General features: G+C 31.0%; 66 protein-coding genes and 3 tRNA genes (2 of these 69 cut by a window edge). 57 read left to right on the top strand and 12 right to left on the bottom strand.

What is annotated here, in order from left to right:
* From Q3V94_RS10000 to Q3V94_RS10220, 45 genes are all read left to right on the top strand, one after another.
* A protein-coding gene (locus Q3V94_RS10000) for a glycosyltransferase (RefSeq protein ID WP_303527344.1) crosses the window boundary here: on the top strand, positions 1-838 show its end. 1517 nt of this gene lie to the left of the window's left edge; the window shows 838 of its 2355 coding nt (coding positions 1518-2355); its start codon lies off the left edge, out of view; the stop codon is at positions 836-838.
* 15 nt (positions 839-853) lie between these two features.
* Positions 854-1558 carry a bifunctional 2-polyprenyl-6-hydroxyphenol methylase/3-demethylubiquinol 3-O-methyltransferase UbiG gene (locus Q3V94_RS10005; protein ID WP_303527346.1) on the top strand — a complete coding sequence of 235 codons (705 nt, stop codon included), beginning with the start codon at positions 854-856 and terminating at the stop codon, positions 1556-1558.
* A gap of 17 nt (positions 1559-1575) precedes the next feature.
* Entirely contained in the window at positions 1576-2586 is a 1011-nt protein-coding gene (locus Q3V94_RS10010; RefSeq protein ID WP_303527348.1) for a Gfo/Idh/MocA family protein, read from the top strand.
* Positions 2573-3457 carry a hypothetical protein gene (locus Q3V94_RS10015; RefSeq protein ID WP_303527350.1) on the top strand — a complete coding sequence of 295 codons (885 nt, stop codon included), beginning with the start codon at positions 2573-2575 and terminating at the stop codon, positions 3455-3457. The genes Q3V94_RS10010 and Q3V94_RS10015 overlap by 14 nt, the downstream gene beginning before the upstream one ends.
* A gap of 22 nt (positions 3458-3479) precedes the next feature.
* Positions 3480-3695: an acyl carrier protein gene (locus tag Q3V94_RS10020; protein ID WP_303527351.1), complete on the top strand. Its 216-nt coding sequence runs from the start codon at positions 3480-3482 to the stop codon at positions 3693-3695.
* A 42-nt stretch (positions 3696-3737) separates the two neighbouring features.
* Positions 3738-5390, top strand: coding sequence for an HAD family hydrolase (locus Q3V94_RS10025; RefSeq protein ID WP_303527352.1), 1653 nt, complete (start codon positions 3738-3740; stop codon positions 5388-5390).
* A gap of 608 nt (positions 5391-5998) precedes the next feature.
* On the top strand, positions 5999-6931 hold the full coding sequence (locus Q3V94_RS10030; protein ID WP_303527353.1) for an Rpn family recombination-promoting nuclease/putative transposase: 933 nt from the start codon (positions 5999-6001) through the stop codon (positions 6929-6931).
* A 9-nt stretch (positions 6932-6940) separates the two neighbouring features.
* Positions 6941-7249 (top strand): hypothetical protein, encoded by a 309-nt coding sequence (locus Q3V94_RS10035; protein ID WP_303527354.1) that lies wholly within the window; start codon positions 6941-6943, stop codon positions 7247-7249.
* 122 nt (positions 7250-7371) lie between these two features.
* Positions 7372-7704 carry a flagellar protein FlaG gene (locus Q3V94_RS10040; protein WP_303527355.1) on the top strand — a complete coding sequence of 111 codons (333 nt, stop codon included), beginning with the start codon at positions 7372-7374 and terminating at the stop codon, positions 7702-7704.
* Between the two features lie 11 nt (positions 7705-7715).
* Entirely contained in the window at positions 7716-8066 is a 351-nt protein-coding gene (locus Q3V94_RS10045) for a hypothetical protein (RefSeq protein WP_303527357.1), read from the top strand.
* Positions 8067-8070: 4 nt separating this feature from the next.
* Positions 8071-8451, top strand: a complete 381-nt coding sequence (fliS, locus tag Q3V94_RS10050) for a flagellar export chaperone FliS (protein WP_303527359.1) — start codon at positions 8071-8073, stop codon at positions 8449-8451.
* Positions 8452-8459: 8 nt separating this feature from the next.
* Entirely contained in the window at positions 8460-8924 is a 465-nt protein-coding gene (locus Q3V94_RS10055; RefSeq protein ID WP_303527361.1) for a hypothetical protein, read from the top strand.
* 230 nt (positions 8925-9154) lie between these two features.
* Positions 9155-9565 carry a flagellar basal body rod protein FlgB gene (gene flgB, locus Q3V94_RS10060; RefSeq protein ID WP_303527363.1) on the top strand — a complete coding sequence of 137 codons (411 nt, stop codon included), beginning with the start codon at positions 9155-9157 and terminating at the stop codon, positions 9563-9565.
* A 3-nt stretch (positions 9566-9568) separates the two neighbouring features.
* The gene (gene flgC / locus Q3V94_RS10065; protein ID WP_303527365.1) at positions 9569-10000 is read left to right on the top strand and encodes a flagellar basal body rod protein FlgC; all 432 of its coding nucleotides are present in this window, start codon (positions 9569-9571) and stop codon (positions 9998-10000) included.
* A gap of 8 nt (positions 10001-10008) precedes the next feature.
* The gene (fliE, locus tag Q3V94_RS10070) at positions 10009-10299 is read left to right on the top strand and encodes a flagellar hook-basal body complex protein FliE (protein ID WP_303527368.1); all 291 of its coding nucleotides are present in this window, start codon (positions 10009-10011) and stop codon (positions 10297-10299) included.
* A 24-nt stretch (positions 10300-10323) separates the two neighbouring features.
* Positions 10324-11883, top strand: coding sequence for a flagellar basal-body MS-ring/collar protein FliF (gene fliF / locus Q3V94_RS10075; RefSeq protein WP_303527371.1), 1560 nt, complete (start codon positions 10324-10326; stop codon positions 11881-11883).
* A gap of 5 nt (positions 11884-11888) precedes the next feature.
* Positions 11889-12905 carry a flagellar motor switch protein FliG gene (fliG, locus tag Q3V94_RS10080; protein ID WP_303527374.1) on the top strand — a complete coding sequence of 339 codons (1017 nt, stop codon included), beginning with the start codon at positions 11889-11891 and terminating at the stop codon, positions 12903-12905.
* Positions 12886-13647: a FliH/SctL family protein gene (locus tag Q3V94_RS10085; RefSeq protein ID WP_303527375.1), complete on the top strand. Its 762-nt coding sequence runs from the start codon at positions 12886-12888 to the stop codon at positions 13645-13647. Before fliG ends, Q3V94_RS10085 begins: the two co-directional genes overlap by 20 nt.
* Before the next feature lies 1 nt (position 13648).
* Positions 13649-14953: a flagellar protein export ATPase FliI gene (fliI, locus tag Q3V94_RS10090; protein WP_303527376.1), complete on the top strand. Its 1305-nt coding sequence runs from the start codon at positions 13649-13651 to the stop codon at positions 14951-14953.
* A gap of 11 nt (positions 14954-14964) precedes the next feature.
* Positions 14965-15402 (top strand): flagellar export protein FliJ, encoded by a 438-nt coding sequence (gene fliJ, locus Q3V94_RS10095; RefSeq protein WP_303527377.1) that lies wholly within the window; start codon positions 14965-14967, stop codon positions 15400-15402.
* 4 nt (positions 15403-15406) lie between these two features.
* Entirely contained in the window at positions 15407-16699 is a 1293-nt protein-coding gene (locus Q3V94_RS10100) for a flagellar hook-length control protein FliK (RefSeq protein ID WP_303527379.1), read from the top strand.
* 10 nt (positions 16700-16709) lie between these two features.
* Positions 16710-17129 carry a flagellar hook capping FlgD N-terminal domain-containing protein gene (locus tag Q3V94_RS10105; protein WP_303527382.1) on the top strand — a complete coding sequence of 140 codons (420 nt, stop codon included), beginning with the start codon at positions 16710-16712 and terminating at the stop codon, positions 17127-17129.
* Positions 17110-17460 (top strand): TIGR02530 family flagellar biosynthesis protein, encoded by a 351-nt coding sequence (locus Q3V94_RS10110; RefSeq protein WP_303527384.1) that lies wholly within the window; start codon positions 17110-17112, stop codon positions 17458-17460. The genes Q3V94_RS10105 and Q3V94_RS10110 overlap by 20 nt, the downstream gene beginning before the upstream one ends.
* A 64-nt stretch (positions 17461-17524) precedes the next feature.
* Positions 17525-18457, top strand: a complete 933-nt coding sequence (locus Q3V94_RS10115) for a flagellar hook-basal body complex protein (protein WP_303527386.1) — start codon at positions 17525-17527, stop codon at positions 18455-18457.
* A gap of 13 nt (positions 18458-18470) precedes the next feature.
* Positions 18471-18674: a flagellar FlbD family protein gene (locus tag Q3V94_RS10120; RefSeq protein WP_008907885.1), complete on the top strand. Its 204-nt coding sequence runs from the start codon at positions 18471-18473 to the stop codon at positions 18672-18674.
* On the top strand, positions 18671-19495 hold the full coding sequence (locus tag Q3V94_RS10125; protein ID WP_303527388.1) for a motility protein A: 825 nt from the start codon (positions 18671-18673) through the stop codon (positions 19493-19495). Before Q3V94_RS10120 ends, Q3V94_RS10125 begins: the two co-directional genes overlap by 4 nt.
* Complete coding sequence (locus Q3V94_RS10130) at positions 19488-20246, top strand: OmpA family protein (protein WP_303527390.1); 759 nt, start codon at positions 19488-19490, stop codon at positions 20244-20246. Before Q3V94_RS10125 ends, Q3V94_RS10130 begins: the two co-directional genes overlap by 8 nt.
* Position 20247: 1 nt before the next feature.
* Complete coding sequence (gene fliL, locus Q3V94_RS10135; RefSeq protein ID WP_008907888.1) at positions 20248-20679, top strand: flagellar basal body-associated protein FliL; 432 nt, start codon at positions 20248-20250, stop codon at positions 20677-20679.
* Positions 20680-20690: 11 nt separating this feature from the next.
* Positions 20691-21029, top strand: a complete 339-nt coding sequence (locus tag Q3V94_RS10140; protein ID WP_303527393.1) for a flagellar biosynthetic protein FliO — start codon at positions 20691-20693, stop codon at positions 21027-21029.
* Positions 21013-21774 (top strand): flagellar type III secretion system pore protein FliP, encoded by a 762-nt coding sequence (fliP, locus tag Q3V94_RS10145; RefSeq protein ID WP_303527395.1) that lies wholly within the window; start codon positions 21013-21015, stop codon positions 21772-21774. Before Q3V94_RS10140 ends, fliP begins: the two co-directional genes overlap by 17 nt.
* A gap of 10 nt (positions 21775-21784) precedes the next feature.
* On the top strand, positions 21785-22054 hold the full coding sequence (gene fliQ, locus Q3V94_RS10150) for a flagellar biosynthesis protein FliQ (RefSeq protein WP_274767680.1): 270 nt from the start codon (positions 21785-21787) through the stop codon (positions 22052-22054).
* A 12-nt stretch (positions 22055-22066) separates the two neighbouring features.
* Entirely contained in the window at positions 22067-23887 is a 1821-nt protein-coding gene (flhB, locus tag Q3V94_RS10155) for a flagellar biosynthesis protein FlhB (RefSeq protein ID WP_303527398.1), read from the top strand.
* Between the two features lie 7 nt (positions 23888-23894).
* Complete coding sequence (flhA, locus tag Q3V94_RS10160; protein WP_303527400.1) at positions 23895-25943, top strand: flagellar biosynthesis protein FlhA; 2049 nt, start codon at positions 23895-23897, stop codon at positions 25941-25943.
* The gene (gene flhF / locus Q3V94_RS10165) at positions 25940-26989 is read left to right on the top strand and encodes a flagellar biosynthesis protein FlhF (protein WP_303527403.1); all 1050 of its coding nucleotides are present in this window, start codon (positions 25940-25942) and stop codon (positions 26987-26989) included. Before flhA ends, flhF begins: the two co-directional genes overlap by 4 nt.
* Before the next feature lie 3 nt (positions 26990-26992).
* Positions 26993-27859, top strand: coding sequence for a MinD/ParA family protein (locus Q3V94_RS10170; protein ID WP_274767681.1), 867 nt, complete (start codon positions 26993-26995; stop codon positions 27857-27859).
* Positions 27856-28521, top strand: a complete 666-nt coding sequence (locus Q3V94_RS10175; RefSeq protein WP_303527407.1) for a flagellar brake protein — start codon at positions 27856-27858, stop codon at positions 28519-28521. The genes Q3V94_RS10170 and Q3V94_RS10175 overlap by 4 nt, the downstream gene beginning before the upstream one ends.
* Before the next feature lie 10 nt (positions 28522-28531).
* Positions 28532-29269, top strand: a complete 738-nt coding sequence (locus tag Q3V94_RS10180; protein ID WP_274767685.1) for a FliA/WhiG family RNA polymerase sigma factor — start codon at positions 28532-28534, stop codon at positions 29267-29269.
* Between the two features lie 2 nt (positions 29270-29271).
* Positions 29272-29727: a hypothetical protein gene (locus Q3V94_RS10185; RefSeq protein ID WP_303527411.1), complete on the top strand. Its 456-nt coding sequence runs from the start codon at positions 29272-29274 to the stop codon at positions 29725-29727.
* Positions 29728-29771: 44 nt separating this feature from the next.
* Positions 29772-29927: a flagellar protein gene (locus Q3V94_RS10190; protein WP_274767687.1), complete on the top strand. Its 156-nt coding sequence runs from the start codon at positions 29772-29774 to the stop codon at positions 29925-29927.
* Positions 29928-29936: 9 nt separating this feature from the next.
* A complete protein-coding gene (locus Q3V94_RS10195) occupies positions 29937-30662 on the top strand; it encodes a flagellar hook-basal body complex protein (RefSeq protein WP_303527414.1) in 726 nt (241 codons plus the stop codon).
* A 13-nt stretch (positions 30663-30675) separates the two neighbouring features.
* The gene (locus Q3V94_RS10200) at positions 30676-31434 is read left to right on the top strand and encodes a flagellar hook-basal body complex protein (RefSeq protein ID WP_303527416.1); all 759 of its coding nucleotides are present in this window, start codon (positions 30676-30678) and stop codon (positions 31432-31434) included.
* 67 nt (positions 31435-31501) lie between these two features.
* Entirely contained in the window at positions 31502-31942 is a 441-nt protein-coding gene (locus Q3V94_RS10205) for a lipopolysaccharide assembly protein LapB (protein ID WP_008907902.1), read from the top strand.
* A 9-nt stretch (positions 31943-31951) separates the two neighbouring features.
* A complete protein-coding gene (locus Q3V94_RS10210; RefSeq protein ID WP_303527420.1) occupies positions 31952-32854 on the top strand; it encodes an LD-carboxypeptidase in 903 nt (300 codons plus the stop codon).
* Positions 32847-34013 carry a M20 family metallopeptidase gene (locus Q3V94_RS10215; protein WP_303527424.1) on the top strand — a complete coding sequence of 389 codons (1167 nt, stop codon included), beginning with the start codon at positions 32847-32849 and terminating at the stop codon, positions 34011-34013. The genes Q3V94_RS10210 and Q3V94_RS10215 overlap by 8 nt, the downstream gene beginning before the upstream one ends.
* Positions 34014-34092: 79 nt before the next feature.
* Positions 34093-35148 carry a CotS family spore coat protein gene (locus Q3V94_RS10220; RefSeq protein ID WP_303527427.1) on the top strand — a complete coding sequence of 352 codons (1056 nt, stop codon included), beginning with the start codon at positions 34093-34095 and terminating at the stop codon, positions 35146-35148.
* 24 nt (positions 35149-35172) lie between these two features.
* Here the strand turns inward: Q3V94_RS10220 and Q3V94_RS10225 are convergent.
* From Q3V94_RS10225 to Q3V94_RS10235, 3 genes are all read right to left on the bottom strand, one after another.
* Positions 35173-35248 (bottom strand) — tRNA-Phe (locus tag Q3V94_RS10225).
* Positions 35249-35257: 9 nt separating this feature from the next.
* Positions 35258-35334 (bottom strand) — tRNA-Ile (locus tag Q3V94_RS10230).
* 3 nt (positions 35335-35337) lie between these two features.
* Positions 35338-35412, bottom strand: a tRNA-Glu gene (locus Q3V94_RS10235).
* A 104-nt stretch (positions 35413-35516) separates the two neighbouring features.
* Here Q3V94_RS10235 and Q3V94_RS10240 point away from each other — a divergent pair.
* From Q3V94_RS10240 to Q3V94_RS10250, 3 genes are all read left to right on the top strand, one after another.
* Entirely contained in the window at positions 35517-36911 is a 1395-nt protein-coding gene (locus Q3V94_RS10240; RefSeq protein WP_008907906.1) for an MBL fold metallo-hydrolase, read from the top strand.
* 88 nt (positions 36912-36999) lie between these two features.
* On the top strand, positions 37000-37530 hold the full coding sequence (locus Q3V94_RS10245; RefSeq protein WP_008907907.1) for a MerR family transcriptional regulator: 531 nt from the start codon (positions 37000-37002) through the stop codon (positions 37528-37530).
* A gap of 11 nt (positions 37531-37541) precedes the next feature.
* Positions 37542-38390: a GNAT family N-acetyltransferase gene (locus Q3V94_RS10250; RefSeq protein ID WP_303527430.1), complete on the top strand. Its 849-nt coding sequence runs from the start codon at positions 37542-37544 to the stop codon at positions 38388-38390.
* A 25-nt stretch (positions 38391-38415) separates the two neighbouring features.
* On the opposite strand, the gene Q3V94_RS10255 is transcribed toward Q3V94_RS10250, so the two are convergent.
* Positions 38416-39600, bottom strand: a complete 1185-nt coding sequence (locus Q3V94_RS10255; protein WP_008907910.1) for a PLP-dependent aminotransferase family protein — start codon at positions 39598-39600, stop codon at positions 38416-38418.
* Positions 39601-39758: 158 nt separating this feature from the next.
* Here Q3V94_RS10255 and Q3V94_RS10260 point away from each other — a divergent pair, with 158 nt between their 5' ends.
* The 7 genes from Q3V94_RS10260 (at position 39759) to Q3V94_RS10290 (ending at position 49028) form a co-directional block, all read left to right on the top strand.
* Positions 39759-40436, top strand: a complete 678-nt coding sequence (locus Q3V94_RS10260; RefSeq protein WP_008907911.1) for a PrsW family glutamic-type intramembrane protease — start codon at positions 39759-39761, stop codon at positions 40434-40436.
* Positions 40437-40520: 84 nt separating this feature from the next.
* Positions 40521-41864, top strand: a complete 1344-nt coding sequence (miaB, locus tag Q3V94_RS10265) for a tRNA (N6-isopentenyl adenosine(37)-C2)-methylthiotransferase MiaB (RefSeq protein ID WP_008907912.1) — start codon at positions 40521-40523, stop codon at positions 41862-41864.
* Positions 41865-41950: 86 nt separating this feature from the next.
* Positions 41951-44527, top strand: a complete 2577-nt coding sequence (gene mutS / locus Q3V94_RS10270) for a DNA mismatch repair protein MutS (RefSeq protein ID WP_303527432.1) — start codon at positions 41951-41953, stop codon at positions 44525-44527.
* Between the two features lie 4 nt (positions 44528-44531).
* Positions 44532-46361 carry a DNA mismatch repair endonuclease MutL gene (gene mutL, locus Q3V94_RS10275; protein ID WP_008907914.1) on the top strand — a complete coding sequence of 610 codons (1830 nt, stop codon included), beginning with the start codon at positions 44532-44534 and terminating at the stop codon, positions 46359-46361.
* Positions 46362-46370: 9 nt separating this feature from the next.
* Positions 46371-47315, top strand: a complete 945-nt coding sequence (gene miaA / locus Q3V94_RS10280) for a tRNA (adenosine(37)-N6)-dimethylallyltransferase MiaA (protein ID WP_008907915.1) — start codon at positions 46371-46373, stop codon at positions 47313-47315.
* A gap of 122 nt (positions 47316-47437) precedes the next feature.
* Positions 47438-47695 (top strand): RNA chaperone Hfq, encoded by a 258-nt coding sequence (gene hfq / locus Q3V94_RS10285; protein WP_008907916.1) that lies wholly within the window; start codon positions 47438-47440, stop codon positions 47693-47695.
* 52 nt (positions 47696-47747) lie between these two features.
* On the top strand, positions 47748-49028 hold the full coding sequence (locus tag Q3V94_RS10290; protein WP_303527437.1) for a methionine gamma-lyase family protein: 1281 nt from the start codon (positions 47748-47750) through the stop codon (positions 49026-49028).
* A gap of 38 nt (positions 49029-49066) precedes the next feature.
* Here Q3V94_RS10290 and lexA read toward each other — a convergent pair whose 3' ends face one another.
* Positions 49067-49672: a transcriptional repressor LexA gene (gene lexA / locus Q3V94_RS10295; protein ID WP_008909085.1), complete on the bottom strand. Its 606-nt coding sequence runs from the start codon at positions 49670-49672 to the stop codon at positions 49067-49069.
* A gap of 140 nt (positions 49673-49812) precedes the next feature.
* Here lexA and Q3V94_RS10300 point away from each other — a divergent pair, with 140 nt between their 5' ends.
* Positions 49813-50085, top strand: coding sequence for a LysM peptidoglycan-binding domain-containing protein (locus tag Q3V94_RS10300; protein WP_008909084.1), 273 nt, complete (start codon positions 49813-49815; stop codon positions 50083-50085).
* Positions 50086-50178: 93 nt separating this feature from the next.
* Complete coding sequence (locus Q3V94_RS10305) at positions 50179-50463, top strand: hypothetical protein (protein WP_303527440.1); 285 nt, start codon at positions 50179-50181, stop codon at positions 50461-50463.
* A gap of 26 nt (positions 50464-50489) precedes the next feature.
* On the opposite strand, the gene Q3V94_RS10310 is transcribed toward Q3V94_RS10305, so the two are convergent.
* The 7 genes from Q3V94_RS10310 to rny form a co-directional block, all read right to left on the bottom strand.
* Complete coding sequence (locus Q3V94_RS10310; RefSeq protein WP_303527442.1) at positions 50490-51461, bottom strand: tyrosine recombinase XerC; 972 nt, start codon at positions 51459-51461, stop codon at positions 50490-50492.
* A gap of 205 nt (positions 51462-51666) precedes the next feature.
* Positions 51667-52461 carry a pyrroline-5-carboxylate reductase gene (gene proC / locus Q3V94_RS10315; RefSeq protein ID WP_303527444.1) on the bottom strand — a complete coding sequence of 265 codons (795 nt, stop codon included), beginning with the start codon at positions 52459-52461 and terminating at the stop codon, positions 51667-51669.
* Between the two features lie 341 nt (positions 52462-52802).
* Entirely contained in the window at positions 52803-54233 is a 1431-nt protein-coding gene (gene purB / locus Q3V94_RS10320; protein WP_303527446.1) for an adenylosuccinate lyase, read from the bottom strand.
* Positions 54234-54367: 134 nt separating this feature from the next.
* Positions 54368-55552, bottom strand: a complete 1185-nt coding sequence (locus tag Q3V94_RS10325) for a pyridoxal phosphate-dependent aminotransferase (protein ID WP_303527448.1) — start codon at positions 55550-55552, stop codon at positions 54368-54370.
* A gap of 16 nt (positions 55553-55568) precedes the next feature.
* The gene (locus tag Q3V94_RS10330) at positions 55569-55943 is read right to left on the bottom strand and encodes a PadR family transcriptional regulator (RefSeq protein WP_274767706.1); all 375 of its coding nucleotides are present in this window, start codon (positions 55941-55943) and stop codon (positions 55569-55571) included.
* Positions 55944-56121: 178 nt separating this feature from the next.
* Positions 56122-56382, bottom strand: a complete 261-nt coding sequence (locus Q3V94_RS10335; protein WP_274767707.1) for a stage V sporulation protein S — start codon at positions 56380-56382, stop codon at positions 56122-56124.
* A 105-nt stretch (positions 56383-56487) separates the two neighbouring features.
* Positions 56488-57671, bottom strand: the 3' portion of a protein-coding gene (gene rny / locus Q3V94_RS10340) for a ribonuclease Y (RefSeq protein WP_242822578.1). Its footprint extends 331 nt past the window's final position; the window shows 1184 of its 1515 coding nt (coding positions 332-1515); its start codon lies beyond the right edge, outside the window — the gene reads right to left on this strand; its stop codon occupies positions 56488-56490.

A 57671-nucleotide genomic window follows, 5' to 3' on the forward strand; every position in this document is an offset into this window, starting at 1 on the left:
AAATAAAAATATCCTTACTAAATTATTGTTAAATAAAAAAAGTTATGGCATTGAAGAAATAATTTTTAATGATGTTAATAAAGGTGTGGCTGCTTCCATTAGTGTAGGAATAAAAAATGTTAAAACAAAATATATGGCTTTATGTGGAGATGATGATAAATTATTTTGTTTAAATAAAGATGAATTTAAAGGTAGTATAAATAGACTAAACGACGATTGTTTAATGATTATTCCTAGATATGTTATTAATTTAGATTCTTATGATAATATTACTGTGGGGTATGATAGAAAAAAATTTGATAATAAATTTGCTTACGAAATATTAGAACTGTTTTTTAAAACAGGTGAAATTGAGGCTTTAGCAGCTGGTTTAATTACAAATACTGATTTATCAAGAGAATGCCTACCAGAAGATATATTTAAAATTTCAGAGGATTATGTTTTATTAAGTAGGTTATTAGCTAAGAACCAAAATAAAAAAATAAAAGTTTTAGATTCTTATATTTATATAAGAAGAATCAATGATTTTACTTTATCAAAAACAATTAATATTGATAAACTTTCAATACATTTATTATCAATGTTAGTATCGGGTTTTTATTGTCTGAAGTTTAATATTATTACTAGGGATGAATTATTTATTTACTTAAATAAAAGAGCAGAATTAATACAAAATATTTATGGATTTGGTATGGAGTATATTAATTTAGTTTTTCATTACTTAACAAAAAAAATAAATTTAAATGAATTTGTTAATATTAACAAAAATAGATATATAAAAGAAATGGATTTAGAAAATATACCCAAAGAACTGGTTGGACTTATAAAATTGATTTAAAATTAGAGGTAAAATATGAATTATTTGGATAATATAGCTGAAAATTTTACAACTTTAAGTGGAATTAATAAAATAAGTGTATTACAACAATATAAGACAATGAAAAAATATTTTATAGGTAATAAATGTTTAGAACTTGGTTGCGCAGATGGCATGATGACATTAAAACTAATTGAAGATTTTCAGCAAGTAACAGTAGTTGATGGATCAAATATAGCTATTGAAAGATTAAAAAATCATATTAAATCTAATAAATTAAATATAATACAGGGTTTTTTTGAAGATATTGAATTAGATGATAGATTCGATACCATAATTATGGGACATATTTTAGAACATGTTGATGATCCAGTAAGTTTACTAAAAAAGTATGGGAATTACCTATCTGAAAATGGACGAATAATTATTAGTGTTCCGAATGCTAAATCATTTCATAGAATTGCAGGAGTTAAACTGGGATTATTAAATTCAATTTATGATTTAAATGAAAATGATATAAAAATAGGCCATAAAAGAGTATATGATTATGTAAAATTAGAGCAAGACATTTTAAATGCAGGATTAAAAATAATGTGTAAAGATGCATATTGGTTAAAATTTTTAAGCAATAAACAAATAGAGGATTACTTTGATGAAAAATTAATTGATGTTTATATGGAACTTGGAAGTGAGTTTAAAGAAAATGCTGCTGAAATTATAGCTATATGTTGTAAATTTTAAATTAAAGGATGATAAAAATGTTACGGATAGCATTAGTTGGCTTAGGTAATATGGGAAAACTTCATTTAAAAAATTTACTGTATTTGCAGCAAAACAAAAAATGTGTGATTTCATGTGTGTGTGATATAAAAAAAGAATTGGTAGATGAAATTTATAATTTATATGGGATAAAAGGCTTTTACAATGTTGAAGATATGATAGAAAAAGGTAATTTTGATATAGCTATAATTGCAACTACTTCAACATCCCATTTTGAAATAGCAAAGTTATTAATTGAAGATAAAAAACATATTTTGATTGAAAAACCTGTGGTTTTGAATGCAAAAAATGCGGTAGAATTAAATAGTATATCTATAAAAAATAATATTTTAATTTCTGCTGGCTATACAGAAGTTTATAATAGTGTAACTGATGGTATTATTGAATTTGTAAAGAAAGATAATGAATTTGAATATATAGATTTTTTAAGAATTGGATTAAAAACTTCAAAAAATAATAATAAAGATATTGATGTTATACATGATTTAATGATACACGATTTATCTATAATGTATAAAATTTGTAATATAGATAATATAAAAAATATTTTTGGAATGCTATCAAGTTTTAATTTTTTAAGTAAACAATATGATTTAGCTACTTTAAATGTTGTTTTGAATAATAATAAGATAATTCGATTTTTAGCTGATAGAAATGGAGTTTTAAAGAAAAGAAAAGTTTATCTATCAAAAGTTGATAATTTTGCAGAATTTGATTTTATGGAGCAGACTTGTAAAATAACAAAAAAAGGAGATTTAAATATTATTGGATCAAATATATGGTTTACTAATACATATCAGCAAGCACAAATAAGATATGTAAATAATCCACTTTTAGATGAAATACAAGATTTTATTGAAGCAGTAGAAAAAGGACGTGAGACTAGAACATCTAAAGATTGGTTTAAAATTACTTTATTTACTGAAAAAATTAGGGATGAATTATATAAAAATATAAAAATAATAGGTGAGAATTATGAAGCTAGATAATTTGAATGTAGAAGATTTAAGTTTCAATATAGTGAAGAATGGTGAATTTTATTGTTGTGGTTTTATACATCAAAAGAAAAGAGGTTTATTATCATTTATAGCTTCTAAAAAGTATCTATTACAATTAAATAATTCAAGTGTTTCTTCTATTATTTGTCCTAAAAATTTAGTTGAAGATGTAAAAGAGGTTAAAAGTGATATAGGTATTATTAGTTGTGAAAATCCAAGAGCTTTGTTATTAAAAATAAATAATTTATTTATGCCTAAAAAATTTAAAACAATAATATCTTCATCAGCAAAGATATCAAGTAAGGCAGTTATTAGTGATTATAATGTTTATATTGGTGAAAATGTTATTGTAGATGATAATGTTATCATAAAACCTAATACAATAATTCGAGACAATGTAACTATAGGGGCATCATCAGTTATATCTTCTGATGGATTTATGCTTTATGAGTTAGATGATAATTTATGTATTGCAGAACATAAAGGTTATGTATATATAGACAAAGATACGAAATTGCTTTGTAATATTTTAATAGAAAAAGCTGTATTTTATGGTGAAACAACGTATATTGGTAAAAATGTTATAATGGATTCTGGAGTAAGCATTTCGCATGGATGCTATATAGGAAATAAAGTAACTTTAGCTGCTAATGCAAAAATATGTGGATATACAAGAATTGGTGATAATTGCTATGTAGGACCTATGTCTGTAGTTTCAAACAATTTAACTATAGGTAATAACTGCAATATAAGAATAGGTAGTGTTGTAGTAAATAATTTAAATGATAATGCAAACGTGTCTGGCCCATTTGCAATTGATCATAGAATGAATTTGTTGAATCATTATAAAAAAATAAAATAAAAAGTTTCAGAGGAGGAGAAGAATGGAAGATAAGATTTTGGAAATTGCTTCTAGTGTATTTAATATAGATAAAGCTTATTTAAATATAAATATATCTAAAGATGAATTATCACAATGGGATTCTCTAGCTCATATACAATTAATTAGTGAAATAGAAGATACTTTTAACATTGAGATTCCAATTAATGATTTTTGGAAAATAAACTCATTAAAACAAATACTAAATTATTTAAAATAAATAAAACATTTGATTTATATGGTACACAAGGAGTAGATGTATATGAAAATTGCATTGCTTTCAAATGTAAATGTTGATTTGATAATTAGAAATCTAAATAATTATTATAATGTTTATAATTCATATGGTTTTGGAACTTGGCTACAAGAACTTCTAGATAAAAATTCAGGATTATATGCATATAATCCTGAATTAATATTTTTATTAATAGATGCGAAAGAACTCTTTCGTGGAAAAGAAACCTTTGATGAATGTTTAAATGAAATAAAACAAATAGAAAATATTTTAGAGGTTGTTTTGATAGAAAATACTGAAAAACTCATATTTGTTTCAAATATTGATTATCCAGAAGATAATATTTATCCATATAAAAAATTATCATATAATAAAATTGTTGAATATGAGTGGTTAAAAATGCTAAAAAAATTGTGTGATAAGTATATTAATTGCTATGTGCTTGATATAAAGTCATTAATAGAACAAAATGGACAAAAAAGTTTTTATTCATCAAAATTGTGGTATGTAGGTGGAATACCATTTTCATTAAAGGGAATTAAATTAATTTCACAGCATATTAATCAAATAATATTAGCATATCAAGGAAAAAGGAAAAAATGTTTATTGGTAGATCTAGATAATACACTTTGGGGAGGAGTAATTGGAGAAGATGGAATATATGGTATAGAACTTTCAGAATTTAAAGAAGGTGGAAGATATAAAGATTTTCAAAGATTAATTAAACAGATTAAAGATACAGGTATAATTTTAGGTATAGTATCTAAGAATAATAAAGATGATGTAATAGAAGTTTTTACTAAACATGAGCATATGGTTTTAAAAGAAGAGGATTTTGTTATTACAAAAATAAATTGGGACAATAAGATTGATAATATAAAACAAATATCAGTTGAACTTAATATAGGGCTTGATTCAATAGTATATATTGATGATAATGAAGTGGAGTGCGAACAAATAAGACACTTTTTACCAGATGTTACAGTTCCAGTTTTTCCAAAAGATACTTCTGCTTTACCGGAGTTTATAAATGAAGTTTATAAAAAATACTTTTTTACATTGAATGTTACAGATGAAGATAAAAATAAATCTTTGATGTATAAACAAAATATTGAGAGGCAACGTATGCTTAACGTAGTTAATAATTTAGAAGAGTTTTTATATTCTTTACAAACTGAAATAAAGGTGTGGAAGGCAACTAATAATGATGTTGAACGAATAGCACAATTAACACAAAAAACTAATCAATTTAATTTGACTGGGCATAGATATACTATTGAGGAAATAAAAGATATGATTAAAAAAGAAAATGTGGAAGTATGGATTGGTTCCGTTAAAGATAAATTTGGTGATAATGGAAAGGTAATAGTATGGATTATATATTTTAATGATGATATTGCAGAATTAGATACTTTTTTAATGAGTTGTCGTGTAATGGGAAGATTTTTAGAAGAACAAATAATTGATTTTATTGAAAAAAAAGTTTACATGAAAGGTATAAAGAAATTGAGAAGTTATTATATACCTACTTCTAAAAATTTACCTGTTAAAGATTTGTTTTTAAAATTGGGATATTCTATAACAAATATTAATGAAGATGGGAAAGTTACTTATGAAATTGAGTTACCAACTAATAACATAAGAAAATCATTTGCTACTTTAATTGATAGTGAATTTTAATGTGATTAGTAAAATAAAATGGATGTTTGTAAGTGGTAAAATAAAATGGAGAGATTTCGGAAGTTAAAAATCTCCTTCTTGGTTTATATTTTAAATCTTACCAAAAAAGAGGGCAAATCAATTTAAATACACAAAATTATTTACACTACCATAGGAAAGCAGATTCAAAAGCTTCAGCAGGAAATAATGCTACTTGAAATGGAAAATACCAATGAGCAGTAGAAGACCTAAAAGGGTCTTTTTCTTCAAAAAATAAATTTATATAAAAAGTAAACTCAACTCACTGAAAAACTTCTAAAAATCTCGTTGAAAAATAATTATTAAATTGAATTTAAAATCAAAATCCCATCATTTCCAATCCTTCATAAACAATTACACCAAATAAAACTCGTTTAATAATTCAAATTAAGCAACCAGCTAAAGAAATGATGTAAAAAAGTTGAAAAAAATTTTTAAATAAATCTTTAACCTGAGAAATAATAAGGGGAAGGTAAGATAAAAGCCTTCCTCTTTTAGCATTTATGTGGAAATTGCTAATATAATATAAATGGTAGCATAAAATTCAAAATCCTGCTAAAATAATAATAAGGAATTAGGAGGTAGATACAATGCCTAATAAGACTAAAATAAAAGAAGTAATTAAAGATGAAGTGATTGATAAAGACTATGAAATAATACCACCCAAAATAGATTTTGTGTTTAAGCACATATTTGGCAATGAAAAACACAAACAAGTATTAGTTTCATTTTTAAGTGCAGTTTTAAGAGTTCCAAAGGAAGAATTAGAGGGTCTTGAGATACTAAATAGTGAATTAATAAAGAATCACAAGAAAGATAAAAAGGGAGTTCTTGACGTAAGAGTAAAAACGAAAGATGAAAAAGAAATAGACATAGAAGTTCAAATTTTAGATAGTGGTTACATGGCAGAAAGGACTCTTTTTTACTGGAGTAAGATGTATACTGGGCAAATAGAAGCAGGCGGAAAATATACTGACCTTAAAAAGTGTATAACAATAAACATAGTAGATTTTAATGTAACACCATTAAAGAAGCTTAACTCAACCTATCATATATTTGAAGATGAAACAAATTATAAGCTAACAGATGTATTAGAAATACATTTTTTAGAGCTTAAGAAGTTATATGACAAAGAAGTTCCAAGAGATGAAAATGACCCACTAGTAATGTGGATGGAGTTCATAGATGGGAACAAGGAGGTGATTGATGTGCTCTCAAAGAAGAATGAGGACATCAACTACGCATACAACCTTTTAAAGATAATAAGTAAGGACAAGAAAGCAAGAATGGAATACGAAGCAAAGATGGCTGCAATAAGGGATGAAATGACAAGGCTACATTTAGCGGAACAAAAGGGAAGAGAAGAAGGAAGAATGGAAGGAAGAGTGGAAGGAAAAATTGAAGGGAAAAAAGAAGTAGCTGAAAGGATGCTAAGAAAAGGGATAGATGTTGAAACAGTTGCTGAAATTACAGGGTTACAAATAACAGATATTGAAGAAATAAGAAAAAATATGCTAAACTAAGGTGAAAATATGGCTAAGGAAAATGAAAATAAAAAGCAAACAGATAGTTTTTTTGAAATAATAAAAGAAGCTAAGAGAGCAAGAATGGCATATGAAGCAAAGATGGCTGCGTTAAGGGATGAGAAAACAAGGTTAGTTGAAGCAAAAGAAGAAGGAAAAATGGAAGGAATAGAAATAGGAATGAGGAAAGGAACAATAAATGTAGCTAAAAACCTAATATCCTTAGGTGCTGATATGTCAATGATAATTAAAGCAACAGGACTTAATGAAGATGAAATACGAAAAATTAAAGAAGAAATTGAAAACTTCAAACATTAAAGAATAAAATGTCTATTAATAGGAAGTAGCGTATAAGCTGCTTCCTTATTTTTTGTATCCATCCCTAAAGCTCAAAAAACTTTTTCCGATAAATAAAATAGAATAAGTAAGGGGTGGGAAGGATGGAAATACAAAGGGTAAATAACGTTAATTTTCAAAATTTGAAACAGGTTGAGTTAAATAACATTAAGTTTGATAAGCAAAATAATGAAGTTAATAATGAGGTTAAATATAATAGCAAGGATGTTGAAAAGGCAGTTGAAACTGCTAATAAATATTTAAAGGATTCTACCCATCTTAAGTTTGAGATACATGAGAAAACAAATGATATTATTATAAAAATCATAAATGACAACACTGGGGAGGTTTTAAAGGAAATTCCGCCTAAAAAGATACTCGATATGGTGGCCAGTATGATGGAGGTATTTGGGCTTTTTATAGATGAAAAAAGATAGGGGGAAGGTTTATGCCGATTAATCCTATAACCCTTGATAAGATAGACCCCCTTGTAATAAGGCAGATTGAAACAAAGATAGTTGATAAAATTGTGCATGAGGCAAAAAGTGCAGAAACAAAAAGGGGAAATGAAGAAAAAAACTTTGATAAGGAAAGACAAAGAAAATTTGCAGAGGAGTTTTCAAGTGTTTTAGCAAAGTATAATATAAAGCTTGAGTATAGGGTGATGAAAAACAAGGTTAAGATAAAGCTAAAGGATGAAAAGGGAAGGGTTTTAATTGAAACAGAGGTTGATGATATAGAATCCCTTTTAGAGTCCTTTAATAAAATGACGGGTAAAATAATTGATATAAGAGGGTGATTAGATGAATAACCTAAATGCACTAAATGCATATCAGCAAAACAGCATTTTTACAGCTTCTAAGGAAAAGCTCCTTTTAATGCTCTATGATGGACTTGTTAAATTTATTAGACTTGCAATCGTAGGAATTGAAGAGAAGGATATAAAAAAGGCCCATGAAAACTTTATAAAGGCTCAAAACATAATTTTAGAATTTATGGCAACATTGAATATGGAGGTTGGAGGAGAAATAGCAAAATCATTAATGCTCCTATATGACTATATGTATAGAAGATTGGTTGAAGCAAATACTAAAAAGGACAAGGCAATAGCAGAGGAAGTTTTAGGATTTGCCGAAGAGCTTAAGGAAACCTTCGAAGAGGCATATAGGAGACTTAAAAAGTAGGTGTTTTTATGTTTCGTGAAATAATTCAAAATTTAGAAAGGCAATATGAAAGGTATAAGAATATTTATGAATCGATAAAAAAATTCGAACAAGAAGAAAACATTAACATAGAAGAATACAACAGGGAGCTTCAAGAGATCTCCTTTAATCTTGAGATTATAGCAAAGCTATCAAATAGGCTTGAACAGTTGAAGGAGATCTATATAATAAAACATAACATCTCAGATTTTAAGGCAGAAGAAATTGAAAGAATAGAATTAAAGGAAGACGTTTTGAGATTTAAAAAATTAGTTGAGGATGTTGGAAACATAATAAAAGAAACAAAAAGACTTCAAGATAAAGTGATCTCTAAGCTAAATAAACAGCTTATGGATTATAATGCAATAATTAAGGAGAAGAATTTGGATAAACTGGTGAATCAGTATAAAAAGGAAAAGAAAGAAGAAAAATCTACAATAGACGTCAAAAAATAGCCCTAAATTGTAGGGCTTTTATTTTTTGCCAAAATGTTTTATAACAAAATTTAACAAAAACATCTTGAATTCATCACAATTTTTTGTAAAATATAACTATGAAGAGAATATTTTAATTTGATTAAAATGTAAATTAAAATCGCATTGTGTTAATTTATATTAATATTTAGTTGACACTTGTCGTTATGTGTAATAAATTAATATTAGAATTTATTGGGGGATGTTGAAGTATGTTTAAGAATATTGACGAATTGAGTTATATGATGCTTAAAAAATCGTTGGATGCGACAAGTGCAAGGGATAGAGTAATAGCTCATAATATTGCCAATGTAAATACTAAAGGATATAAGGCCTTTAGAGTGGTTTTTGAAGAAAAATTAAATGGCGTTTTAAAAGGAGAAAGGCTAGCTCTTAAGGTTACAAACGAGAAGCATTTAAATGATGGAAGTAGCATCGAAAATTTAAGTTATGACCTTAAAAAGGACAACTCATCCTCGATGAGGCTTGATGGTAACAATGTTGATATCGACAATGAAATGGCAAACTTAGCAGCTAATGCGATCCTTTACAATGCCCTTGTATCTCAGGCAAATAGTAAAATTGCCATGAGACGTTTTATAATCAGCGAAGGGAGAAGGTAGTGTATGAATAATCTTTTTAATCCCTTGAGAATAAGTGCCAGCGGAATGTCTGCGGAAAGGCTAAGGATGGAGGTTATATCGGATAATATCGCCAATGCAGAAACAACAAGGACTTCTACTGGAGGTCCATATATTAGAAAGGTTGTATCCTTTGAGGAAAATTTAAAAAGGGCAATTGATAGGAATAATAGGTTCACAGAAAAGTTAAATGGCGTTAAAGTTTCTGCAATTTCTAAGGATCCAAGCCCCCTAAGAAGGGTTTATGATCCAAACCATCCCGATGCCGACAAGGATGGATATGTCACAATGCCAAATGTGAATATTCTTAATGAAATGATAGATTTAATAACTGCCTCCCGTGCCTTTGAGGCAAATGTAACAGCGTTTAATACATCAAAGCAAATGATGATGAAGGCTCTTGAAATTGGAAGGTAGGGATATAGATGAATATCAATTCAATTACTCTAGATACAAGCAGTCTTTTAAAAGTAAATTCTGATAATTCAAAAAATAATATTAACTTTGAAGAATATCTAAAAAAGGCCCTTGATAGGGTTAATGAAAAGCAAGTTGAGGCGGAGAATGCCACAATAGATTTAATTACGGGACAAGCACAGGATATTCACCAGGTTATGCTATCAACAGAGGAGGCAAGGTTAACATTAGAACTTGCAGTTCAAATAAGAAATAAACTTGTTGATGCTTACCAGGAAATAATGCGAATTCAAATATAGTAGACAATTGAAGGAGTGCTTTTGATGGATAAATTAAAAGAATTATTAGGGAAAATAAAGGAAAAGTGGACCTCCTTTAATTTAACAAAAAAGGTTTTGGTATTATCTTTAATTACTCTATTTTTTACCGGAATCATATTATCCGCTGTTTATCTTACAAAAGAAAAATATGAAGTCTTATTTTCCAACTTACAGCCGCAGGATTCCCAGGCGATAGTGGAAAAGTTAAAGGAGCAAAAAGTTTCATATAAAATTCAGGGGAATTCAATTTTAGTTCCAAAAAGCAAAGTAGATGAACTAAGGCTCACGGTTTTAGAAAATGGATATTTACCCTCCGATGGGCAAGGATGGAGCCTGTTTGACCAAAGCAAATTTGGCGTTACGGATACAGAGGCCAAAATAATGTATCAAAGGGCCCTTCAGGATGAGCTTGCAAGGACAATTGAGAGTTTTGATGAGGTGGAAAAGGCAAGGGTTCATCTAGTTTTGCCTGATGATACAGTTTTTGCAAGGGACACATCAAAGGCAAGGGCATCTGTAACATTAAAGCTTAAATATAATAAAACGTTATCACAGGATAAAGTTAAGGCTATAGTTGCCTTGGTTTCGGGCAGTGTTAAGGATCTTCCAAAGGAAAACGTTGAGGTCATAGATAGCAATATGAATTTATTATCGGAAAACTTATTCGATGACACTTTAAGCGGAACTTCCTCTGCCCTAAAGCAGAGGGATATAGAAAGGCAGTTTGAAAATCAGCTTGAAAAAGATGTCCTATCGATGCTGGAAACAGTTTTTGGCAAGGATAAGGTTACAGTCAAGATAAATGCTGATATGGATTTTGACTCAAAGTCAATAACTACGATTTCCTATGATAAGGATGCTATAATAAGAAGCCAGCATAAGATAAAGGAATCTTCAAATGACTCATCAGGTGCGGGTGCTGGCTCAAGCCCAATCGATAACAATATGAGTAATACCTTAGCAAATAGTTCTAGCCAATCCTCCAATACCCAAAGGGAAGAGGAACTCACAAACTATGAAGTTGGACAAACTGAGGAAAAGATTATAAAGGCCCCAGGTGAGGTAAAAAGGCTTTCGGTATCAGTTATAATCGATGGAAGCTTAAACGATGCCGAAAAGCAAACTATAAAAAATATAGTGGCTGCAGCAACAGGATATGATGAGGCAAGGGGCGACCAAATAAATATAGAGGCTCTAGCTTTTAATTATGAGGCAAAGGAAAAAGCCCAAAAGGATCTTGAGGAGATTCAAAAACAGTTAGAGCAAAAGGAAAAGATAAAGCAGTATTCATATATCGGTGCAGCAGGTTTAGCTTTACTTTTTGGACTGATTGCATTTATAAGATCAAGTAGAAGGAAGAAAAAAGAAAAAGAATTAGAACAGCAGCATCATTTGGATGTTGTTATTTCCGATGTTTTACCTAAACCTCAAGTGGAATATCAACCTCTTTTAAATGAGGAAGAGGAAATGGATCTTGAAAAGGAAATAAAGAATTATGCATCAAAGAAGCCAGAACAAGTTGTAGAAGTTATCAAAACTTGGCTTGCTGAGGATGAGAGGTGATAGCTTTGCCTAAGGATTCAAACAAGTTAACAGGAGTTCAAAAAGCAGCAATACTATTTATAACCCTTGGTCCTGAAGCCTCGGCACCAATATTAAAAAGACTTCCAGAATCAGAAATACAAAAGATAACCTTTGAAATTGCAAATATGCCTAAGGTTAAAAAGGAAGTAAAGGAAGAGGTTTTAAAGGAATTTGTTAATTTGAATAAAGCAAAGGATTATATCCTTGAAGGTGGATTTGAATATGCAAAGACCCTTTTAAGTAGGGCCTTAGGAACCCAAAAGGCTATAGAAATAATAGAAAAGGTATCAGAGATAACTCAGCAATACAGACCCTTTGGAATCGCAAGAAAGGCTGATGCAACGCAGCTTCTTAATGTAATTATAAATGAACATCCACAAACTATAGCCCTTATTTTATGTTATCTACAACCTGAAAAGGCAGCACAGATATTATCTGGACTTCCTGAGGATCTTCAGGTGGATGTTGCAAAAAGAATTGCAACTATGAACAACACTTCTCCAATGTTTATAGAGGAAGTAGAAGAAATTCTTGAAAAGAAGCTATCAAATGTAATAAGGCCAGATTTTCAGCAAATTGGTGGTATTCAAACCCTTGTTGATATCATCAATAATGTTGATAGAGGAACAGAAAAATCGATACTTGATGAACTTGACAGAGAACAACCAGAACTTGCAGAAAAGATCAGAGAAAGCATGTTTGTATTTGAAGATATCGTTACTCTTGACAATGCTTCAATACAGCGTGTATTACGTGAAGTTGACCAAAAGGATTTAGCCCTTGCACTAAAGGGCGCATCAGAGGAAGTTCAAAACATTATATTCAACAATATGTCAAAGCGTGCTGCACAGTCTTTAAAGGAAGATTTGGAATTTATGGGACCTGTAAGGCTTGTTGATGTTGAAAAGGCACAGCAGGCGATTGTTGCAGTTATAAGAAGACTTGATGAAGCAGGTGAGATTATTGTATCAAGGGGTGGAGATGATGCAATCATACTCTAAGGTTATAAAGTATGGCAAAATAAAGGGTGATGCAGTAATCGCTCCACCCGTTATAGAAAAACTCATAGAGCTACATTCAGATGAAAACAGTCAAGAAAACACAATAGAAACATTAAAGATGGCCATATTAGAGAACGCCCATGAAAGGGCAAGAGGCCTTATTGAAGGGGCAGAAAGGGAAGCAAAAGATATTATAGATAAAGCAAAGGAAAAGGCAAATTCCATATTAGAGGATGCTCAAAAAGAAGGCTATAGCACAGGATACACGAAGGGTTACCAGGAAGGGTATCAGAAAGGCATTGATGAGGCAAAGATTGAGGCACAAAAAATAAAAGAAGAAGTAAATTTATATGCTAAAAATGTTCAAATAGAAATAAAGAATTATATAAAAGAAAAAGAAGATGAAATTATAAAGCTTTCAATCGAAATTGCAAGGCAGATAATAAAATCAGAAATTACGGTAAATAAGGAGGCTATTTTCAACATAGCAAGGAGCATGATTTCAAAATCCTTAGATAAGCGCCAGATAATTTTAAAATTAAATCCAAGGGATTACGCTTTTTTAAAGGGTAGAAGAGATGAACTAGAAATATTTGTTGAAAATCATAATGATTTAATTTTGCTTGCTGATCCTGATGTTCAAGAGGGGGATCTTGTAGCAGAAACTCCTTCAGGTTACATCGATGCAAAAATTGAAAATCAAATAAAGCAAATATTAAATAACCTTTTAAGGAATGATTGATATGCTAAGCTTAAGTTTTGAAGCTTTAATGAAGAAGGTAGCTGAGATAGATACTATAAAACTTACTGGAAAGGTTAAAAAGGTTGTTGGATTAACCATAGAAGTAGAAGGCTTAAAGGCCTTTATTGGGGAAGTTTGCAGAATATTTATTAATAGCGGAAACTTTGTTCTTGCAGAGGTAGTTGGATTTAGGGATAATGGACTACTCTTAATGCCCCTTGGAGATATAACAGGGGTTGCAGTAGGGTGTCCGGTAGAAAACACTGGAAAAACATTGAATGTTAAGGTTGGTCCAACTTTGCTTGGTCAAGTTTTAGACGGCCTTGGAAACCCAATGGACGGATCAAGCTTAGATTATGAAACGGAATATAAGCTTGACAGGGATCCTCCAAATCCATTATTAAGAAGAAAAATAGACACCGTTATGTCAACTGGAATTAGAGCTATTGACGGATTTTTAACTTGTGGAATTGGACAAAGAATTGGTATTTTTGCAGGAAGTGGGGTTGGAAAAAGCACCCTTTTAGGTATGATTGCACGATATAGCGATGCTGATGTTAATGTCATTGGACTTATTGGTGAAAGAGGAAGGGAAGTTAGGGAGTTTATAGAAAATGACCTTGGCGAGGAGGGACTCAAAAAGTCTGTTTTGGTGGTTGCAACTTCCGATCAGCCTCCTTTAGTTAGATTAAAGGGTGCCTTTACTGCAACTGCAATTGCAGAATACTTTAGAGATAAAGGGCTTAAGGTTATGCTTATGATGGACTCTGTTACTCGTTTTGCAATGGCTCAAAGGGAGGTTGGACTTACAATCGGGGAACCGCCGGCTACAAAAGGTTACACTCCATCCGTCTTTGCAATGCTTCCAAGGCTTATGGAAAGGTCAGGAAATTCAGATAAGGGTTCCATAACCGCCTTTTATACTGTTCTTGTTGATGGGGACGACTTTAATGAGCCTATAGCAGACGCTGTCAGAGGTATTTTGGATGGACATATAGTATTATCAAGAAAATTGGCAGGCAAAAACCATTATCCAGCGATAGATGTATTGGCAAGCATATCAAGATTGATGCCACAGATTGCCGATGAGAAATTAAAGGAAAAGGCTAGTGAACTTAGGGATATATTAGCTGTTTACAAAGATTCAGAAGATTTAATTAATATAGGAGCCTATCAGAGGGGTTCTAATCCTAAAATTGATAGAGCCATCCAACTAATTGATAAAATAAACGCCTTTTTGAGGCAGGGAATAAATGAATACAGCGACTATAAAACAACCTATGAAAGAATCCTTTCAATAGGTTAGAAGGTGATTAAATGGATAAATTTAATTTTAAATTACAAAAGGTTTTGGAATTTAAGGAAAGCTATGAAGAAAAGAAAAAGGAAGAATTTTCAATTGAGCTTAGAAACTACTATGAACAGGAAAAAAGGCTAAAGGAACTTACGGAGGAAAGGAAAAAGGCTATAAATAATCCTCCCAAATTTAAAATGATTCTTGATTATCAAGGTTTTTATAGATATTTAGACCTTTTAGAAAAAAGAATAGAAAGGCAAACTCAAGCATTAAACCAGGCAAAGGAAAGGCTTGAAAGGGCAAGGCAAGAGCTTATTAAGGCCACAAAGGATAGAAGCATAATTGAAAAGCTAAAGGAAAAGGCCTATGAAGAATTTTTAGAAGAACAAAGCAAAAAAGAGCAAAGGCTCAACGATGACTATGCTCTTTATTCATACTTAAGGGGAGAAAGGAGGTGAAGATGTGAAGGTTGAGGCTGTAAAGTTAAAGGATCCTAAGTTAGAAGTAAAAGACAAAAATCCAATAAAAGGCGATGACTTTGAAAAGGTTTTGGATAATGCTGCAAATAATCTAGCACTAAGTCAAGGGAAAAACATTGAAAGTAAAAACTTTAAGGAAAGCAATAAATTAAGTGAAAATATCGAAGAAAATGAAAAGGAAGAATTACTTCAAATTACAGATGAAACTATCAATTTGAGCCCCAATGTGCAGCTAATTTTTAATCAAATATTCAATGTAAATGATAAAAATTACAATAAAGATACTTCTTCTGGGGATAATGAAATATCAATATCGGTGCAAACTGATAAACTTAAGCCTACACAAGAAAAAATTGTGTTTCAAGAAAAATTTAATTTAACTAATATTGATATGGATAAAGAAAAGACAGTTGAAAGTGAAGAATTACCTAATTTAATAGCACAAGATGAAATTAAAGAAACGATAACTGATTTTGATGAGTTATTGAAACAAGAAAATATAAATGCAACAACATTAGAAGCATTAGAAGATGAAAAACAAATATTCAACTCAGAAGAAGAAAAATATTGTGAAAAAACAATTTCAATTGAAGAAAAGGATAATGAAATAAAAACAGCTAACTCAAAATTAGATCATATTAAAGATGTAAATATTTTAAATGTTAATCTAGGTAATGAAAAGAAAGCGAAAGGAAATCTTGTTACTTTAAATCAAATAAATGACCATGACATTAAAACAATTGATGTAAAAAGTATGGATGAAAAAGAAACAAACATAGATATTATAGAACCACAGGTAAAGGAAGTGAACGTTCCAATAAGGGAGCTAACAACAAAGCATTTAAAGGACGAGATACAAAGAATAATTTCACCAGCTAAGGCAGAAGAAATAGTAAATATAACAGTAGAAAAATTTAAAAGTCTTAGACTGCCTGATATAACAGAAGTTAAAGTAAAACTAAAGCCAGAGGACCTTGGTGAAATAACTGTAAGGGTTGTTTTAGAAAAGGGAGAAATTAAAGGAAATATAATCGTAGAAAAGAGGGAAGTGGCACTAGTTTTACAAAACAATATTGAAAACATGAAGCAGGAGCTAAGACAAAATAATGTTAATTTATCTAATATTTCGGTTTATCTATCCAGCGATGGGTTTAATGAAAATGCTGGAAGAAACTTTAAGGAATTTGCAAGGCAAAATAAACAACATAGTTTAGATTTTGACTTTGAAGAAGAAATTTTTGAAGAGGAATTAGAAGGAATAAATCTATATGCCTAAGGAGGACTATATGGAGGTTTCAAAGGTTAGCAATTTAAATGATATTGCTACAGTTTCAAAAAAAAGCGATATCCTTGACAAAGATGCCTTTTTGAAGATTTTAACTGTTCAGCTTAGGAATCAAGACCCATTAAATGCAAAGGACAATACAGAATACATTGCCCAAATGGCACAATTTGCTGCATTAGAACAAATGCAGAATCTGAATGCCAATATTCAAAAGCTGCTAATATCACAAAGATTTACAGAGGGAACTATGCTAATTGGCAAGGAAGTTGAAATAATGGTCAATGACAAAGTAATAAAAGAAATTGTAAATGGAGTTAAGGTTGAAGCAAATGAAGTTTACATTAAAACAGAAGGTGGAATGTATAAACTTGATCAAGTAATAGGTGCAGGTGATGTAAAAATTGATAAACAGGATAAGTAGCCAAATAAGTATAAATGATTTTAATAAAAGAATAGAAAAGACAATTGAGTTTTCCAAAATCCTTGAAAAGGCCTGTGAGGAAGTTAAGTTCTCAGGTCATGCAATTGAAAGGTTAAAACAAAGAAACATACAACTTACAAACGAAGATGTAGAAAAAATAAATGGTGCTGTTAGAAAGCTAAAGGACAAAGGGGGTAAAGAAGGGCTTATTGTCTATAATAATATAGCCTTTATTGCAAGTATAAAAAATAATACCGTAATAACTGCTATAGATGCTGAAAATTTAAAGGAAAATGTATTTACCAATATCGATAGTGCCATAATACTTTAGGCTGGACCCGAAAGGGAGGCCTAGTCGTGGAAGGACAGAAGCGACTATTAAAAGGAGGAGTAATATGTTAAGATCATTAAATTCTGGTGTTAGCGGAATGAAGTCAAATCAAATAAAGATGGACGTTATTGGTAATAATATAGCAAATGTAAATACAACTGCCTTTAAAGCACAAAGGGTAACTTTTAAGGATATATTAAGCCAAACTTTAGAAAATGCTTCAGCTCCAACACAAAATTTAGGAGGTTCAAATCCAAAGCAGGCAGGCCTTGGTGTTGCAATAGCAAGTATCGATACAAACATGAATCAAGGTGCTCTTTCGACAACAGGAAGGGCAACTGACCTTGCAATAGAAGGAAATGGATTCTTTGTGATTTCTGATGGAATAGAATACAGATTTACAAGGGATGGAGCCTTTACTTTAGATGCTAATGGAAGCCTTGTAACTTCAGAAGGATTTCATGTTTTAGGTTCATATAATACAGCCTTTTTAGCTGATGTTTATGATCCAGCAAATCCTCCAACAGTAAACGTAGACGAACCAGCCTATGAACCTGAAATAAGTGCAGAAAATTCACCTAATATTACAGAACTTAAAAGTATAGTAATTCCCTTTGAAGCATTAGATGAAAATGGAACAAAACAAAAGCTTTTAAGCTTTTCAATAGATAAGGATGGGACTATTAAAGGTATATATGGCGATAAAACAGTGGTTATAGGTAAGGTTGCCCTTGCAAGTTTTCAAAATCCTGCAGGGCTTGAAAAGCTTGGAGGAAATACTTATAGAAATACAGCCAATTCAGGTGCACCTTCTATAGGACTTCCAGCATCCTCAGGATTTGGAACAGTAAGACAAGGACTTTTAGAAATGTCCAATGTTGATCTTGCAGAACAATTTACAGAAATGATAGTAACAAGCAGAGCCTTTCAGGCAAATTCAAGGACAATAACAACATCAGATGAAATGCTTCAAGAGCTTTTAAATCTAAAGAGATAATGGGGAGTAGCATATGATTAAACTTACAGGCTTTAATAACGTTGCTTTTTATTTGAATTCAGAACTTATTGAAAAAATAGAGATAACTCCTGATACAGTAATAACAACAATAAACGGAAAAAAATATGTAGTTAAAGAATCTCCAGAGGAGATAATCGAAAAAATTATTGCCTTTAAAAGAAAATTCATGTGGAATCTACCGGAGGTAATAAAATGAAAAAAAGTGACTTATCAACAGCGCTAGGATTGGTTTTAGGGTTTTTTGTAGTTTTATATGGTATGATTTCAGGACAGGCCTCGATAAAGGATGGACTTTTAACCTTTTGGGATATTGCCTCTCTTTTTATAACAGTTTTTGGATCCTTTTTTGCGGTTATGATAGCAGTTCCTATGTCAACTATAAAAAAAGTGCCTACAGCAATCAGAAATGCTTTTGTTGATAAACAAGTCCCTGCATCGGAGCTTATAGAAAGATTTGTTGAATTATCAAAAAAAGCACGTAAAGAGGGATTATTATCACTAGAGGATGAAGTTCAAAACATTCAAGATGAATTTTTAAAAAATGGAATACAAATGGTGGTAGATGGAATCGAGCCAGAGATTATAAGAGAAATTATGGAACTTGAAATATCTGAGATGGAGAAAAGACACCAAAGTGTTATTTCCTTTTTTAAACTATGGGGAGCATTGGCTCCAGCCTTTGGTATGATAGGAACATTGGTTGGGCTTATACAAATGCTAAAGAATTTGCAGGATCAGTCAACTCTTGGGCCATCGATGGCGGTGGCCCTGATAACCTCCTTCTATGGGTCTTTGTTGGCAAACCTATTCTTTACTCCTTTGGCAACAAAACTTGAAAATAAAAGCAATGAGGAAATAGGAAGAAGAGAAATGATGATAGAAGGAGTTTTAGCGATTCAATCGGGTGTAAATCCAAGAATAGTGGAAGATAAACTTAAGACTTATTTAGCACCCGAAGAAAGATTGGCGATGTTAAAACAAAATGTTGAAAAGGGTGCGGTGGTATCAAATGAGTAGAAGACGTTTTAAAAAAAGTGAAATAAATGCTGGAGAATGGCTTACAACCTATGCTGACATGATGACGCTGCTTCTTTGCTTTTTCGTTTTGCTCTATGCCTTTTCTACTATGGATACTATTAAGTTTAGAACAATTGTGTTTTCACTTGCTAAAGCCTTTGGAGGTAATGTTAATACTATAACCAGCGGAGGTAATTTAGGACCTGTTCCAGTTAACACAAATCCAGGAATAGAAACTAAAGATAAGGAAAGACAAACGGGAAAGGTTGAATTGGATGTTCAAAGGGGCGAAACTGAAAGGATATATAGAAAGGTTCAAGAGTTTGTCAAAAATAACAAACTTGAAGCTAAAATTACGATAAGGGAAGATATACGGGGAGTTGTAATAGAACTTCAAGAAAAAATATTGTTCGACTCAGGTAAAGCAGATATAAAACCTGAAAGCATTCCATTGCTTTCGAAGATTGCTCAGCTTTTGAGGATGTTTGAAAATGAAATAGTTGTAGAGGGGCATACGGATAATGTTCCAATCAATAGAGGATATTATCAAAGTAATTGGGAGCTTTCAGCAGACAGAGCAGTCAAAGTAGTTAGGTTCTTAGTGGAAAAACAAGGTATTAAGCCGGAAAAGATAACTGCTGTTGGTGCTGGGGAATACCGCCCAATTGCATCTAATGCAACGCCTGAGGGAAGGCAAAAAAATAGAAGGGTTAATATTTTAATTGTTACTAAGCAAAAAGGAGCGAACTGATATGGCAGAAAATAAAGGTGTTTCAAAACTAATGATAATTATCATAATTTTACTTGTTCTTTTAATTGCAGCTGGAGTTTTCTTAGGTTATATGTTTATGACAAAAAACCAAAATGCAACTCCTAAGCCAAAGCCAGAGAAAACTATGGCAATGGATGAATTTGTTGTTAATCTTGCTGATGAAGATATTAGGGTATATATAAAGGCAAAAATATTTTTAGCCTATACAGATACAAAGATTGAAACGGAACTTAAAGACAAAATGCCTCAAATCAGGGATTTAGTTATAACTACGATTAGATTAAAAAAGTCTACAGAATTTGATGGAATAAAACTTGAAAATATAAGAAAGGAACTTATAGGTAAAATCAATTCTAAATTAACATCAGGGCAAATAACTAATGTTTACTTTTATGATATCATAATACAGTAGGTGATTTAATAATGAATTCAGAAACTTTATTTGCTGTCGTCAAACTGGTAATATTTCTTCCAATGATTATATTTTTAATCATTTTATCGGCAAAATATGGGGGAAGATATTTAAATAAATTAGGAAGTGGTAGGTTAATTAAAGTATATGAGAGGGTCCCCCTTAGCCAAAATTCATTTTTGTCTGTTGTTTCAATTGCTGGAAAGCCCTATATAATTTCAAATACTCAAAATGATGTAAAAATACTATTAGAACTTAGCCAAGATGACTTAGAGGTTTACAAAAATAATTTAGAGGGCTTCGATTTTAATCTAATTAGAAGGAAGATGAAGAATGAAAAGGTTCAATAGAGTTTTTCTAATAGTTTTACTAATTTTCATAGCTACGATTGGAATAGCCTTTGCTGCAACACCAAACATTCCAATCCCAAAAGTTAATATTTCAATAGATTCAGCTAAAAATCCTAAGGAATATGTGGATAATATAAAATTATTGATTTTGTTGACTTCTTTAACATTTATTCCAGCAATAGTTCTTCTGATGACAAGCTTTACAAGGATAATTGTAGTTCTTGGGTTTATAAGAAATGCATTGTCCACCCAACAATCTCCACCTAATCAGGTTTTAATTGGACTTGCTTTATTTATGACTTTTTTTATCATGGCTCCAGTTTATAATAAAATAAACAATGAAGCTATTCAGCCATATATAAAGGGTCAAATTTCACAGCAGCAGGCTATAGAAATTGGCAGTAAGCCATTAAAGGATTTTATGTTAAAGCAAACCAGGGAAAAGGATCTTGCTTTATTTTATAATGCAGCTAACATTGAAAAGCCAAAGGACCGATATGATGTTCCCTTTAAAATTCTTATTCCTGCCTTTGTTATAAGTGAACTTAAGACAGCCTTTCAGATGGGATTTATGATCTTCGTTCCTTTTATTGTTATAGATATGGTTGTGGCAAGTATTTTGATGTCGATGGGAATGTTTATGCTTCCGCCGGTTACTATTTCTCTTCCCTTTAAAATACTTTTGTTTGTTTTAGCGGACGGATGGCATTTAGTTGTTAAATCTTTAATCCAAAGCTTTATGTAGGAGTGATCTTATGAGTTTATCCTTTGCCCTTGCAATCGGCAAACAGGCTATGACGGTGGCTCTTATGATTGCAGCACCTGTTTTAATTGCATCAATGGCTGTAGGACTTTTGGTCAGCATATTTCAAGCTGCAACTCAAATACAGGAACAAACATTAACCTTTGTTCCCAAGGTAATAACTGTAATTGTCGTCTTTTTAGTTTTAGGTTCTTGGATGCTAAAAACTTTAATTCAATTTATTCAAACTATGCTTAGCAATATAATTTTAATTGTAAAATAGGTGGTATATTCTATGAATGAATTTTTGATTCTATTTTTAGCTTCAGTAAGGATAATTGCAATGCTTATGTCATCACCTATTTTTTCAATAAGGCAAATTCCAACAATAGTTAAGATGGGACTTTCTTTAATATTATCCTTATTGGTTACAGCAAATATTAAAATTCCAACCTATCAATTTATAAATAATAATTTTGATCTTGTGTTTTTTATATTTAGAGAAATAGCTATTGGAGTTTCAATAGGGTATATATCTACTTTGATATTTAATGCCATAAGAGTTTCAGCACAAATAATGGATTTTAATGTAGGTTTTTCAATGTCGCAATACTTTGACCCATCAACTTCAGGAAGTTCCACACCCCTTGAGAGGTTTTTTAACTGGTTTGCAATAGTTATATTTGTAACTTTAAATTTTCATCATATATTATTATCGGCAATAATAAAAAGTTTTGAAGTGGTTCCCTTAGGAATTTTAAAGATTAATTCCAATATCTTTATTGTAATTTTAGATGTATTTGCTAAAAGCTTTTATATTGCGATGCAACTTGCAGCTCCAGTTGTTATAGTGGTTTTTCTAACTGATTTTACTTTAGGACTTATAAATAGAGCTGTTCCACAAATAAATATATTTCTTTTAAGTTTGCCAGTAAAAACCCTTGTCGGCTTATTTGCAGTATCTGTGATTTTACCGGGGCTAACCCATATATATATAAAACTATTTGAAAGTTTATCAGGGGATTTAGTAAAACTTTTTAACACTCTGCCTTTTATAGTTCTGATGGCATCGGAGGATAAAACTGAAGAAGCAAGCCCAAAGAAGTTGCAGGATGCAAGGAAAAAGGGGCAGGTGGCAAAGAGCATCGATTTAACTTCATCCATTGTTCTTCTTGGCGTTATGTTTTTGTTTTTGGTGTTTGGACAAAGCTTATATTTGAATGGAAGAAAATTTTTAATAGAGACATTTAATCTGATAACAAAGGAAGATATGAGTATTCAGCAAGTTAAGATTATAGCCTTATATGTTTTAAAGAATGCATCAATAGTTGCACTTCCTTTTTTGCTTACAATAATGGTTCTTGGAATTTTAGCCAATATCCTTCAAATTGGTTTTTTATTTACAACAGAAAATTTGAAGTTTGGTTTTGACAAACTAAATCCATTGAACGGATTTAAAAGATTGTTTTCTAAAAGATCCATTGTTGAACTTATTAAGTCAATGCTTAAAATTATAATTATTATGTATTTAACCTTTAGCTATTTGAGAAACAACCTATTTGAAATATTAAAGACCAGCGATTTGAATCCCTTTGGAATTTATCCTTTTGTAAAGAGTATTACTGATAAACAAATGACAAGACTAGTTGTATTTTTAATAATTGTTGGAGTTGCTGATTTTATATTTCAAAAAAGACAACTTAAAAAGGATTTGATGATGACAAAACAGGAGGTTAAGGAGGAATTAAAACAAACTGAAGGGGATCCACAAATTAAATCTCGAATAAGACAAAAGCAAAGGGAAATGGCAATGAAGAGAATGATGCATGAGATCCCAAAGGCAACGGTAGTCGTAACTAATCCAACTCATTTTGCTGTTGCAATAAAATATGAAAGGAATAAGGATTTTGCACCAATAGTTGTTGCAAAGGGTGCGGATCTTATCGCAAAAAAAATTAAAGATATTGCAAAGGAAAGCGATGTTCCCATAGTTGAAAATAAAATTTTGGCACGAACTTTATATTATAAAGTAGAAATAAACGAAACGGTTCCAGTTGAGCTTTATCAAGCAGTTGCTGAAATTATAGCATATGTTTACAGTATTAGAGGGATGTGATGGCTAGATGTTCAAGGAAAAGAATTTAAAGGCAAATATAGATGTTTTAATAGCCTTTGTAATTATTTTAATAGTTTTAATGATAATTATTCCACTGCCAACATGGCTTCTTGACATATTTCTTGCTCTAAACATGTCGATAAGTTTAGTAATTTTGCTTTTAACTATGTTTACAACCGAAGTTCTGGAGTTTTCTGTTTTTCCAACCCTACTACTAATTACGACTCTTTTTAGATTAGGACTTAATATCTCCTCGACAAGATTAATTCTTGGACAAGGACAAGCGGGACAAATAATTGAAGCCTTTGGTAACTTTGTTGTTGGTGGTAATTACGTTGTAGGATTCATTCTTTTTATAATCATAGTTGTTATTCAATTTGTAGTTATCACCAATGGTGCAGGCAGAGTTGCTGAAGTTGCAGCAAGATTTACACTTGATGCTATGCCAGGAAAACAAATGAGCATAGATGCAGACTTAAACGCAGGCATTATAACAGAAGAAGAGGCAAAACAGCGAAGAAAAAAATTACAGCAAGAGGCAGATTTTTACGGGGCTATGGATGGTGCCAGCAAATTCGTTAAAGGTGATGCCATAGCTGGTGTTGTTATTGTTTTAATTAATATTATCGGTGGTGTTTTAATAGGAAGTATTTTTGGAGGTTTATCTGCCTTTGATGCGTTGAAAAAATATGCTCTTTTAACCGTAGGTGATGGTCTTGTAAGTCAGATTCCTGCCCTTTTAATTTCAACAGCATCAGGTATTATTGTTACAAGATCAGCAGGGGATTCAACCCTTGGTAAGGAACTTGCAGGGCAATTTACTTCATACCCTAAGGTTTTAGGTATTGCCAGTGCAATTTTAGCGATTTTAGGGTTAATCCCATCATTACCTAATTTACTCTTTCTATCGCTATCTGCAGCTTGCGGTTTTTCATCATATGTCCTAACAAAAGATAGTAAAGGTGAGATGAATTTAGAAACTAAAATTGAAGATATAAAACCTGAAAAAAGAGAACCGGAAAACGTTATGCAATATCTTAATGTAGAGCCTTTAGAAATAGAGATAGGGTATGGACTAATACCCCTTGCAGATGTTTCATCGGGAGGAGATCTTTTAGATAGAATAGCAGGCGTTAGAAGGCAACTTGCCCTTGAAATGGGAATAATCGTTCAGCCTATAAGAATCAGGGATAATCTTCAGCTTGCAACAAACGAATATGCTATCAAAATAAAAGGGACAGTCGTTGGAAAGGGAGAAATATTAGTTAATCATTATCTTGCAATAGATGTATTAGGGGATGGAATTCCAATTGAAGGAATCAAAACTGTTGACCCAACCTTTGGTTTACCTGCAGTTTGGATTCCTGACAATAGAAAGGAAGAGGCTGAAATTTTAGGAATAACAGTAGTGGATCCTACGACTGTTTTAGTAACTCATCTTACTGAAATTATTAAAAAACATGCCCATGAGCTTTTAGGAAGACAGGAAGTTAAAATGATTATTGATAATATAAAGGAAAATTATAGTGCAGTTGTTGAGGAATTGATACCTGGACTTTTATCTATAGGTGAGGTTCAAAAGGTTCTTCAAAATCTTTTAAAGGAAAGAGTGCCAATTAGGGATCTTGTTACTATACTTGAAACATTGGCTGATCACGCTGTAAACACAAGGGACATAGAACTTTTAACTGAATACGTAAGGATTTCCCTTGGAAGAACTATATGCAAAAATCTTGTAGATGAAAATAACACGATAAGGCTTTTAACTTTGCATCCGTCCCTTGAGCAGCTTATTTCAGATAATATTCAAAAGTCTTTCCAAGGATCATATCCAGCCTTGGATCCTGATACTACAAGGAGGATATTTGAGGCAGTTCAGAGATTGATGGAGATTAGCGACTTTTATAATGGTCAACCTGTAATTTTATGTTCTCCTAAAATAAGACCAGCCTTTAGAAGGATGACCGAACTCGTATTTCCTAATTTATTCGTTTTATCGATGAATGAAATTCCTGCAGACGTTCAGATTGAGTCATTAGGGATGGTGAGCATATGATTGTAAAAAGATATATAGTAGATAATATGCAGGAGGCAATGGTGAAGATAAGATATGAACTTGGAAATGATGCCGTTATTGTTAGTCAAAGAAAAATTAGGCAAAAAGGCTTTTTAGGATTTTTTAAGCCTAAAAAAATAGAGGTTACAGCAGCAGCTGATGATAAGGATAAAAAGAGTTCAAAACATGCTGTTTCAAGTGATATTGAAAAGGAAATAGCAGAACTAAAAAATATGGTAGAGAATTTAGTTAAAAACAACAAAGAAACAAAAGGAACGAAAAAATCACAAAAAATAAGGATAAAGGAAAATCTATTGAATAATGATGTCCCTGAGGAAATTATAGAGAATATAATTGAATCTATTAAAAAAGAAAATGGTGACGGTAAAATAAATGCTAAAAATCTAGAAAAATTGCTAATTAAGTATACCAGGGAATTACTTAAAGAGGATGATAAAACTGATTCAAGAGTTCAGGCTTTTGTCGGACCAACTGGTGTTGGAAAAACGACAACTGTAGCAAAGCTTGCAAGTTTATATTCTTTATATAGGAACAAAAAAGTTGGACTTATTACTATAGATACCTATAGAATTGGAGCCGTTGAGCAGTTAAAAGCCTATGCGGAAATATTAAATATTCCTTTTGGTGTAATATATTCTATTAAAGATATTCCAAATGTTTTAAACCAGATGAAGGAATGTGATATAATATTAGTTGATACAACTGGAAGAAGTAGTAAAAATGCTATGCAAATAGCAGAAACCAAAAAATTTATCGAAGAAATAAAGCCAGATAAAATAAGCCTTGTTCTTAGTGTAACAACAAAACAAAGGGATATAAAATCTATCATAGAAAATTATAAAATGCTTGATTATAACAATATCATCTTAACCAAGCTTGATGAAACTGATATTTATGGTAGTATCCTAACAGCAGCTTATTACAGCAAAAAACCAATTTCTTATATTACTGTTGGACAAAATGTTCCAGATGATATTGAAGAAGCCAACTCTGATAAACTCATTAAGCTTGTTTTGGGGGAATAAATTATGGATCAGGCAGAAAAATTAAGAAGGCTTGTTAATGACAAAACAACACAAAAGAAAAATAAATTCCGAGTAATAACCGTAACAAGTGGTAAAGGCGGAGTTGGCAAGTCAAGCTTTGTTGTAAATTTGGCAGTAGCATTGAAATTAAGGGGACTTAAAGTTGCAATACTTGATGCTGATATAGGAATGGCAAATGTGGACATTATGTATGGAGTAAAATCAAAATATAGTTTGTTTGATTTAGTTTTTAATAACAAAAATATCAATGAAATAATTGAGTTGACTCAAGAAGGTGTTAAAATAATACCAGGTGGTTCCGGACTTAAGGATATTGTTGATTTGAATGAAGAACAAAGAGCGAGATTAATTAAAGAATTTGAAAAATTAGATGATATTGATATTTTAATTGTTGATACGGGAGCAGGAGTTTCAAAAACTATACTAAACTTTGTTGCAATTTCAGATGAAGTTATTGTAATAACAACTCCGGAACCTACGGCATTAACAGATGCCTATAGTTTAATTAAAATAATAAAGAATAAATTTCAAGATGCTAATATAAACGTTGTTATAAATAAAGTAAAAAATATAAAGGAAGCACGAGAAACCTTCGAAAAGTTAAGCAATACTGTTAATGTGTTTTTGAAGTCAAAGATAAACTATAGGGGATTTTTATTCGAAGATAAAAAAGTTCCTATATCCATTATTGAACAAAGACCATATCTAATTAGTTTTCCTAAAACTGAGGCTAGTATGTGCATAATGAAGATAGCTTCAGATGTTATAGGACTTGAAAAGGAAAATAAAAACAATACAATTAAAGATGTATTTTTTAAACTTTTCGGAAGGATGGGGTTAGGTTCATGAATGGACTAAATGTAAACCTTAAAATTGGACAAAAAATTGATGTTATCCAGGATGGAATAACCTTTGTCAGCAAAATTCAAGATATTAACGAGAATTTCTTATTAATAGATGTTCCCGTTGCTGGTAATAGATATTTTATAGCTCATCATGGTAGAGTTATTGAATTTTATGTTCCAAACGAAAAGGACGTTACTAAATGTAGAGCTATAATTTTAGGTAAAAAAAGAGAAAACAACATCGAGATGCTTGTTTTAAGTTTACCAGAAGTGATTGAAAAGGTTCAAAGAAGAGAATACTTTAGGCTTCCAATTACTATGGAAATTAAGTATTCTATATTGCCTCAGGATAAAAGATTTTTCGATTTAAAGGATGTTCCAGCTTTATATTACAAACAATTACAAAAAGGTTTAACGGTAGATATCAGCGGGGGAGGAATAAAAATCTTAACAAAGGAGAAGGCACCATCAGGGAATAATGTATTGCTTTTATTAACTATCCCCCATGAAGTTATGATTTTGGCTTCGGTTGTAAGAACTGAGGATGTTGATAATAAAAATTTTAAGCTTGCCTTAAAATATGAAAACATCGACGAAAAGACAAGGGATAGTATAATAAAGTTTATATTTAATAAAATGAGGGAACAACTTAAGCTCTTGAAATAGAGGTGAAATAATGAAATGTTATAAACAATTCGATGAAAGAGAGGAAATGATTTTAAGGTATCTTCCCTATGTAAAATATATAGCTTCTCGCCTTGTTGCAGGAAAGCCTCCTGGAGTTGAGTTCGAGGATCTTGTAAGCTATGGGATTATAGGACTAATCGATGCTATTGAAAAGTTTGATCCAACAAAGGGAATAAAGTTTGAAACCTATGCCACCTTAAGAATTAAAGGGGCAATCATTGATGAACTTAGAAAGATAAGTTGGATACCAAAAAGTGCAGTTTCAAAACTTTCCCTCCTTAATCAGGCAAGGGAAGAATTAGAATCTAGTCTTAACAGAGAGCCAACAGACAAAGAGCTAGCTGATAAATTAAATATTTCTGAAGAGGAACTTAAAACTATAGAATCCTATGTAAATTATGTATCTTTAGTATCCTTAGAGGAAATATTTTTTAAATCAGATGAAGAGGACATGCAGGTTAAGGATTTTGTTGAGGATGCAAACAGCCCACACCCTGAGACCATTGTAGAAAATGAAGAAAGGCTTAAGATTTTGCGGGAAGCTATTTCAATGCTTCCAGAGAAGGATAAATTGATTTTAAATCTATATTATTTTGAAAAACTTACTTTAAAGGAGATAGGGAAGATTTTGGAGGTGTCGGAATCCAGGGTATCACAGCTTCATAGTAGAGCTATTATCCGCCTAAGGGAAAATTTAAAAAGACTTAAATATATATTGGAGGAATAGTAATGAATTTTATCCTAATTATATTAGGTCTACTATTTATTTATTTAAGTTTTTTGATAAAAAAATTAAAACCTAAGGAAATAATGGGAATAAATCCAATAATGGACTTTGAAAATATAATTTCTGAAAAATTATATTATGAGGAAAATAAATTAGCTTTAAAGGAAATTAAAGAAACCCTGATGGAAATTCTAGATAGAATTGAAAATGTTGAGCTTTCTTTAATTTCTTTAGGTGAAGAAATAGAAAATCTAAAAAAGGATGAAATTAAAGAGGAAAAGACAACCATTAAAGATGCTAAAGCTGTAGAAACAAATGAAATGGACGGAAAGGATATCAATGACAAAATTTATGAAATGACACTGGCTGGTTTAACAGTAGACGAGATTAGTTCAAAACTAAATTTAGGAAAGGGTGAGGTTCTATTAAGGCTTGGTTTAATGAAGGCAAGAAAATAAATTGGAAAGCAATTTATGATATAATATTAGATAGCAGATTTGTTTTGGGACTAGGAATTGGATTAATTATATCAGGTATACTTTATACCTTTTATAGACCTACTAATATTTCAAAAGAAAAGATAGAAATCATGGCAAGGGAACTTGGAATGAGATATCCTGATGAGATAAAGGCTTACTTTGAAAATGATAAAAAGTGAGGGATTCTTATGTTAAGGGGATTATATACTGCTGCCTCAGGCATGATCACAAGGCAAATTCAAAGTGAAAATTTGAGTAACAATGTTTCTAATATAAATACTCCTGGATATAAAAAGCAAAAGGTGGTTTTAAAATCCTTTGAGGAGATGATTGTCCAAAATAAGGATAAACAAATTGGGAATAAGAACTTTAAAAGAAACATTGGGAGCTTAGAGCTTGGAGTTGGGATAGCTGATACGGTTGTTGATTTTGGACAAGGAGTTTTAGAAAAAACGGATAGGAATTTAGATTTTGCGATAGATGGGAATGGATTTTTTGTATTAACAAATGAAAACAATGAAAAAAGATATACCCGAGATGGTAGATTTTTAATAGACGAAAGGGGATTTTTAAAGCATTCATCTGGCTTGTATGTGCTGGGTGCTGATAATAAACCTATAAGGGTTAACACGGATAATATAGATGTTAACCAATTAAAATTAATGATTGTTGATTTTGAAGATAAAGCAAGCCTTAAAAAGGATAAAGAAGGTGTGTTTATAGCAGCATCAGAAGGAAAAGCAGTAAATGCTCATATAAAGCAAGGATATCTTGAAAAATCCAATGTAGATGCAATAGAAGTCATTACGGAAATGATTAGTATAATGAGAAGCTATGAATCGAATCAGAAGGTTATTCAATCATTAGATGAAACGCTGAATAAAACGGTTAATGAAATTGGGAGTATTAAATAAGTAGGTGAGTAGCATGCTAAGGGTTTTATGGAACGGTAAATCGGGGTTAATATCAAATCAAAATAGAATAGATGCCATATCGAATAACATAGCTAATGTAGATACAAATGGATATAAGAGGGTGGATGTAGCCTTTTTAGATATTCTAAATGAGAGCGTAAATAGGTTAGGAGTTCCAATAACTTCTGATTATAAAGATAACCTCTCCGTTGGAAGCGGGACAAAAGGTGAACGTATTGTCAGGGATTTTTCACAAGGAATTCTAAAGGAGACAGGAAGAAAAACTGATTTAGCTATAGAAGGGGAAGGATATTTTAGATTGGTGGATAATGAAGGAAGAAATTTTTATACAAGGGATGGAGCCTTTAAAATAGATGCAGATGGTAACTTTGTTCATTCATCAGGTTTAATTTTAAATATAGAAAATTATAATAACAATTTATCAGATAACGATAGAATTAGGATTAGCCACGATGGGAATATATTTAAAATAAATAATGATGAGGAAGAATTAGTAGGCAAAATTAACCTTTATAGAATAATCGGACAGGATGCAATTGTTTCAAAGGGTGAAAATGTTTATTCAGCTGATAATGTTGAAGCTTTGGAAAAATTTCATTTAAGGCAAGGCTTTTTAGAAGCATCAAATGCAGATATAACTAAGGAGCTTACTAACATGTTAGTTACACAAAGGGCCTTTGAATTAAGTGCTAGAACTGTAAAATCAGCAGACGAGATGTGGCAAATCGCTAATAATTTGAGAGGAAGATAAAATTTGAATAAAAACCTCCTTATAGGTAAATAATTACTAAAAAAGCCTATAGGGAGGTTTTATATTAATGGATGAGAAAATAGTAAAATTAATTTCAGATAAAAAATTGAATGAAGCAAAGGTTTTGGCTATGAAAACTTATTTTTTGAACAAGAAAAAGTATTATTATTACTTGGGATTATGTTATTGTGCAGAAGGAAAGTATTCAGAGGCCATAGAAAAGTTTTTAAAAGCTGAAAAACTTGGTTTAAAACACTATTTGCTATATTATAATCTTGGAACTGCATATATTGAAATTAACAAACTTGATAATGCCAAGGAATGCCTAAAAAAGTCCATTGAGTTAAATAACAATTATAATAATAGCTTTCTAAACTTAGCATATATCTATATAAAGGAGAAAAATCTAAAGGCAGCCTATAGAATTATAAAGAGCGTTTCCTGTTTTAATGATGTCCCTTTGCTTTATGAAATTGAGGAAAATATTTATAAAGAATTAATTAAATAGGGAGGATATATGAAGCCTAAAAAGTTAAATAAGGGGGATAAAATTGGAATTATAGCTCCAGCAAGTCCTTGCTATAATCAAGATTTATTTATGGAGGGAGTTAAAGTCCTTAGAAATTTGGGGTTTGAAATTGAATTAGGGAAAAGCTGCTTTGCAAGGGAGGGCTTTCTTGCAGGAGATGACTATTTGAGGGCAGATGATTTTAATACTTTTTTTAAAAGAAGGGATATCGATGCAATTTTTTGCCTAAGGGGAGGATATGGTTCAATAAGATTGCTGGATAAAATCGATTGGAACGGCGTTAGAAATAATCCAAAGATATTCGTCGGATACAGCGATATTACCGCACTTTTGAATGTTATTTATAATAAAACAAAATGTATTTGCTTTCACGGACCGATGGTGGCAACAGGTGATCTTTTTAACGATATTAATTTGAAAATGCTATTAGAAAGTTTACAAGGGAATATAAGAAGGTATAAAATAAATTTAAAATGTATAAATCCTGGACAAGCAGAAGGAGTTATAATTGGAGGTAATCTTTCGGTATTAGTTTCCCTCATTGGAACAAAATATAATATTGATTTTAAAGATAAGGTTTTGTTTATTGAGGATATAAACGAAGAACCTTATAAAATCGATAGAATGCTCCAAACATTGAAATATGCCGGTATATTTGATAAACTAAAAGCAATAATAATTGGACAATTTACAAACTGTGAATCTCTTGATGAAAAAAGCTTTACCCTACATCAAGTTTTAATGAACTTTTTCAGAGAAATTAAAATTCCTGTTTATTATGGATTGGAAGCCGGACATGGAAAGATAAAAATCACTATTCCAATTGGAATAAAAGTAAAAATTGAAGATAATAATCTTTCTTTTTCGGAGGAGGCAGTTTTTTATGATTAATTTTTTTAATGAAGCAAAAAGCATTCAAAGGGAACTTGTATTTATAAGGAGGGAATTACACAAAAACCCAGAGATTGATAGAGATTTAAAATTTACAGCAGGACTTGTTGAGTCATATTTAAAAGATTATGGAATTAAATACAAAAGATACGATAATTGTGGAATTGTTGCTGAGATAGGGGAAGGTGAAAATATAGTTGCATTACGTGCGGATATGGATGCCCTTGAAATTGAGGACTTAAAAGATGTTTCATATAAATCATTAAAACCAGGTCTTATGCACGCCTGTGGTCACGATGCCCACACAGCAATCCAGATAGGTGCAGCAATTATTTTAAAAAAATATGAAGATAACTTAGGGGGAAGGGTTAGGCTTATATTCCAACCGGCAGAAGAAACTGACGGTGGGGCAAGGGATATGATTGAATTTGGAGCGTTAAAGGATGTAAAGGCAATATATGCTTTACATATTGACGAAACTTTGGATGTTGGGACTATTGGTGTAAAAAAGGGAATAGTTGCAGCTGCGTCGAATCCTTTTAAAATTATTGTTGAAGGTAAAGGTTCCCATGGTGCATATCCCCAAGATGGAATTGATAGCATCTTAATTGCAGCAAAAATTATAGATAATTTGCAATCTATAATTTCAAGGGAGATTGCAGCAACAGATTCGGCTGTAATAACTGTTGGAAAAATAAGTGGAGGAACAGCGGCAAATGCAGTGGCAAGAAGGGTTGAATTAGAGGGTATTATAAGAACTTTAGGTGATGATGTCAGAAGTTTTGTCCTAAAAAGAGTAGAAGAAATTGTAAAAATGACTGCCAATATGTATAGAGCCAGAGTCACATTAGACTTAAAAGAGAGTTACCCTTCTTTTTCGAACGATGATAAACTTTATAACACATTTATAAAGGAACTTAGTGAACTGGATAAGATAAGGGTTATTGAACTTCCAAAACCAGGTATGGGGGTAGAGGATTTTGCATATTATACTAAAATAGTGCCCGGATTATATTATAAATTAGGCTGTAGGAATGAGTTGAAGGGCATTGTAAATCCTGCCCATGGAAGCTATTTTGATATCGATGAAGAATGTCTATGGATAGGGACAGCTATTCAATGTATTAATGCATATAGTTTTTTAAATAATCATAAGTAATATTATCATAACTGATAAATGTATAAAAAACAAATAATAAAAATATAATCATATAAAAGAATATTTCAAGGTGCTTTTTATGAAAAAAAGAATATCAGAACTTAACAAATATATAACAGATGAATATCTAAAAAAAATAAATACAATACTATTAAACCATTATAATATTACCCCAACATCAGTAGAAAAGGTAAGAAGTGCCTTTAAAGTAAATACAGAAAGGTCTATTTATTGCTTAAAGGAATTTAAACATAATGATAAAAAAGCTTCAATAGGATATCACTTAACAAGATTTTTAAAGGACAATGGTTTTGACGGGGTGGCCGATTATATTAAAACGGTGGATGGAAAAGATGTTATAAAATATAATAAAAGATATTATTATCTGACCAGTTGGATAGAAGGTTCTGAGTGTGATTTTAAAGATATAAATGTTTTAAAACAGGCTTGTGCTTTTTTGGCAGACTTTCATAATAAATCGAAGGGCTTTCATATAAATTCATTTAAAATAAAAAGCAATTATAACAAATGGGAAAAGAAAGTTTTGAGTATAAAAAAGGACCTTTTAAAATTTAAGAGTATTATTACAAGTAAAATCTTAAAAACGTATTTTGATGAGGAGTATTATAAATTAATAGATTTCAATTTAAAGCTTTGCGATAAAGCGCTTCAAATATTTAGCAAGGAATCCTATAAAAGACTTTGTGAAAAGGCCAAAAATGAAAGATTAATTTGTCATGATAGTTTTTATTATCAAAATCTTTTAATCAATAATAATGGTAAGATGTTTCTTATTGATTTAGACAGCGTTATATATGATCTTCCTATATATGATTTGGCAAAGTTTATAAGAAGAATAATGAATAAAAGTTATATTGAATGGAACTTTGAGATAGCAAAGGACTTAATTTTTGCTTACGATGAAATTAGAAAAATTGCAAGGGATGAATTTGAGATATTTTTGGGACATTTGATTATTCCTCATAGATTCTGGAAGCTGGGGAAGAAAAGATACTTAAAAAGAAAGGAATGGAGCGAGGAAAAATATTTAAAAAAGCTAAACAAAGAAATAAGGTTAAAGGATAAAAGAGAAGAATTTATTAATAAATTTATTGAAAATTATTTGATAAAATAAAAAGCAGCTTAAAAGCTGCTTTTTTGGTGGCCAGAGCCGGAATCGAACCAGCGACACGGGGATTTTCAGTCCCCTGCTCTACCTACTGAGCTATCTGGCCGTATTAAATTGGTGGGCCTTCAGGGACTCGAACCCCGGACCGACCGGTTATGAGCCGGTTGCTCTAGCCAGCTGAGCTAAAGGCCCTAATGGTGACCCCTAGGGGATTCGAACCCCTGTTACCGCCGTGAAAGGGCGATGTCTTAACCACTTGACCAAGGGGCCATATTCAGTTACAATCTTTATAAGAGCGACCTGACATGTAATAATATATCATGGTATTAACGATATGTCAATACTTTTTTTATAAATTTTTTAAGGGGGATATTATGATAAAAATAAAATTTTGCGGGGCAGCTAAATCTGTTACAGGTTCCTGCTATTTAATTGAAACAAGTGAAAGAAAATTTTTAGTAGACTGTGGTTTGTTTCAAGGTAAAGAATCAAAGACCAATCAAAGCAATTTTCCATTTAATCCAGAGGAAATAGACTTTGTAATTTTAACCCATGCCCACATAGACCATTCAGGAAGATTACCACTACTTGTAAAGAAAGGCTTTAAAGGATCGATTTTTTGCACCTCTGCAACTCAAGATCTTGCAAAAATAATGTTAGTTGATAGTGGGCATATTCAAGAAATGGATGCCATAAATGAGAACAAAAAACGCCAAAGAAAGGGATTGCCATTAATAGAACCTTTGTATACCGCAGAAGATGGAGACAAAGTAAAAGACTATTTAGTTGCAGTTCCATACAACCACGTGCAAAGAATTGATAATGATATATATATAAATTTAAAGGATGCGGGGCATCTATTAGGTTCATCAATTGTAGAATTATTTATAAAAGATGATGGTGTTACAAAGAAAATTGTATTTTCTGGGGATTTAGGGAACATAAATATACCTATTATTAAAGATTATGAGTATATAGATTATGCGGATTACTTAATCATTGAGTCTACCTATGGAAATAGATTCCATTCTATTCCAAGTGAGGTTCAAAGCTTATATGCAATCATATTAAATACTATAAAAAATAATGGTAATGTAATAATTCCATCCTTTGCAGTAGGAAGAACCCAGGAGATATTATATCTTTTAAATAAATATATTGATATTGAAAAGCGAAAAGATTTTATTAATATCCAAATATATCTTGATAGTCCCTTAGCAGAAGAAGCAACTGAGATTTTTAAAAAACATAAGGAATGTTATGATGAAGAGGCATTAAATATGTTATCTTTTGATAATGATGTTTTAGAATTTAAAAATTTAACTTTTGTAAAAACAAAAGAAGAATCAATGGAGCTTAACAATAAAAGCGGAGTTGTAATCATTTCCTCAAGTGGAATGTGTGAGGCAGGGAGGATTAAACATCATTTAAAATATAATCTGTGGAAAAAGGAGTCAGCGATTGTTTTTGTTGGTTATCAGGCAGAAGGAACATTAGGACGAAGAATCTTAGACGGGGCAAAAAAGGTAAAAATATTTGGTGAAGAAATTGCAGTTAATGCAAAGATAATTAATATGCCTGGTCTTTCTGGACATGCCGATTTACAAGGTCTCTTAAAATGGTATAAAGGAATTAATAAAGGAGTCAACAAAAAAGTATTTATAACCCATGGTGAAATAGAAACAGCTATGAATTTAAAGGCTATACTGGAAACAGTAAGTTCGACATCTTGCGTTATCCCAGAATACCTTGAAGAATATATTTTGTAGATTGTTGGTGAAATTTTTGGACTAAAAAACCCCATTTATATAAAGGATTATTTGCTTTATCGAAGAAATATTAAAATGGGGTGATTTTATGGAAAGGTCATATACCTTTAAAGAAATATGTGAAAAAACTGGTTATAGGCCATCTGCCGTAAGGTACTATGAAAAGGAATTCGATTTAAAAATAGAAAGGGATGTCAATGGAAGGAGAATATTTAAAGAAAGAGATCTAAACTTACTTTTGCTTATTAAAAAATATCAAGAGGAAGGATACAGCAATCAACAGATAAAAAAGCTAATAGGCAGCATAGATGTTTCTGCTAATGAAGAAATCGCTGTAACAAGTGTTGGAAAAATGGAAGTAATAAATGGTATCAACAAGTCTTCTAATGATGTTTTACTTGTTTTTGAAGAAAAATTTAGAGAAATAAACGAATTGTTAAATCAGTTGAATCAAAATATAAATTCTAAAGAGAGGGATTTACTTTTAACCGAAAATATGAAGCTTAAAATGGAACTAAAACAAAAATCCTATGAAATAATGGAATTAAAAGAAAAATTAAGATATGAAAGGGAAAGAAAAAAGGGATTTTTTTCTAGACTTTTTAGTAAGAAAAGATGAAAGGAGCAGGTATGGTCAAAATTATAAAGGCAGGATGGAGAGATTATTCAAAAGTAAAAGCTTTGTTGTTAAAAACAATAGATTATGACTTTGATATATTTAGCAATTATGATGGAAACATATTATTAGATATGATGGCTAAAAGATGCTTTAAAATAGTTGATAGTAACAAAATAATAGGTTTAATTGTAAAATATGATTTTAAAAGAGAAATACTTTTTATTCCGTTTGAAACAAACGTTTCTTTTAATGAAATAATTAAAGAGTTACAAGATAATTTTTTAGGTGGTTATAGGATTGAATTTTATTATAGAAATATTGAAATATTAAAAAAACTTATTCATGAGTGCAATATTAAATTGCTAAAGGACTATAAATTGATGATTATTGATCTTTCAAAATTTAAATCGATTAATCGATTAACAAATTTGAATAATCTGAGGATAAGAACCATGATCATCAACAAAGAGGAAGATAAAAGAGTTATTCTGCAAAATAGTATATTTGGAGAAAATGTAAAAAGAAAGGCATTATCTTTAGAGGAAGTAAAAAGCGAAGAAAGAAAAAAAGAATTTATTTCAGATTTATGTTTTTTCTTAACATACAACGAAGAAGATATTGGATATGGACAAATAATAAAAAGTTCTGAAGGATATTATCTTATTAATTTTGGGGTGATTCCAGAATATAGAGGGCAAGGAAACGGAAAATTCTTTTTAAATGAAATATTAACTAAGGCAAAGGAGTATGGAATAAAGGAACTTTTTTTAAAAGTTGAAAATGATAACACAAGAGCAGTTAATTTATACTACAATATGGGATTTGAGGAGATAATAAATGCTGCAACGATATTGATTTAAGGGCTGCTTTTGCAGCCCTTAACCATTATATATTTTCTTTCAAAACCTTTCCCAATCTTTTTATTCCTTCAATTATTTTATCTTCTGGCATATTTGAGAAATTCAATCTAAAATGATTTGGATGTCCACCATTTGGGAAGAAGGAACCACCAGGCACGAAGGCTACCTTATCCCTCAATGCGATTTTTAGTAGTTCAGCAGCATCTATACCTTCTGGTAGAGTAACCCATGTAAATAATCCACCATTAGGATAGGTATACTTAATATTTTCTGGGAATTCTTTTTTGATCATATCAATCATTAAATCTCTTCTTCTTCTATATACTTCTTTTATCTTATTAATATGCTCATCCAAATTATAAACCTGCATAAAGGCTGCAGCTTCTCTTTGTGATATTGAGCTTGACTGCAAATCTGCACCCTGCTTAACAATAATATACTTATTTAAAATATCTTTATCTGCACATATCCAACCGAGTCTTAATCCTGGGCAGAAGGTTTTAGAAAATGTTCCAAGATAAATAACAAGTCCCTTTTTATCTAAACTTTTAATGGAAGGAATCATGTCGCCCTCAAATCTTAGTTCACCATAAGGATTGTCCTCAATTATAGGAATATTATATTTTTCAGCAAGTTCTAACATTTTTACTCTTCTTTCAAAACTTAGGGTTTTTCCAGTAGGATTTTGAAAATCGGGTATAGTATAGATAAATTTTGCATTTGGATGCTTTTCTAATGCCTTTTCAAGTTCTTCTATAATCATTCCGTTATCATCCATAGGAATTTCAACGAATTTAGGCATATATGCTTTAAAGGCATTAATAGCCCCTAAATAGCTTGGGCTTTCGCAGATTACTATGTCATCCTTATCAAGAAAAACTCTACCAGTAAAATCTAACCCTTGTTGTGAACCGTTAGTAATTAGTATATTTTCATAAGTAGCATTAACTCCAACAGCCTTCATTCTTTGCTCAGCTATAATTTTTCTAAGTGGAGTATAACCTTCGGTAGGACCGTATTGAAGTGCAGCTTTTCCTTCATCATTCAAAACCTTATGAGATATGACTTTCATTTCTTCTATTGGGAAAAGTTCAGGTGCAGGAAGACCACCAGCAAAGGATATAATATCAGGTTCCTCAGTTAGCTTTAAAAGCTCGCGTATTTCAGAAGCTTTCAAATGATTCATTCTTTCTGATAACCTAAATTCCATAAAAGATACCCCCATAATATTATTATAAATTGTGGAGAAAATAATGATATATTAAAATTTTCTGACATTAATTATTATAGCAAATTTATTGCGAGGCAACAACAAAAATTGCAATATTCTGAATCTATATTGAAATTTTCTATAATTGAGGTGATTGTATGCTAAACATGATTGCAATAGCTCTTGCACCAACGATTGCACTCTTGATTTTTATTTATCAAAAGGATAGATATGATAGGGAACCTGCTCAAATACTTTTTAAGCTTTTTATCTTCGGCTTTTTTTCAACTATTCCAGTTTATTATGTTGAAAAGTTTTTATTGAGCTTTAATCAAAGTCCTCTTTATGTAGCCTTTGTTGTGGCAGGATTAACAGAAGAGCTATTTAAATTTTTAGTTACTTATAACATTGCATTTAAAATATATGAATATAATGAAAAGTTAGATGGCATTATTTATTCCGTATTTACCTCCCTGGGATTTGCTACAGCTGAAAATCTTTTATATGTTCTAAATCAAAGGAACTTTATATATACAGGCATTTTTAGAGGGATATTCTCCGTCCCAGGGCACATGCTGTTTGCAATAAGCATGGGTTATTACCTTTCTATAGCTAAATTTGCCAATGATAAAGGTAGCACATATTTAATAATGTCACTTGTTATCCCGATTATTTTACATGGAATTTATGATTATATACTCTTTTCAAGAGTTTACGGATATTTTATTTTATTCATAGCCTTTATCCTTTTCCTCTGGAAATCCGGACTTAAAAAACTTAATTTATATGTTCGTGAGTCAAAGGAAAGGTTTGAAAAAAATAATAAACATAAATAATTTTATGTAAACAAAAATAAGTATTGATTAACAATCGATGAAATAGTATAATTACATTCGTAACTTACACAGGGAGGAATAAATATGAGTTTAAATAGACAAAGGTATTATCACATTATAACAATGGGATGTCAGATGAACGAAGAGGATTCTGAGAAAATTGCAGGTATGCTTGAAAAAATGGGATATGTAAAAACAGATGATAAAGAAAAGGCTGATGTTATTGTAATGAATACCTGTGCAGTTAGGGAAAATCCTGAGACAAAAACCTATGGAAATTTAGGGCAGCTCAAAGCTCTAAAGGCTAAAAAACCAGAACTTATTATAGCTATTGGCGGATGTATGATGCAACAAAAGGGAGTAGGTGAACTTGTAAAAAAGAAATTCCCTTATGTAGATATAATATTTGGAACATTTAATATTCATAGATTCCCAGAGCTCTTGAATAATGCGATGCAGAGTGATACAACAATATTAGAGGTTTGGGAAAAGGAAGGCGAAATAGTAGAGGGGCTTCCAATTCATCGTGAGAGTGATATAAAGGCTTTTGTTACAATTATGCATGGCTGCAATAATTTCTGTTCATACTGCATAGTTCCATACACAAGGGGTAGAGAAAGAAGCAGAAAACCAGAAGCTATTATTAATGAAATAAAACAATTAGCTAAGGATGGCTACAAAGAAGTTACTTTACTTGGACAAAATGTAAATTCTTACGGTAAAGATCTTGATAATATGAGTTTTGCAAAGCTATTAAGGATGGTAAATGAAGTTGAAGGTATTGAAAGGATAAGATTTACAACATCCCATCCAAAGGATCTTACTGATGATGTCATAGATGCAATAAAGGAATGCGAAAAGGTTTGTGAGCATATTCATCTTCCTGTTCAATCTGGCAGTACAAGGATTTTGCAGAAGATGAATAGAAAATATACTAAGGAACAATATTTAGAATTAGTTGAAAAAATTAAAAGCAAAATAGAGGATGTTGCTATAACTACAGACATCATAGTAGGGTTTCCAGGTGAGACTGAGGAGGATTTTGAAGAGACATTGGATGTTGTTAAAAAAGTAGAATATGATTCAGCATTTACCTTCATATACTCAAAAAGGCCGGGAACTCCAGCTGAAAAGTATGAGGATCAAGTTCCTGAAGATGTAAAGCACGAAAGGTTTAACAGACTGGTTGAAATAGTAAATCAGGTGGGTGAAAAAAGAAGTAAGAGGTATCAAGATAGGATCGTTGAAGTATTAGTTGAAGGTCCAAGTAAAACCGACGAAAATAGATTAACAGGTAGAACGAGAACTGGTAAACTAGTTCACTTTACAGGTGGAGATGCATCATTAAAGGGTAAGCTTGTTAATGTTAAGATTACTCAAGCACAAATGTATATTTTGTTAGGAGAATTAGTAGAAGTTATAAGGTAATAAGGAAAGCCGCTGCAAGTTTATCTTTCAGCGGCATTGTTTTTATTATATAATAATAATACACTTAATTTAGGGAGGAATCAGAATTGGGATTAACGCCTATGATGCAACAATATCTTGAAATAAAAGAACAGCATAAGGATTGCATACTTTTTTTTAGATTAGGGGATTTTTATGAAATGTTTTTTGAGGATGCAGAAATTGCATCAAGGGAACTGGAAATTGCTTTAACCGGTAGAGACTGTGGCCTTGATAAAAGAGCACCAATGTGTGGGGTTCCATATCATTCAGCAGAATCCTATATAGCAAAACTTATTGAAAAGGGATATAAGGTTGCTATCTGCGAACAGGTAGAAGATCCTAAACTTGCAAAGGGAATAGTAAAAAGAGAAATAACAAGAATAATAACACCTGGAACTATAATAGAAAGTAGCATGCTCAATGAAAAGGCTAACAATTACATAATTTGCATTTATAACTCAACATCAAAATTAGGCCTTGCTATTTGTGACGTTTCTACTGGAGATTTTTTTGTAACTTCTTTTGATAATGAAAAAAATAAATTAATAGATGAATTGTCTAAATACGCACCTTCGGAACTATTGATTATTGAAGAAAAGCCTAATTCTACAATAAATGAACAATTAGAAATAATAAAAGGAAGATATAATTGTTTAATAAGCCAAATTGAAAAATATGATAATTTAGATATTTTAGATAAGTTCAAAACTGATAATTTCAACGGGGAAGAAATAATATCAGCGGCAACTTTATTGAAATATTTAACGGATACTCAAAAAAGCAGCTTAGGCCATATAACAAGCATAAAAAAATATAATATAAGCGATTTTATGATTTTAGACTCCTTTACAAGAAAAAATTTAGAGCTTACGGAAACATTAAGGACCAGAAGCAAAAAGGGAACGTTAATTGATGTTTTAGATAAAACACTTACTGCGATGGGTGGAAGACTTTTAAGAAAATGGATTGAGGAACCCCTTATGAATATAAAAGAAATAAATAAAAGACTAGAAGCAGTTGAAGAGTTTATAGATAATATTTATATATCATCAGACCTTAGAGAATTTTTAAGAAATATTTATGATATTGAAAGGATATTAAGTAAAATAAGCTGTGAAAGTGCTAATGCAAGGGATTTAAACGCCCTAAAGCAGTCAATATCAATGCTTCCTGATATTAAAGCAGCCTTAAAGGAGTGCAGAAGCGATCTTATAAGAGAAATAGAAAATGATTTTGATACACTAGATGATATATATAATCTTATAAATGCTGCAATCATTGAAAATCCTCCAGTTTCTGTAAAGGAAGGTGGAATTATAAAATCCGGCTATAACCAAGAGGTAGATAAACTAAGGGATGCAATGCTAAACGGGAAAAACTGGATTGCAGAACTTGAACAAAGGGAAAAGGAAGAAACAGGTATCAAATCATTAAAGGTTGGCTATAACAAAGTATTTGGATATTATATTGAAATTACAAAGGCTAATTTGAGTTTAATCCCTAAGGATAGATATATACGCAAACAAACATTAGCTAATGCCGAAAGATTCATTACCCCTGAGCTTAAAGAGATAGAAGAAAATATCTTAGGAGCTGAATCAAAAATAGTCGAACTTGAATATGAACTTTTTGTAGATGTTAGAAATAAAGTCTACTCACAGGTTGAAAGGATAAAAAAGATAGCACAATATTTAGCTATAATAGATGTATTGCTATCCTTTGCTAGGGTTTCCTTTGAGAACAATTATGTTAAACCCGAAATAACAAACGACGGAATTATAGAAATAATAGATGGAAGACATCCAGTGGTTGAAAAGGTTATATCAAGCCCCTTTGTTCCAAACGATACCATTCTTGATAATAAAGAAAATATGATAATTATAATTACGGGACCTAATATGGCAGGTAAATCAACATACTTAAGGCAAGTTGCTTTAATTACTTTACTTTCCCAAGTTGGATGTTTTGTTCCTGCAAAGAAGGCTAAAATATCAATAGTAGATAGGATTTTCACAAGGATAGGTGCTTCAGATGATCTATCCTTAGGTCAAAGCACATTTATGGTTGAAATGACGGAAGTATCGAATATTTTAAAGAATGCAACTAAAAATAGCTTAATTATATTAGATGAAGTAGGAAGAGGAACAAGCACCTATGATGGATTAAGTATTGCCTGGTCGGTAATTGAATATATAAATAAAAGTATCGGTGCAAAGACATTATTTGCAACCCATTATCATGAATTAACAGAACTTGAAGGCAAAATAAAGGGTGTTAAAAATTATTGCATTTCCGTAAAGGAACATGGAGATGATATTATTTTCCTTAGAAAAATTGTAAGAGGTGGTGCAGATCAAAGCTATGGAATACAGGTGGCAAAATTAGCTGGCCTCCCAGATGAGGTTATTAAAAAGGCTAAGGAAATACTCGCCAAATTAGAAGAAAATGATATAAACAAAATTAAAAAGGATGAAGTAATAAAAGAAGTTGCTACAACTTCTTCCTTTGAAATCAACCTATTTAATTACCAAGAAAATGAAATAATAGAGGAGCTTAAAAATATCGATATTCTAAATATAACTCCTATTGAAGCTCTTAATAGATTATATTCATTAACAAATAAAGCAAAGAAATTAGGGTGATAAAATGTCAAAAATAAGAATATTAGATGATGATTTAATAACAAAAATTGCTGCAGGGGAAGTAGTCGAAAGGCCGGCGTCCGTTGTTAAAGAATTGATTGAAAACTCAATAGATGCAGGAGCAAGTATTATAGAGGTTGAAATAGAAAATGGCGGAATAAGCTTAATAAAAATAACAGATAACGGGCATGGTATAGAAAAAGACGATGTTGAGATTGCATTTTTAAGACATACTACATCAAAAATCAAAAATGAGGATGATCTTTATAATATAAGAACATTAGGCTTTAGAGGAGAAGCTCTTGCAAGTATATGTGCTGTTTCAAAGGTAGAGATGATAACCAAAACAAAAGATGATCTGACTGGAACTAAAATTTATATTGAAGGTGGAGAAATTATAGATAAAATTGAATGCGGTGCACCCGACGGAACTACCATTATTGTAAAAGATTTGTTCTATAATACACCTGCAAGGCTAAAATTTTTAAAAACTCCTTCAAGGGAAGCCATGATTGTTTCTGAGATAGTTCAAAGTCTTGCATTATCTAAGGAAAATATATCATTTAAATATAAAAATAATGGTAAGATAGTTTTCGCAACAAAGGGTGATGGAAATTTATTAAATGCTATACTTTCTTTATACGGAAGACAAGTCAAGGATAATCTATTAAAGATCGATTATGAAGAAAATGATATAAAAATCGAAGGGTATATAGGGAATAATGCCTTAGGGAAGAATAATAGAAACTATCAAACGCTTTTTATAAACGGAAGATTAATAAAAAACAAAACAATAAATGCTGCAATTGAAAATGTATATAGATCCTATTCAACTTCGGATAAGTTTCCATTTTATGTTGTCAAAATAATAATGAATCCCCAATTAATAGATGTAAACGTTCATCCAACTAAAGCCGAAGTTAAGTTTCAAAATGATCAGGAGATTTATAGATTGGTTTACAAGGCCCTTCAAAATGCCTTTGCAACTACAGCATCCGTCCCTAAGGTTATTATAGATCTAAATATTGAAAAAAATTTTTCACCAGAAATAAAATCAGAAGAAATAACATTTAGCTTCAATAAGCAAGATAAACAAAGTCTAGAAAAAAGTGATTCAGATGTTTTCAATAGTTATAAACCTAATGTAAAAGAAGATAAGCAAGAATATATAAATGAAAATATAAATAAAGAAAAATCTATAGAAGAGGTTAAAAATTTTGAAGATGAGGAAATAATAGATAATAAGACTTCTACTTTATTTCCTAAATTAGTTCCAATCGGTCAAATACATTTGACATATATTATTGCAGAGGCAGAAAATGAGTTTTATATAATAGACCAGCATGCAGCCCATGAAAGGATCTTATATGAGAAGTATTTAGATGAATATCAAAGAACAGCTATCCATAGCCAAACATTGTTAACTCCTAAAATTATTGATTTGAAGACTTCTGATAAAGAATTCCTTCTTGAAAATATCGAAAATTTTGCTAAAATAGGTTTTGTCATTGAAGATTTCGGAGGTAATTCTATATCATTAAGATCTGTTCCAGTTATTTATGGAAATCCTAATTATATTGATGTATTTAATGAGATTTTGAACGAAATTGTGCAATCTTCAGGCGGTTTTCTAAATTCTATTAATAAAATCATATATACGATGGCATGCAAAGGTGCAATAAAAGCTGGGGATAAATTAACTTTAAGCGAAATGAATAAACTGATCGATGATTTAAGACGTTGTAAGAATCCTTATTCTTGTCCCCATGGAAGACCAACTTTAATAAGGATGAGTTATGATGATCTTGAAAAAAAATTTAGAAGAATCTTGTAAGGTGATTATATGAAAAAAAATATAGTTATAATAGCAGGTCCGACAGCATCAGGCAAGACAAAGATAGGAATAGAACTTGCAAAAAAAATAGATGGTGAAATAGTATCTGCCGATTCAATGCAAATTTATAAATATATGGATATTGGTTCTGCAAAACCTACAAGAGAAGAAATGCAGGGAGTTCCCCATCACATGATAGATGTTGTAGATCCTAAAGAAGAATTTAGTGTTGCCCTTTACCGTCAAATGGCAGTAGACTGTATAGATAATATTATAAAAAGGGGCAAAGTCCCAATAATAGTTGGTGGAACAGGATTATATATAAATTCCTTAACTTATCCTTTGGATTTTACAGAAACGGCAAAGGATGAAGAATATAGATTTTATCTTCAAAATTTGGCTGAGGAAAAGGGTAGTCACTTTATCCATGAAATGCTAAAGGAAGTTGATCCAGAATCATATAATAGGTTACATCCTAACGATTTAAAAAGGATAATAAGGGCATTAGAGGTATATAAAAATACAGGCAGACCTATATCGGAATTTCAAAGGGAATCAAAAAAAAGAGAAATAGATTTTAATCTTGCATATTTTGGACTTACTATGGATAGAACAAAACTTTATGAGAGAATAAATCAAAGGGTAGATGAAATGTTTGAGAAAGGATTAATAGATGAAGTTAAAAAATTAAAGGAAATGGGTTATACTAAGGATATGACTTCTATGCAGGGAATTGGCTATAAGGAAGTTTTTGATTATCTCGATGGTTATTTGACATTAGAAGAAGTAAAGGATATAATAAAACAAAATACAAGAAGGTATGCTAAAAGACAATTAACTTGGTTTAGAAGGGAGGATAGGATATTCTGGATAAACTTAGATGAATTTAGCAGCATTGATGAAGTTTTAAATGTTATGATAAATTACATAAAGGAAAAATTTATGATAATTTAGAATCTTAATTGACAAATAATAATCTATAGAATAAACTAAAAGTAATAACCAAAATTAAGCAATTTTTTGCCTAAAATAAATGGGGGCAAATTATTATCATAATAACTTTGGAGGATGATGGTATGGTTAAAAACGCTAATAATTTACAAGATGTGTTTTTAAATGGGGCTAGGAAAAATAAAATACCCGTTACAATTTTCTTAGTATCAGGGGTTCAGTTAAAGGGTAATGTTAAAGGTTTTGATAGCTTTACAGTTATTTTAGAATCAGAAGGAAAACAAATGATGGTTTATAAGCATGCAATATCTACGATAGTTCCAGCAAAGCCCATTTTATATACAACAGTAAATCAAGAAGAAAAAGAAAATAAAGAAGTATAAAAAACTCGCTTATGGCGAGTTTTTTATAATGTATTTTACTTGGAGGTGCAAAATGCTAGATATTACTAAAAAATTTTTGCAGGAAAAATATAATTTTAGTCCTGTTGCTATTGAAATTGCCGATAAAGCATTAAAGGACGTTGAAAAATATTTTAATGAAATAGATCAAATAAAGGAATACAATCAAATCAAAGTATTAAAGGCTATGCAGGATGAAAAGTTATCTGACTCACATTTTACTTATTCTACCGGTTATGGTTATGGTGACATAGGCAGGGATACATTAGATAGGGTTTATGCCCGTGTATTTAATTGTGAAGATGCCTTGGTAAGGCCCCATATAGTCTCTGGAACTCATGCCATAACAATTGCCTTATTTGGAAATTTAAGACCTAATGATACATTGCTATCAATTACAGGAAAGCCCTATGATACTTTGCTGCAGGTAATAGGAATAGAAGGATCAGAAATGGGATCGTTAAAGGATTACGGAGTAAATTATAGACAAATTGACCTTTTACCTAATGGTAAAATAAATCTAAAAAAAGTAGAAAGGGTATTAAAGGAAGATTCTACAATTAGAATGATAGCAATTCAAAGATCAACTGGATATGCTTGGAGACCTTCGCTACAAATTAATGATATTGAAGAAGCTATTAAATTAATAAAATCTATAAATAAAGATATAATATGTTTTGTTGATAACTGCTATGGAGAATTTATAGATATTAAAGAGCCAACGGATGTGGGTGCTGATATAATAGCAGGTTCTTTAATTAAAAATATAGGTGGAGGTATAGCACCTACAGGGGGATATGTTGCAGGTAAAAAAGAATTTGTAGAAAAGGCAGCGTTCAGATTGACTGCTCCTGGAATTGGAAGAGAGTGTGGATCAACCTTTGGTGTTATAAGGCAAATGTTTCAAGGCTTATTCCTTGCTCCTCACATTACAGCTGAGGCCTTAAAATCAGCAATATTTGCATCTAGACTGCTTGAACTTGCTGGATTTGAAGTTTCGCCAAAATATAATGAAAAAAGAAGTGATATAATTCAAGCTGTTAAATTTAATGATAAAGATAAACTAATTAAATTTATTAAAGGTATTCAAAAAGGATCTCCTGTTGATTCCTTTGTTGATTGTGAGCCATGGGACATGCCAGGCTATACTGATCAGGTAATAATGGCTGCAGGTGCATTTATTCAAGGTTCTTCAATAGAACTTAGCGCAGATGCACCTATTAGACCGCCATATATAGCTTATATTCAAGGTGGCTTAACCTTAGAACACGCTAAGGTTGGTATACTAAAGGGGCTATCAAATATACTAGAATAAAATTTTAAGGGCTGCATCTTGCAGCCCTTAATTTATTATTAATACTTTCTTATTAATCCCTTTACCTTACCAAGTATTTTACAATCTTTAACTATAATTGGCTGCATTGATGAATTTTCAGGCTGCAGCCTTATATATCCGTTTTCCTTATAAAAGGTTTTAACTGTTGCGCTATCGTCAACTAATGCAACAACAATATCGCCATTATTAGCAGTTGATTGCTGTTCAACAATTAAGTAATCCCCATCATAAATCCCCTTTTCAATCATGCTATCTCCCTTAACTTTTAATATAAAGGCATTATTGTTTATCTTTATAAAATCGCTTGGCAAAGGGAAGGAATCTTCAATATTTTCTATAGCCAAAATAGGTTGTCCAGCTGCTACATTCCCGACGATAGGAACGTTAATTACTTCTTTTATTGTAGAGCTATTTACTAATTCAATAGCTCTTGGCTTGCTTGGATTACGCCTTATTAGGCCCTTTTTCTCAAGTCTTTCAAGATGACCATGAACAGTTGAGGTGGATCTTAAACCAACAGCTTCACATATCTCTCTAACAGATGGAGGATATCCCCTTGTTGCAATTTCCTTCTTTATAAATTCAAGTATTTCCTGCTGCTTATCTTTATTATTGTTAGCCATATCTTATGCACCCCTTAATGATTATCTAGCTTTATTATAACATAAATTATTTTATCAGGCAAACTAATGTTCGACCATATTGACAACCGAACACCTGTTCGATATAATATTAATAGAACATATGTTCGGGAGGGGTCGTTATGAAAAATAAAAAACTATTAGCTGTAGCTTTAATATTAATCATCCTTATTATTCCTTTTTATAAAAAAGCAAATAGCCAGAGCCAAAGCAAAATCAACTACATATATGTTACAGTTGAATCCGGAGATACCCTTTGGAAGATAGCTAAAAAACATAAAACAGATAAACAAGATATAAGAAAATTAGTTTATGAAATAAGAAAAGCAAATAATTTAGAATCATTAATAATATATCCTGGCCAAACAATAAAAGTGCCTATAGAGGCTGATTAAAGCTGCATTTTGCAGCTTTTTTATTTGCCTTGCTTTAAATTGTGTATAGTGTTATAATAACCTTAAAAATTTAAATGCAAGGGGATTGATAAGATGCAAATGTGTATTTTCGATAAAAATAAAATATGTGATAATTGCAGCGATTGTAATACGTGCGACCTTGTAGAAGGTAAAATATGCGACAATTGTGGTAAGTGCTTAGAATTAGATTCTGATTATAAAGAAATATTGATCGATGGAATAATCGAAGATGAAAGTGAAATCGACGATTACTTATATGAGGAAAATATATTAGATTTCGAAGAAGATGAAAATGTATTATACATCGAAGACATTCCTGAATTAAAAGAAAAACTTTTAAAGGAATATAACGAATAATAAAATAGCCCCAAATGGGGCTTTATTTATTCTTCAGACAAAGGATTTGATTTAACTGCATCCCTTAATATTTCATCATCAATATGGGTGTATATTTGAGTAGTAGAAACGCTTTCATGGCCAAGGATATGTTGAAGGGCTCTAATATCTACTTTCCCATATTTATACATCAAAGTAGCAGCTGTATGCCTTAGTTTGTGGGGAGTATATTTATCGTTTAAAAGTCCGGCACTTACAATATATTTTTTAACAAGTTTTTCTACGGTTCTTTTATCTATTCGCTTTTTTCTTTCGCTTAAGAAAAGAGCATCTTTATCTACAACACCATCTTTTGGCCTTACAGCAAGATAAGAATTTATAGCTTTTATACAAGCTTTATTTAAATAAACTGTTCTTTCTTTATTCCCTTTACCAACGACAGTTAATGTATCTCCCTTTATTTTGCTAATATCGATACTAACAAGCTCCGACAATCTTAAGCCACAATTAAGGAAAAGAGTAATGATAGCAAAATCCCTTTCTTTATTTCTTCCCTTTATTGAATCAAGAAGTTTTTTGCTTTGTTCAAGGGTTAAATAAACAGGATGTCTTTTATTGATTTTAGGAGATTCCAACTCTCGAGCCGGATTTTCTTTGATTATTTTAGCTTTTGTTTCTAAGTAATTAAAAAAGGACCTTATTGCAGCAATTTTTCTTGCCCTTGCGTAAGTGCTGTTTTGTCTTTTAATCGAAACATAGTTTATAAAGGAGTAGATATCACTTAAGATAATTTGTTTAATCAGTTCTGCATTAACATCCGAAATATCGATATCATCAATTTCATTTTTTAAATTATATTTTATTTTTTTTATATATTTCAAAAACAATCTCAGATCAACTTTATAACCATCAATTGTGTTTAAGGATTTTCCTTTAACTGTATATAAATATCCAAGAAAGTCATTTAATATATAAGGTAGGTTCTCGTCAAATAGTGCATCTAAATTTTTATTATCCATTGTCACTCCCCCATCGTTTTTCATTTGGACATTCTACTAAATTGATATTTAGCGAAATGTTTTTTGTCCCTACTTTTTCGAGACATTATCAAATTTTTTCTTTTTGTTTTTAGTTTTTAATCCTGATATAAGTAAAATACAAAATATCAAATATATAATTATAACAACAATTAGCAATAAATATCTAATCACAACCATAAAATTATCACCTTATATCTTTGATATTTAAGTTCTTCTTATATGTATTTACAACACATTCAATAATCGCACTTCGAAATCCCTTTTCCTCTAAGGTTCTAATACCTTCAATTGTGGTTCCTGCTGGGGATGTTACCATATCTTTAAGTTCACCAGGATGTTTACCTGTTTCTATAAGAAGTTTAGAACTTCCAATAAGCATTCTTGCTGCAGCCTCATAAGCATCCTTTCTTGGAATTCCCAAAAGAACGGCTGCATCCGCCATAGCTTCTATAAAAAGAAATGCAAAAGCAGGTCCACTTCCTGTTATGGCTGAATATGCATTTATTTGTGATTCATTTATTATTTTTACTTCTCCTAATGACTTTAATAAATTGATGACATATTCACCTTCAACTTTATCTATATTTTCATTTAATACGACCACGGTATATCCTTCACCAATTAATGAAGGTGTATTAGGCATAATTCTAATTACTTTAGCTTCATTCCCAAGTTTTTCTTCTATTTTTTCAGTATCATATCCTGCTGCCATAGAAATTATAACCTTATCGTTAGCAACAAGGTCTTTTATATCGTTTAATAATTTATCATATGCTATAGGTTTAACAGCAAGAAAGATGTATTTAGATTTATTAATAACTTCCTTTTCATTATTACATATATTAACATGCGAATTAATATTTAATATCTTTTCTTTACTATGATCATAAGCATATATATCTTTTGGATCATAACCGGAACCTATAATTCCTTTTAAAATAGCTCCTCCCATATTTCCACAACCAATAATACCTATCACGTTTATCACTCCTTATTTTTTCTATATAAATATTTTAAGTTAAAGTGTTTATTCACACAAGTGAATAACCATGTTAATAATAATGAATAAATGAATTTTTAATTATTCTCATTTGGCTACCTAATTCGACTTTTCAAATGATATTAGTTATCATATTAAATTTGAAAATAAGATGTTATATGAAGTAATATTTTGTAGAAAGAATTTTCGACTTTATGTTTCAATTATTTCTCTATTGTTAAATTATTAACATTTATTCTAATAAAATACCAAGATATGTGCTACTTTCAACATACCTTGGCTTTTAAATTAACAACTTAGCTTATTTATCAAACTATTAATTAAACATTTATTTCCACGTTTATTTCATCTACTTCATTATTTAAAAGTATAGGCTCTACAATTTCACTTAAAAATTCTTCAACCTGTTCCTTTGAGCGACCTATGTAGTTATGTGGATTTAGAGCGTCTTTTAATTCATTTTTATCTAAATTAAATTTTGGATCATTTACAATTCTATCTATAAGATCGTTTTCACGGCCTTCTTCTTTAACTACCTTACCAGCTTCCATTGAGTGAACTCTTATTCTCTCATGTAATTCTTGTCTGTCTCCCCCCTTTTTCACTGCTTCCATCATGATATTTTCGGTAGCCATGAAAGGAAGTTCTTCCATAACTCGTTTTTGTATTATCTTTGGATATACAACTAAATTTTCAGAAACATTAATATATAGGTTTAGGATTGCATCGATAGCCAAAAATGCTTCTGCAACTACGATTCTTTTATTAGCTGAATCATCTAGTGTCCTTTCAAACCATTGGGTCGAAGCTGTAATCGATGAATTTAATACATTTACTATTACATATCTTGCTAAAGCAGATATTCTTTCACTTCTCATTGGATTGCGCTTATAGGGCATTGCAGAAGATCCAATTTGATGCTTTTCAAAGGGCTCTTCTATTTCCTTAAAACTTTGCAATATTCTAAGGTCATTGCTAAACTTATATGCACTTTGTGCAATTAAACTTAAAGTATTTAAAACTATCATATCTTGTTTACGAGGATATGTTTGACCAGTTACTTTAAAAAACTTATCTTTAAACCCAAGCTTTTCACATACAAGCTCATCAAGTTTTTTTACCTTTTCATGATCACCATTAAATAACTTTAAAAAACTTGCCTGTGTTCCAGTAGTTCCTTTAACTCCAAGTAATTTTAAAGAATCAATACAATTATCTATATTTTCAAGATCTACAATAATATCCTGGATCCAAAGACACGCTCTTTTTCCGACGGTAGTTAGTTGAGCTGGCTGCAGGTGTGTATAGGCTAATGTTGGAAGTTGTTTATATTTATCTGCAAATTGGCTTAAATTTTTTATTATCTTTATTAACTTTTTCCTTATTATGTTTAATGCTTCCTTCATGATTATTACATCTGTATTATCGCCAACATAACAACTTGTTGCACCTAAATGTATTATTGGTTTAGCTTTTGGGCATTGTTCACCATATGCATAAACATGGGACATTACATCATGCCTTGTTTTCTTTTCATATTCTCTTGCAACATCATAATTTATATCATAAATATGTTCCTTCAATTCATTAATCTGCTCATCAGTTATGTTTAGACCCAATTCTTTTTCGGCTTCCGCTAAAACTACCCATAATTTTCTCCATGTAGTAAATTTGTATTCTTCAGAAAAAAGATAAGACATATCTTTTGATGCGTATCTTGTAACTAATGGACTTTGATATTCCCTGTGCATATGATCCACTCCTTTTAAGATATTAACATAATAATTATAATATTATATTTAACCTTTCTTCAAGTAAAATAAACTTTAAATAATTTATAGAAAATACAAAATAAAAAACAAAAAGAAAAAGGGGTAACTCCCCCTTACTTTAAAAAGCCTTCAATTCTGTTTAAGCCCTCTATTATATTTTCCATTGAAGTTGCATAGGATAGTCTAATATAATCATCATCTCCAAAGCCTTCTCCTGGAATTGCTGCAACCTTCGAATATTCTAAAAGTGCATTGCAAAAATCAACCGAGCTATTAATATTATAACCCTTAATATTTTTGCCTTTAATCTTTGTTATGTTTATCATTACATAAAAGGCACCTAATGGTTTAACGCAGGATAAGCCTTCTATAGAGTTTATTTTATCAACCATATAATTTCTTCTTTTTTCAAATTCTTTTCTCATTATTTCGATATCTTCCTGTGGACCGTTTATAGCTTCTAAGCTAGCATATTGAGCAATTGTGTTTGGATTGGATGTCTCATGGCTTTGAAGATTAGACATAAGTTTTGCTATTTCTTCATTTGAAGCAGTATATCCTATCCTCCATCCTGTCATAGCATAAGCCTTAGATACTCCATTTATTACTATAGTTCTTTCTTTAATCTCATCTCCTAACGAAGCAATGCTAATATGTTCAGTTCCATCATAAATTAACTTTTCATAAATTTCATCTGAAATTATAATTAAATCATGTTTTATTGCTATTTCAGCAATAAATTCTAAATCCTTTTTGTCATATACCGTTCCAGTTGGATTGTTAGGACTATTTAAAATAATCGCCTTGGTCCTTGGTGTTATTGCAGCCTCTAATGATTCCTTGGTATACTTGAAATTATTTTCTTCTTTTGTTTTGACAAAAACAGGAACCGCATCTACCAATTTTATCAATTCCGGATAACTTACCCAGTAAGGAACAGGAACGATAACTTCATCTCCTGGATTGCAAATTGCTTGAAGTGCATTATATATAGAATGTTTAGCTCCATTTGAGATAACAATTTGCGACGGTTTATATTCTAATGAGTTTTCTAGTTTTAGTTTATCGCAAATGGCTTTTTTAAGTTCTAGTATACCTGAAGCTGCAGTATATCTTGTCAATCCTTTTTTTATTGCTTCTATTGCAGCATTTTGAATGTTTAAAGGCGTATTAAAATCTGGCTCTCCTGCACCAAAACTTATAACATCTATTCCCTCATCCTTCATTTTTTTTGCCTTTGCAGTAATCTCAAGGGTAACAGATGAACTAATTTCTTTTGCTTTTCTTGAAAGTTCCATATATTTTTCCTCCTTGTTAATTTTTATATATTTCCTTTAATGTGTTATTAATAATATTTAAGGATTCATCTAATAAAGGTTTATATAAAGCTTTTATTTTTTCATAATGCCTTAGTCCATCATCGGTTATACGATATATTCTTTTAGTCTTTTTATCCGGCTCTTCCCACCATCCCTCAATAAGTAAGTTTTCTTCCATACTTCTAAGTAGAGGATATATAAGTCCAGGGCTAGGCCTCCAGCTATAGTTTAAACATATTTCAATTCTATCTATAATTTCATTACCATAATGCTCCCTTTCCTTTAAAAAATGCAAAATAAACAATTTAACCAATGAAGTTATATTAACCTTACTAATTAATTGTCTATTTCTTACACTTCCATCCTTCATATATTCACCTCTATTAAAAGATAGGTTTTAAATGTTTATTTATTTTTAATATAGCATGAAATTCTGCATATGTCTATATCATTTTGAAAGAAATCCTTCATTATTTTAAGTAACCATAATATAAATTATGTTAACTATATTCGCATAATAAAAGGGCTAATCAAAGCCCTTTTAAAAATTACCTTGGTTGAACTATAAATTTAATAGCGGTTCTTTCTTCGCCTTCTATTATTATGTCTGTAAATGCTGGGATGCATACTAAATCGATACCGCTTGGAGCAACAAAACCTCTTGCTATTGCAACAGCTTTAACAGCTTGATTGATTGCTCCTGCACCGATTGCTTGTATTTCTGCAGATCCCTTTTCTCTTATAACGCCAGCTAGAGCACCTGCAACTGAATTTGGATTTGACTTTGCTGAAACCTTTAACACTTCCATTATAATACCTCCTTGAGAATCTATTATTTTGTCTATTATATTAATTCTACAAAAATTTTGAAAATCCTTCTAAAAAAATAAAATAAACCCCAAATTTTTTGGGGTTTATTTTGCATATTCTATTGCTCTTACTTCACGTATTACATTTACCTTAATTTGTCCTGGATATTCAAGTTCACTTTCAATTTTCTTTACTATTTCTCTAGCCATATGAATTATTTCATCATCGCTAATTTGTTCTGGTTTAACCATTATTCTTATTTCTCTACCTGCTTGAATAGCATATGATTTTTCAACACCTTCAAAGGAGTCTGCTATTTCCTCAAGCTTTTCTAAACGTTTAATATATGCTTCAAGAGTTTCTCTTCTAGCGCCTGGGCGTGCAGCAGAAATAGCATCTGCAGCTTGAACAAGAACAGCTTCAACTGTCATTGGTTCAACATCACCATGATGTGCTGCAATTGCATTTATTACTGCAGGAGATTCATTATACTTTTTAGCAAGTTCACTTCCAAGAAGTGCATGTGGTCCTTCAGTTTCATGATCAATTGCTTTACCTATGTCATGAAGAAGTCCAGCACGTTTTGCTAAGTTAACATCTGCTCCAAGTTCTGCAGCCATAAGTCCTGCTAAATATGCAACTTCAATTGAGTGCTTTAAAACGTTTTGACCATAACTTGTTCTGTATTTTAATCTTCCTATAAGTCTAATAAGTTCACCATGTAGGCCATGAACTCCTGTTTCAAAGGCTGCCTGTTCACCTTGTTCTCTTATTTCATTATCAATTTCTTTTCTTGCCTTTTCAACCATTTCTTCAATTCTTGCTGGATGGATTCTACCATCAGCAATTAGTTTTTCAAGGGCAAGTCTTGCTATTTCTCTTCTTATAGGATCAAAACCTGATAAGATAACTGCTTCAGGAGTATCGTCGATAATTAAATCGATACCTGTTAAAGTTTCTAAGGTTCTTATGTTTCGTCCTTCTCTACCAATTATTCTACCCTTCATTTCATCGTTAGGTAAAGTAACAACAGAAACAGTGGTCTCTGCAACATGATCAGCAGCACATCTTTGTATTGCACATGATATTATTTCTCTAGCCTTTTTGTCGGCCTCCTCTTTTGCCTTTGTTTCTATTTCTTTAATTAACATTGCAGCTTCATGCTTAACTTCTTCTTCTACGTTTTTAAGTATTATCTGCTTTGCTTCTTCAGAAGTTAGGCCAGCAATTTTTTCTAATTCTTCATGTTGCTTTTTATAAAGTTCTTGAATTTCATTTTGTAATTGTT

Source organism: Caloramator sp. CAR-1, assembly GCF_030546345.1.
GTDB classification, from domain to species: Bacteria; Bacillota; Clostridia; order Clostridiales; family Caloramatoraceae; genus Caloramator; species Caloramator australicus.

Bases quoted from the DNA above. Each gene is read 5' to 3' on its own strand.
- Q3V94_RS10180 (WP_274767685.1), top strand. From the start codon at position 28,532: ATGAAATGTTATAAACAATTCGATGAAAGAGAGGAAATGATTTTAAGG.
- Q3V94_RS10035 (WP_303527354.1), top strand. From the start codon at position 6,941: ATGGCTAAGGAAAATGAAAATAAAAAGCAAACAGATAGTTTTTTTGAA.
- purB (WP_303527446.1), bottom strand. From the start codon at position 54,233: ATGCACAGGGAATATCAAAGTCCATTAGTTACAAGATACGCATCAAAA.
- Q3V94_RS10045 (WP_303527357.1), top strand. From the start codon at position 7,716: ATGCCGATTAATCCTATAACCCTTGATAAGATAGACCCCCTTGTAATA.
- miaB (WP_008907912.1), top strand. From the start codon at position 40,521: ATGAGTTTAAATAGACAAAGGTATTATCACATTATAACAATGGGATGT.
- fliI (WP_303527376.1), top strand. From the start codon at position 13,649: ATGCTAAGCTTAAGTTTTGAAGCTTTAATGAAGAAGGTAGCTGAGATA.
- Q3V94_RS10255 (WP_008907910.1), bottom strand. From the start codon at position 39,600: ATGGAATTTAGGTTATCAGAAAGAATGAATCATTTGAAAGCTTCTGAA.
- Q3V94_RS10330 (WP_274767706.1), bottom strand. From the start codon at position 55,943: ATGAAGGATGGAAGTGTAAGAAATAGACAATTAATTAGTAAGGTTAAT.
- Q3V94_RS10055 (WP_303527361.1), top strand. From the start codon at position 8,460: ATGTTTCGTGAAATAATTCAAAATTTAGAAAGGCAATATGAAAGGTAT.
- flgB (WP_303527363.1), top strand. From the start codon at position 9,155: ATGTTTAAGAATATTGACGAATTGAGTTATATGATGCTTAAAAAATCG.
- Q3V94_RS10130 (WP_303527390.1), top strand. From the start codon at position 19,488: ATGAGTAGAAGACGTTTTAAAAAAAGTGAAATAAATGCTGGAGAATGG.
- flhA (WP_303527400.1), top strand. From the start codon at position 23,895: ATGTTCAAGGAAAAGAATTTAAAGGCAAATATAGATGTTTTAATAGCC.
- Q3V94_RS10010 (WP_303527348.1), top strand. From the start codon at position 1,576: ATGTTACGGATAGCATTAGTTGGCTTAGGTAATATGGGAAAACTTCAT.
- Q3V94_RS10305 (WP_303527440.1), top strand. From the start codon at position 50,179: ATGCAAATGTGTATTTTCGATAAAAATAAAATATGTGATAATTGCAGC.
- Q3V94_RS10290 (WP_303527437.1), top strand. From the start codon at position 47,748: ATGCTAGATATTACTAAAAAATTTTTGCAGGAAAAATATAATTTTAGT.
- Q3V94_RS10085 (WP_303527375.1), top strand. From the start codon at position 12,886: ATGATGCAATCATACTCTAAGGTTATAAAGTATGGCAAAATAAAGGGT.
- flhF (WP_303527403.1), top strand. From the start codon at position 25,940: ATGATTGTAAAAAGATATATAGTAGATAATATGCAGGAGGCAATGGTG.
- Q3V94_RS10185 (WP_303527411.1), top strand. From the start codon at position 29,272: ATGAATTTTATCCTAATTATATTAGGTCTACTATTTATTTATTTAAGT.
- Q3V94_RS10120 (WP_008907885.1), top strand. From the start codon at position 18,471: ATGATTAAACTTACAGGCTTTAATAACGTTGCTTTTTATTTGAATTCA.
- mutL (WP_008907914.1), top strand. From the start codon at position 44,532: ATGTCAAAAATAAGAATATTAGATGATGATTTAATAACAAAAATTGCT.
- Q3V94_RS10030 (WP_303527353.1), top strand. From the start codon at position 5,999: ATGCCTAATAAGACTAAAATAAAAGAAGTAATTAAAGATGAAGTGATT.
- Q3V94_RS10205 (WP_008907902.1), top strand. From the start codon at position 31,502: ATGGATGAGAAAATAGTAAAATTAATTTCAGATAAAAAATTGAATGAA.
- miaA (WP_008907915.1), top strand. From the start codon at position 46,371: ATGAAAAAAAATATAGTTATAATAGCAGGTCCGACAGCATCAGGCAAG.
- fliE (WP_303527368.1), top strand. From the start codon at position 10,009: ATGAATATCAATTCAATTACTCTAGATACAAGCAGTCTTTTAAAAGTA.
- Q3V94_RS10215 (WP_303527424.1), top strand. From the start codon at position 32,847: ATGATTAATTTTTTTAATGAAGCAAAAAGCATTCAAAGGGAACTTGTA.
- Q3V94_RS10015 (WP_303527350.1), top strand. From the start codon at position 2,573: ATGAAGCTAGATAATTTGAATGTAGAAGATTTAAGTTTCAATATAGTG.
- Q3V94_RS10335 (WP_274767707.1), bottom strand. From the start codon at position 56,382: ATGGAAGTGTTAAAGGTTTCAGCAAAGTCAAATCCAAATTCAGTTGCA.
- Q3V94_RS10025 (WP_303527352.1), top strand. From the start codon at position 3,738: ATGAAAATTGCATTGCTTTCAAATGTAAATGTTGATTTGATAATTAGA.
- Q3V94_RS10040 (WP_303527355.1), top strand. From the start codon at position 7,372: ATGGAAATACAAAGGGTAAATAACGTTAATTTTCAAAATTTGAAACAG.
- Q3V94_RS10240 (WP_008907906.1), top strand. From the start codon at position 35,517: ATGATAAAAATAAAATTTTGCGGGGCAGCTAAATCTGTTACAGGTTCC.
- Q3V94_RS10005 (WP_303527346.1), top strand. From the start codon at position 854: ATGAATTATTTGGATAATATAGCTGAAAATTTTACAACTTTAAGTGGA.
- fliP (WP_303527395.1), top strand. From the start codon at position 21,013: ATGAAAAGGTTCAATAGAGTTTTTCTAATAGTTTTACTAATTTTCATA.
- lexA (WP_008909085.1), bottom strand. From the start codon at position 49,672: ATGGCTAACAATAATAAAGATAAGCAGCAGGAAATACTTGAATTTATA.
- Q3V94_RS10170 (WP_274767681.1), top strand. From the start codon at position 26,993: ATGGATCAGGCAGAAAAATTAAGAAGGCTTGTTAATGACAAAACAACA.
- Q3V94_RS10140 (WP_303527393.1), top strand. From the start codon at position 20,691: ATGAATTCAGAAACTTTATTTGCTGTCGTCAAACTGGTAATATTTCTT.
- Q3V94_RS10200 (WP_303527416.1), top strand. From the start codon at position 30,676: ATGCTAAGGGTTTTATGGAACGGTAAATCGGGGTTAATATCAAATCAA.
- Q3V94_RS10220 (WP_303527427.1), top strand. From the start codon at position 34,093: ATGAAAAAAAGAATATCAGAACTTAACAAATATATAACAGATGAATAT.
- Q3V94_RS10125 (WP_303527388.1), top strand. From the start codon at position 18,671: ATGAAAAAAAGTGACTTATCAACAGCGCTAGGATTGGTTTTAGGGTTT.
- Q3V94_RS10020 (WP_303527351.1), top strand. From the start codon at position 3,480: ATGGAAGATAAGATTTTGGAAATTGCTTCTAGTGTATTTAATATAGAT.
- Q3V94_RS10310 (WP_303527442.1), bottom strand. From the start codon at position 51,461: ATGGATAATAAAAATTTAGATGCACTATTTGACGAGAACCTACCTTAT.
- fliS (WP_303527359.1), top strand. From the start codon at position 8,071: ATGAATAACCTAAATGCACTAAATGCATATCAGCAAAACAGCATTTTT.
- flgC (WP_303527365.1), top strand. From the start codon at position 9,569: ATGAATAATCTTTTTAATCCCTTGAGAATAAGTGCCAGCGGAATGTCT.
- fliL (WP_008907888.1), top strand. From the start codon at position 20,248: ATGGCAGAAAATAAAGGTGTTTCAAAACTAATGATAATTATCATAATT.
- Q3V94_RS10210 (WP_303527420.1), top strand. From the start codon at position 31,952: ATGAAGCCTAAAAAGTTAAATAAGGGGGATAAAATTGGAATTATAGCT.
- Q3V94_RS10115 (WP_303527386.1), top strand. From the start codon at position 17,525: ATGTTAAGATCATTAAATTCTGGTGTTAGCGGAATGAAGTCAAATCAA.
- fliJ (WP_303527377.1), top strand. From the start codon at position 14,965: ATGGATAAATTTAATTTTAAATTACAAAAGGTTTTGGAATTTAAGGAA.
- fliQ (WP_274767680.1), top strand. From the start codon at position 21,785: ATGAGTTTATCCTTTGCCCTTGCAATCGGCAAACAGGCTATGACGGTG.
- Q3V94_RS10300 (WP_008909084.1), top strand. From the start codon at position 49,813: ATGAAAAATAAAAAACTATTAGCTGTAGCTTTAATATTAATCATCCTT.
- Q3V94_RS10175 (WP_303527407.1), top strand. From the start codon at position 27,856: ATGAATGGACTAAATGTAAACCTTAAAATTGGACAAAAAATTGATGTT.
- hfq (WP_008907916.1), top strand. From the start codon at position 47,438: ATGGTTAAAAACGCTAATAATTTACAAGATGTGTTTTTAAATGGGGCT.
- Q3V94_RS10245 (WP_008907907.1), top strand. From the start codon at position 37,000: ATGGAAAGGTCATATACCTTTAAAGAAATATGTGAAAAAACTGGTTAT.
- fliF (WP_303527371.1), top strand. From the start codon at position 10,324: ATGGATAAATTAAAAGAATTATTAGGGAAAATAAAGGAAAAGTGGACC.
- Q3V94_RS10250 (WP_303527430.1), top strand. From the start codon at position 37,542: ATGGTCAAAATTATAAAGGCAGGATGGAGAGATTATTCAAAAGTAAAA.
- Q3V94_RS10195 (WP_303527414.1), top strand. From the start codon at position 29,937: ATGTTAAGGGGATTATATACTGCTGCCTCAGGCATGATCACAAGGCAA.
- Q3V94_RS10105 (WP_303527382.1), top strand. From the start codon at position 16,710: ATGGAGGTTTCAAAGGTTAGCAATTTAAATGATATTGCTACAGTTTCA.
- Q3V94_RS10260 (WP_008907911.1), top strand. From the start codon at position 39,759: ATGCTAAACATGATTGCAATAGCTCTTGCACCAACGATTGCACTCTTG.
- flhB (WP_303527398.1), top strand. From the start codon at position 22,067: ATGAATGAATTTTTGATTCTATTTTTAGCTTCAGTAAGGATAATTGCA.
- Q3V94_RS10325 (WP_303527448.1), bottom strand. From the start codon at position 55,552: ATGGAACTTTCAAGAAAAGCAAAAGAAATTAGTTCATCTGTTACCCTT.